Origin of the sequence: Pedobacter sp. CG_S7 (assembly GCF_040544395.1) — a bacterium.
GTDB lineage: Bacteria > Bacteroidota > Bacteroidia > Sphingobacteriales > Sphingobacteriaceae > Pedobacter.
In genome coordinates, this window is sequence record NZ_JBEONS010000014.1 from 1 (window position 1) to 57,671 (window position 57,671).

A 57,671-nucleotide genomic window follows, 5' to 3' on the forward strand; every position below is an offset into this window, starting at 1 on the left:
AAAGGGGTCTCTGGTAACCAAAAGGCTAAAAGCCGGCTGGGACGATCAATTTCTCCTTAAAATTTTAAATCAAATTTAAATGCGTTGACCCTGGGCCAGGTGTATCTATCAGCAGGTACGACAATAACCAGATTACCTGGGAAACATCTAAGAAAATGAACTTGGCTATGGAGTTGACTCTGGTAAAAGGTTTTGATCTCATAGCAGAATATTTTACAGATGTAAGAAGTGATATTTTAATGGCAAGAGCTTCTGTTCCTAACACGCTTGGTTTGCAAGCAACACCGTACTCTAATTTAGGTAAAGCTTCTGGGCGTGGAGTTGATATTTCTCTTGATTATTCTAAGAATTTTGACAATACACTGTGGATAACTGCCAGAGGAAATTTTACTTATGCTAAAAGTAATTTTGAAGTTTTTGAGGAGCCAAATTATACTGAACGCTATTTATCAAGGGTTGGACAACCCCTTTCACAACAATGGGGATATATTGCAGAGCGCTTATTTGTAGATGAGGAGGATGTTAGAAATTCTCCACAGCAAACTTTTGGGGAGTATTTGGCTGGGGATATTAAATATAGAGATGTAAACAGAGATGGAATTATTTCCAGCCTGGATATGGTGCCTATCGGTTACCCCACAGATCCTGAAATTATCTATGGTTTTGGTTTTAGTACTGGTTTTAAGGGATTCGATTTTTCTGCATTCTTACAAGGCTCTGCGAGGTCTTCCTTTTGGATAAACACAGGTGCTACTGCTCCTTTTGTAGGCTATACTTATAATTCGTCTGATGCAAGTTCCTTATCAGGTGTGCCAGTTAACCAGCTTTTAAAAGCTTATGCTGATAACCATTGGTCAGAAGAAAACAGAAATCTTTATGCTTTATGGCCACGTTTAAGTTCTACTTATAATGCAAATAATGGCCAACAAAGTACATGGTTTATGCGTAATGGTGCATTTTTAAGACTTAAATCTGTAGAATTTGGCTATACCATACCCAAAAAACTTGTACAGCGTGTTAAGATGCAAAATCTTAGATTTTATACGAGTGGTACCAATTTAGCAACACTTACCGGCTTTAAATTATGGGATGTTGAGCAGGCTGGAAGGGGTCTAGATTATCCTGTTCAGCGCGTAATAAATTTTGGTCTACAGGTAGGATTCTAAATAAAAAAATATGAGACACATAAAAATTTTAATTATCATTACTCTATTGGGGTCGGTAAGTTCTTGTAAAAAATACTTGGATATCGTACCCGATAATATTGCCACATTAGAAAATGCATTTAGCATGAGATCGCAGGCAGAAAAGTTTCTTTTTACTTGTTACTCTTACCTTCCAAAAAATGGAAGTTACGATGCTAACCCTGGCTTTAATGCGGGAGATGAGGTTTGGTATATGTTTCCGGCAAGAGGCACTGGAAGTACAACTTATTGGGATATTGCCCGTGGAAATCAAAATGCCGCAAACCCTCTTGGCGGTTATTGGGGTAATATGTGGATAGGCATCAGAGATTGCAATATTTTTCTTAAAAATATTGAAAAAGTAAAAGATCTGGATGAAACGGAAAGGAAAAGATGGATTGCTGAAGTTAAATTCCTAAAAGCTTATTACCATTATCTTTTATTAAAGATGTATGGTCCTATTCCTTTGGTTAAAGAAAACCTTGATATCACCAGCGGTACAGAAGCGTTAAAAGTATATCGGGAGCCTATCGATGATTGCGTAGATTATATTGTTCAATTATTGGATGAAGCCGCTGCGGAAGAAAATATGCTTACTGTTATTCAGAACGATATTGCGGAGTTGGGTAGAGTAACAAGGCCAATAATTTTAGGAGTTAAAGCTAAATTACTTGTAATGGCGGCAAGTCCATTATATAATGGAAATGTGGATTATTCTGGCTTCAGGGATAACCTTAACAGGCAATTGTTTAATCAAACTTCAGATAATAAAAAATGGGAAAGAGCAGTAAATGCCTGTAAAGAAGCAATAGATTTAAGTCAATCTTCAGGTTTCAGGCTTCATCATTTCAATCCTACAATTGCAATTTATGAATTGGTACCAGCAACACAGGTGCAGTTAGACATCCGTACAGCAGTAACTGAAAAGTGGAATTCTGAAATTATTTGGGGAAATACTTTAAGTATGACTGCCTTGACACAGAGTTATTCGATGCCTTTACTTGCTGCTGGGCCAAGGGGCTCAAGTGGCGCAAAAGGAGTCATTAGTCCAACCTTAAAAATGGCTGAATTATTCTATTCAAAAAACGGAATTCCGATTAAAGAAGATAAAACCTGGAATTATACAGATCGTTTTAGTTTAAGAACAATACCAACTAATGCTGTTGATAATGCAGATAATGTTTACAATAAATATTATATCAAATCTAATTACCAAACTGCTAAACTAAATTTTGATCGGGAGCCTCGCTATTATGCTGATTTAGGATTCGATGGTGGCTTTTGGTACGGAAACGGTGTAGGAGCGAATAGTAATTATAAATCATCTGCCATGTTGAATATTTCTGCGAAAAGCGGAGAAACAGCAGCTCGTTCTGGTCTATCCGAATATTCTATTACTGGTTTAATGATAAAAAAATTAGTTCATTTCACAAGTAATACCGGTACGGATGGGAATTTTAATATGGTACAATATCCATGGCCAGAAATAAGACTGGCTGATCTTTATTTACTTTATGCGGAAGCATTAAATGAATGGAAAGGTCCTGATGCCGAAGCTTATCGCTGGATAAACCTGGTAAGAAATCGTGCCGGAATACCAGATGTCGAAGTTTCCTGGTCCAATGCTAATTGGGTAAACCAAGTTGGTAAACACTTGAAAAAAGAAGGGTTCAGGGAAATTGTGCAACAGGAAAGAATGATTGAACTTGCTTTTGAAGGACAAAGATACTGGGATCTTAAAAGATGGAAATTAGCACCTGAAGTTTTAAATGATAACGTAAGAGGTTGGGATATAGATTATAAAGTGCCTTCTGAATATTACAGAGAGAAAATTCTTTTTGAGCAAACATTTGGACTTAGAGATTATTTCTGGCCTATTCCAACCCAAGAAATTATAAAAAATAGAAACCTGGTGCAAAATCCAGGATGGTTATAATCTGTTTAAACTATTTGAAAATGAAAACTTTAAAAAATACTTATTCCATTATTTTATTATGTGCGCTTTTTATGTTCTCGTGCAAGGAGGATATACATGGACCTATAAATGATGACTCAAGAGTTCCTGGTCCGGTAAAAGAGGTGCATGTGAAAAATATGGCTGGTTCTGCAGAAATCTCTTATGAGGTTCCAGCTGATGAAGGGCTTTTATATGTAAAGGCAGTTTATGAGGTTAATGGTCAACAAAGAGAAACGAAATCTTCCTTTAGTAAAAATTATGTTGTTGTAGATGGATTTGGTGAAGCAAAAGAATATGAAGTAACACTTTATGCGGTGAGTAGATCTGAGAAAGAATCAGTACCTGTTAAAGTTAAAATAAACCCATTAACGCCACCTATAATTGTAGCTCGAAATTCACTAGCTATTCAAGCAACATTTGGTGGTATTAATGTAGCCTTTCAAAATCCTACTAATGACAATATTACCATTCAGGTATTAAGAAAGGATATTAAAGGTGGTTGGGTGGTACTGGATAACTATTATACTAACGGTTCATCAGGAAACTTTTCTGTTAGGGGACAAGAAGTAAGTGAAATTACATTTGGTGTTCTTATTAAAGACAGGTGGAATAATAGATCAGATACGTTGACCGCTAAACACACGCCGCTTTTTGAGGAGGAGATACCTAAGAACTTTAAAGATGCGAGATTTCCTGGAGAAGCTGGGAACTATAGTAATACTTATGTGATTACTAGAATGTGGGATAAAAACCTTGCTACATTGTATCATACACCTCAAAATATTCCAATTCCACTATCAATAACGTTCGACATGCAGGTTACTGCTAAACTAAGGCGGTATAGGATTTGGCAAAGACAAGGGGAGACTTTTGCTTATGGACATGGTAACCCACATCGATGGGAGTTATGGGGAAGTACAAATCCTGATACCGATGGAGGTTACAAAAACTGGGTTTTGTTGGGCTCATATGTTATGGAAAAACCATCGGGAAGTGCAGTAGGTATTAACACAGCTGCAGATTTAGCGGCTCAAATAGAAGGACAGGAATACCAAATTCGGGATGATGCGCCTGCAGTAAGATTTTTAAGATGGAAACATTTAGATAACTGGTCTTCAATTGATGGACAAACTGGTTTTCTACATATCGCAGAGATAAACTTGTGGGGTAAGGTTAATTAATTTACAATTAAGGATATAATGATGAATTTATATAAAATTAGGTTTTTTGCCCTATTGATTCTCCCGCTTTTATTTGCTTCTTGCGATAAAATGGAAGATGGATACATGGAGTATACCAAGGGCGGTGAGATAATTTACCTTGGAAAGGCAGATTCCGTTAAAGTATTTTCAGGAAGAAACCGAATTAAAGTTTCCTGGTTATTATTATCGGATCCAAAGATTACGAAAAGTGTAATCTATTGGAATGAAAAGAAAGATTCTGCAATTGTAAATGTTCAAAGAAGTAAAGGGACAGATACCATTTCTGTTTTACTCGGGAATATGTTAGAGAAATCCTACTCTTTTGAAGTTTATAATTTTGACAATAAAGGTAATTCTTCTGTGAAAACTGAAGCAATTGGAATTGTTTATGGAGATAGGTACGCAAGTGTTTTAACTAATAGAGTTTTTGAAAGTACTTTATACAAGGCAGCAGACAAAAGCCTAGAAATTAAATGGTTTGGAGCATCAGATCAAGTTGCTGTGGTTGAAATGAAATATATAGACTTGAATGGAATAGAAAAAACAGTGAAAAACTATAAAATACCTAATATTGTTAATCCAAGAATACCACCAGCATTGGCTGCTTCTACAATATTTCCATCATTTAAAATCGGTACTACTTTTAAATATAGAACAGGCTATATACCAAAAGCAGCTGCTATTGATACTTTCTATACTGATTTTAAACTAGTAACACCATAATAAAGTGGAATGTGAAGTCTGAGAGGAGATCAGACTTCACATTCTTATTTCATTGCTTATGAACGTTTCATCATCTTTGAAAAACAAATGAAAAACTTATTTTGCGAATACATTAATGCTACTATAAAATAATCAAACTCATAATGATCAATCGCCAATCCTTAAGCTCTAAAATAATATTACTGCTTATTTTATTGCAATTCATCATTGTATTTAAAACACTAAAAGCACAAGAGCTGATGGTGGAAAAATTAACAGGTCCAATTACAACAAATGAATTAAATGCTTTTAAAAATTTCATTGCAACTTATAATCCGAACCCTACACAGAATTATGGTAATATTTGGGTGTTTGGGTTACCTGGAAAGGCTATTGAAGCTTGTGGCTTAATGTATGATGCAACAAAAGATATCGCTATTCTTGACAGAATGATCTTTTATTGCGATAGGTCATTAGCAGGAAGAAACGACCTCTTACCATCCGCTGAGGGAGGGCAAAAAATTGCGTGGACTGGAGCCATAGAACCCATCTGGCCTGTGACTAAAGATGAAGTCGCAAAAGCAGGAATTGAGCAGGGATCAGTATTAGCTCATATGGCCTTTTGTGCGAAATTGATCTTGCAAAATCCTTCGATATGGAATTTAAATGTGCCTACCGGCGATCCTAATGGTTTCGGTGCTACTTACAAACAAAGAGCATTAAAATATATTACGGAGGCTGATTATGTGATGGATAAATGGATTATACCAAGGTTTGTGAGAAAAAATGACAGAAATCGCTTGTATTTTCCTGGAGCGCCTAATCAATATAAACCTGATGGTCCTGCTCCATGGAATCAACTGTTTATGGTAACAAATAGTTTAGTGCGTTTATCAGAATGTCATGCTTTATTAAAGGATGACAAGGAAAGATTGATGCGCTATGATGCTATTGTAAAGCCAAATATCGATTGGTTTTTTTCGACATTAGTACCTAAAACTTCAGCTATTGGAACAGCAGTATATACTTGGGAGTATGCGGTAGGAGGATCTATTGAAGATGCAAATCATTTCGCTTACGATGCTGAAGGTTTATGGATAGCTTATCATAGTGGCCGTTATGGAATAAAATACAGTGATCTTTTGCCTTTCGCCAACACTTATTTTGATGTAGTTCTTGCCACTATTCAGCCAACTAATGGTAAGTTTGCGGGGAAGGTAGACCGTACAACCACACCCGAAAGACGCAATGCTGCAGGTGATAATTATGTGCGTGATGAATATTTTTATCTTGCAGATTTCAGGCCTGATAAGTTTGCTGAAATGGCAAATATCAATATCAAGGCTGATAAAATAAAAACCTATTTGCAAGGAACTGCACGTTTGTTATGGCAAAAACAACGGCGCTACAAGCGTATGCACTTATCACAAAGCCTGTAAATTTAAATCAGGGGTGCTGTGTTACGTGAATCAGTTTAAAAGTTGGGTCGGCTGTAACCATTTTTTAAATTCTTTTTTAACAACTTTTGTAGTTCTGCCACAATTTCTGGCTTTTCAAAATATAGATTTTTTGTTTCTGAAATATCTTTAGCCATATTGTAAAGGGTCATTGGTGCTTCTCCGTTTGCTGGTTCTAGTATGCGTGGATTGGTAAATCCTCCTGAACCCAATTGGGTAGTTAATTTCCAGTCTCCTTTTCGAATAGAAAAATAGCCCGACAGTGAATGATGTATAATTGACTCTCTGATAGGTTTTTTTGAAAAACCTTTAAATGCTGCTAACATGTTTTCACTGTCTTCAGCAAATTCTGCAGGTAATGGTTTATCAATAATTTTAGCTACTGTAGCAAATAAATCTGTAGTGCACATGATCTGGTTGCTGGTTGATCCTTTTTTTATCATTCCTGGCCACCTCGCAATAAATGGGATTCTATGTCCAGCTTCAAAAACATCTGCTTTTCTACCTCTAAATACATAGTTGGCATGGTGACCAGTGCTTTCAATATCTTCTGGTTTCCAGTCAGATCCATTATCACTTGTAAAAATCACTAATGTATTTTTATCCATGTTGTTTTTCTTTAAAGCTTCAAAAATCTTTCCAACCATAAAATCGGTTTCTTCAACGTAGTTCCCGTATCTGCCTGCTTTTGAGTTTTTAAATTCCTCTGATGGTACCCATGGTGTATGAGGTGATGGTAAGGCAAGATAAAGGAAGAATGGCTTTTCTGACTTAGCTTGATCATCGATGTAGCTTACTGCATCATTAATGAAATTTGGTAAAACTTGTTGAAAATCAAATCCAGGCGACATTTTGCCAGCTCTGCGCATTGTACCACGACCGTCTGTTTCACTTAATCCCTTAGTATAGGAGGTTGGTGCAGAAACCGCTTTATTATTTCTGATATAAAAATATGGACTCATGTCTAAGGATGCAGGTATGATATAGGAGTAATCAAAACCATGGTCTAATGGGCCATCTGCTATTTTTAAGTTATAATCTATATTATCATCATATGCTGCTGTTACTTTAACTCCACTACCGGAAGTGCCAGCTGGTTTAGCTGCATCTTTTTTTACCCAGTTAAGTCCCAAATGCCATTTCCCAATACATGCAGTGGCATAACCATTGTCCTTTAAAAATGTAGCGACCGTTGGCCTTTCTTTTTCTATCAGAGCTGGAGAATAGCCATGCAACACACCTTTTTTTAGAGGAGATCTAAACGCATACCTTCCTGTAAGGATTCCATATCTTGTAGGTGTGCAAACAGCAGAATTAGAATGCGCATCACTAAAATAAATGCCCTCTGAAGCAAGTTTATCAATATTTGGGGTTGTTATCTTAGATTTTTTATTGAGGTAAGCAATATCACCATAGCCCAAATCATCTGTTAAGATGTATACAATATTTGGCTTTTGTTGCTGTGCATTGACGTTCACTGTAGCTAAAAGAAATAAGGTACCTATTAAGGTAATATTTAAAAGTCCTTTTACTTTTTTCTTAAAATGCATTGAAATTAAATTTATTTGGTTACAAATGAAATAAGTAGATAACTATTGGAAATCAAACTCTTGATTATAATATGCAATTACGCAATAATTAAATGGATTTCATTTTAATAGATGAGTATATGATTAAGTTATATTGGCAACTATTACTTAATAAGTTAAGCCTAAGTCATTTATTTCCTGCGAAATTTACATTTAAAGCCAATCAAGCAGAGTCTTTTGCTAAAAAGCAAAAAGTAAAGGCCAATTATTATAGCTTTATTGCAATTCAATAAATCATTAAAAAGTGAACGAAAATATGCTAATCAATTCATTTCTGTTTTTAAAAAAATATTTTTCATATAATATTAGTTTCGACTGTCTAAAATTAAAAAGCCTCAAATTCATCATTTCATTTGTAGTGGTTAGCACCTATTTTTCTCCTGTTTACGCTAAAGATATTTACGTAGCAACTAACGGAAGCGATAACAGCTCTGGCACTATAAAAAATCCGTTTGCAACCTTATTAAGGGCGCAAATGGAGGCTAGGAAATATCCAAATGAAAAATTAAATATCCTAGTCAGACAAGGTGTATATTATTTAGATAAAACGTTGGTTTTTACTGAAAAAGACAGTCGTAAAAAGGAGAAAGAATTAACAATTGTTCCGTATAAAAATGAAATAGTGACCATTAAAGGGTCAAGAAAAATTCCACTTCATTGGACAAGAGTTAAGGAATTATTTAATGCAAAGTTTACAAATTCGAATTTGATTTTTGATCAAATGTTTGTAAACGGAGAACTCATGCAAATGGCAAGGTATCCAAATTATCAAAAGGGAAAACTACCTTTTGGAGGCGCTGGAGCAGATGCGATCAGTGCTGCGCGTGTTAAAAAATGGAATAATCCTAGAGGAGGTTATTTGCATGCCATGCAGGCTAGTATGTGGGGAGGTTTTTCTTTTCTAATTACTAGCAAAAAGGGGGATTCTGAATTGAATTTGGAGGGCGGATGGCAAAATAATAGACCATCTACTATTCATCAGCAATATCGTTTTGTGGAAAATATATATGAAGAACTGGATACTTTAAATGAATGGTATTTTGATAAACATTTGCAAATGCTTTATCTAAAGACTAATCAGGATTTATCAAAAGCTTTAATAGAAGTCCCACAACTGGAAACTCTAATTGAAATTAAAGGAACTGAAAATAATCCAGTAAAAAACCTGGTGATAAAAGGGCTTATTTTTAGTCATACGCTGCGTACATTCATGAAAAACAGGGAGCCATTGCTACGTAGTGACTGGACGATTTATCGAAAGGGAGCATTAACAATAGAAGGAGCAGAGAATTTAAAAATAGAAAATTGTGTGTTTAGTGAAATGGGTGCAAATGCAATTGTCTACAGTAATTATAACAGAAATAATTTGCTCTCAGGATCACATATTTTTAATTGTGGTAGTAATGCCATAGTTTTTGTAGGCGATCCACATGCAGTGAGATCACCTTCTTTCCAGTATAACGATTTTGTAGCCTTTGATAAAATCGACAAAAAGGTGGGTCCGATCGGTAAAAATTTCCCTGCTGCATGTACTGTTTACGATAACCTCATCCATGATATTGGCCAGGTGGAAAAACAAACCGCTGGAGTACAGATCTCCATGTCACAGGATATCAAGATCAGTCATAATACTATTTATGATGTTCCAAGAGCAGGAATTAACATCAATGAAGGCACTTGGGGAGGACATGTAATAGCATTTAATGATGTATTTAATACGGTATTAGAGACGGGAGATCATGGCGCTTTCAACTCATGGGGAAGAGATCGTTTTTGGCATCCCAAAAGAGATTTAATGGATACATTAGTGGCAAAACATCCTGAATTGATTTTCCTGGATGCAGTTAAACCAACGCTGCTATTTAATAATAGGTTCCGCTGTGATAATGGCTGGGATATTGATTTAGATGACGGTTCGAGCAATTATATTATCAAAAATAATGTTTGTCTCAATGGCGGGTTAAAATTACGGGAAGGTTTTAACCGCATAGTGGAAAATAATATCATCCTTAATAACTCTTTTCATCCCCATGTTTGGTTTAAGAATAGTACTGATGTTTTTAAACACAATATTCTGGGTGCAGTTTATTTCCCCATTAGAGTTAATGATTGGGGAAAGGATGTAGATAGTAACTTCTTTAATGATGAAATATCACTTCAAAATGTAAAAGTATTTGGTGTAGATCAAAATTCCTTAGCAGGAGATGCACTCTATATGGATGTGCAAAATGGAGATTATAGATTGAAAAAAAGTTCTAAAGCATTTGATATAGGCTTTAAGAATTTTGAGATGGAGTTTGGTGTTGTTTCGGCGAATCTAAAATCTAAGTCTAAAAAAGTAACGTTACCTAAATTATTGCCATTGATCTGGAAAGAAGATGCCACTTATGACTTTTTAGGAGTAACCGTTAAAAACCTAACTACTCTTGCAGAAAGGTCTGCAACAGGGATGGCTGGAGAGACAGGTGTTTTAGTGCTCCAAATTAAAGAAAATAGCTTATTAATGCCTGCACTTAAACCTAATGATGTCATTATTGAGATGTCTGGTTATCTAATTAATAATATAAAAGACTTAATATCAGCAAGGTTAAACTCACAATCCAAAAAAACTACTCTTCTAAAAGTATTTAGAGATCAGAAAGAAAATGATATAACGGTGAATCTAAAGTAAAAAAACATTAAGCCAATATCCTTTATCATAATGCCAAAAGAATAAAACAATAAACTGTAAATTCTGAGTCTATTGCATAAGTAAAACCACTTATAAACCAATCCTTAACTATGAAAGCACTTTATTGTTTTTTAATTTGTATTTCTGTAATTTTTTTTTCTTGTAAGAAGAAAGAAAGTGTGATTAATGACGTTAAGGAGCCACCTGTTATTATTAAGCCTCCTGAGAATCCCCCAAATATTCCAACCGCATTGGTCTACCTTAAAAATGATGGAACTTTAGGTTATAATTTTTTTGCAAATCAGGGGGAAGAGCATAAAGTCAATGTTATACCTGATTTTTCTATGGCAGGTTATCAAGGGGGCGGTGTAGCTATTCCTGTCGTTGCTGAGATAAAAAAAACTTTATCACCGTTATCCGGCGATAATCTTTCTCAAATTCAGGCTGCAATAACAGAAGTCGAAAGCCTTTCGCTCAATGCATCTGGTATTAGAGGAGTAATTTTATTACTATCAGGTACTTATAATGTAAGCAATACCATCAATATCACAAAAAGTGGTGTCATTTTAAGAGGTGAAGGTCAAGGAGCCAGTGGCACTATTTTGAAAGCCACAAGAACTGCGCAACACACTTTAATTAGTATAAAAGGAATAGAAACCCTGCCGACGCTGCAATTAAAAAAAATCACCACAGAATATGTTGCCACAGGTAGGAAAGGGTTTAAAATAGAAAGTAATGCTGGTATTATTGCTGGAGATAAAATTGTAGTTTATAGAACGCCTAATCAATTGTGGATAGCAGATTTAGACATGGCCCAATATGGCTGGACCGCCTCAAGTTATGCCATAGGTTTTGAAAGGAAAGTAGTTGCAGTGATTGGGGATAGCATTTCCTTAAATGCCCCAATTGTAGATCCAATGCAGAAAAAATACGGAGGAGGTTCTATTTATAAAATTAATCCTACTCAGCGCATAAATAATTGCGGAATAGAAAACATGAGATTAACTTCCGTTTTTTCAGGTGATGAAGATGAAAACCATGGTTGGGTAGGCGTCGAATTGGAGCAAGCAGAAAATTGCTGGGTAAGAAAAGTAACAAGTGAGTATTTTGGTTATGCCGGTATTAGTATAAGTTCGGGTTCATTTTTTAATACCATAGAAGAATGTGCCATGCTAAACCCGAAGTCTATTACTACTGGAGGAAGAAAATATTCATTTAATTTGGAGGGGGCTGCTAGTTTTAATTTATTCCAACGGTGTTATACCAAAGGTGGAAGGCATGATTTTGTTACTGGCTCCAGAGTACCTGGGCCAAATGTTTTTCTGGATTGCCTGGCTATTGAAACCACAGCTGATATTGGTCCACACCACAGGTGGTCTACTGGTTTATTATTCGATAATATTTCCGGAGGACAAATTAGGGTTCAAGACAGAGGCGATAGCGGTTCAGGTCATGGTTGGGCAGGGGGGCAAACAATGTTTTATAACTGTAAATCTTACAAATCTGATATTAAAGTAGAAAGCCCTAAAGGAAGCTTAAACTGGGGTATAGGGTGCATTGGTACAAGTCAGTTGGGTAATGGCTATTGGGAAAACTGGGGGCAAAATGTTACTCCAAGAAGTTTATATTTAGCGCAGTTAAAGGATAGGTTGGGAATGCAAGCTGTAAATAACGTAACCACACGAGCACAACGTTTGGGTTCCATGGAGGCACTACTAAGAGGGTGGGCCGGCGAAGGGAAACTTAGTGAAGAATAAATAGACCAAATGTATGATTAGTAAAAAACTGTTTACTTGTGCCGCTTTTTTGGCTTTAGCTACATTATCATTTGCACAAGATGCTGGTGATGAGGATGCAACAATGAAAAATAATGCCACAAACCGTGATCAGAAAGCAGTGGAAGAAGCCAGATCTGGATGGTGGAAAAAAGCTATGGAAAATAAAAGCCAACGCTTACAGTGGTGGAGGGAAGCAAAGTTTGGGATGTTTGTACATTGGGGTGTTTATTCTGAAGCAGGTGGTGAATGGAAGGGGAAAGAAGTTGGTGGATATGCGGAGCATTTGATGCGGAAAGAAACCATTTCAAAAAAAGAGTACCTTGAACTGGCAAATAAATTCAATCCATTAAACTTTGATGCTGAAAAATGGATCAAAACAGCTAAAAATGCTGGGATGCATTATTTTGTGCTTACAGCTAAACACCATGATGGTTTCGCAATGTATCCATCTGAATATTCTGATTTTGATATTGCCGACAAGACCTCATTTAAAAGAGATCCGATAGCTGAGCTAGCTGCTGCCTGCAAAAAGTATGGCTTAAAATTTGGATTTTATTATTCTCATGCCTTTGATTGGGAGCATCCTGATGCACCCGGTAATGATTGGGAATACAATAATCCTGGAGGAGATAGAAATCTTTTCGGAGGAAGGGCTTGGTATAATATCCATCCAGAGTTAATACCTAAAGCTCAGAAATATGTTAATGAAAAGGCAATTCCTCAGCTACTGGAGTTGTTGAAAAAATACCATCCTGACCTATTATGGTTTGATACGCCTCATAAATTACCTTTCTCAGAAAACCTTAGAATTTTGAAGGCTATTATAGCTGTTGATCAAAATGTGGTTGTAAATGGCAGGTTAGCGAGAACAGGCGAAAGTAATTTTGGCGATTATAGCAATACAGCAGATAGGCCAGCAGAGTTTTTCCCTGCTACAGGAGATTGGGAAGCAATTCCTACTACTAACGAATCTTATGGTTATAATAAATATGACAACAGCCATAAACCAGCAAGCCATTTTATACGGTTATTAGCTAATGCTACTTCTCGTGGTGGAAATATTTTAATGAATATTGGGCCAAAGGGTGATGGTAGTTTTGATGTGAAAGATCAGCGTATTCTCGACAGCATGGCTGTCTGGATGGCTAAATATCAGGAATCTATTTATAAGGTAACTGCTTCTCCTTTACCATTACAAAACTGGGGTGCAATAACCAAAAAGGAAGACCTCCTATTTCTGCATGTATTTAATTGGCCTTCAGATAATAAATTACTTATAGGCGGTTTGAAAGGTGGCTGTAGGAAGGTTTATATAATGGGCGACAAGAACAAAAAATCACTAACAACTTCAAAATCTGCGGATGGAACCATTGTCGTTAATTTACCTGCACAGTCATTTGATGATGTAGATGCGGTCTTCATAATGGAAACAGAAGGCCCACTTAAAATAGATTCTGTAAGGTATATTGGTGAAAATGTTGAAACAAACAGATTACTGGCATTTGATTCAAATTTACACGGAAAAGGTTTGTATTATGGTGATGGAAAAACCAACAAATATTATGTTGCTGGTTGGAACAACAAAGACCAATATTTAAGCTGGAACTTTAAAAGCACCACTGCTGCTTCGTTTAAAATTGTTTTAAAATATTTAGAAGACAAAGAAAATGCTGGTAAGTATGTCATTTTTTTGAATAATCAAGAATTTAAAGGAGAAATACAGGCATCTGGGAAGTCGGGAAGTGCTGTAGTTAAAGAAATAGGGTTTTTTAAGCTAAATCCGGGAGAGCACCAGCTTATTATTAAACCGGAGAAAATAAAAGGTTTAGAATTGATGAAAATTTTAGAAATAGAATTAATCCCAATAAAAACAATAAATAGAAGCTTATGATAGCTTCATCACTTTTGAAAAACTAATATACACTGATGAAAAAGCCATTAATAATTATACTCTCTTTTATCTTCTTTACAAGTTTATTTGCTTGTAAATCTCAATTTAACGCTGCTAAGGAAATAAAAAAGGCAGAACAGCAGACCCTTTTGATGTTGCAAGAAATAGAAAAGGCAAAAAAACAAAGTAAAGAGGGTGCTCAGCTTGTTTCTCCCAGAACTTTAGTAGATGGAAATTTAAAGTTGGTAGCTTCAAAAGATTGGACAAGTGGTTTTTTCCCAGGTGAACTTTGGTATTTATATCAATTAACTAACAAGGAGAAGTGGAAGCAGGAAGCCATGCTTTTTACCAAATTAATTGAACAAGAAAAGTATAATGGCAAAACTCATGATATGGGTTTTAAAATATATGGCAGCTTTGGAGCTGGCTTCAAATTAACTAACGATAAAGAATACAAAGAAGTAATCATTCAATCGGCAAAAACTTTGTCTACAAGGTTTAATCCAAAAGTTGGTGCGATAAGATCATGGGATCATAATAGTGATAAATGGGATTTTCCGGTCATTATTGATAACATGATGAATTTAGAGCTACTTTTTGAAGCCACATTACTTACTGGTGATTCTAGTTTTTATAAAATAGCTGTCGCGCATGCCAATACTACGATGAAGCATCATTTTAGAGGAGATTATAGTACCTGGCATGTGATTGATTATAACCCTGAAAATGGCGAGGTAGAACATAAACAAACCCACCAGGGCTTAAGCGATGAATCATCATGGTCAAGAGGGCAAGCATGGGCACTTTATGGATACACGATGTGTTATAGATACACAAAGGATATAGCCTATTTAAAGCAGGCAGAAAATGTGGCAAGATTTATCTTCACTCATAAAAACATGCCTAAAGACCTTATTCCTTATTGGGATTTTGATGCGCCAAATATTCCAGATGAACCAAGGGACGTTTCTGCTGCTACGGTAATCGCGTCTGCTTTGTATGAGTTAGCTGCTTACAGTGAGAAAAAAGCTGCTTATTTGACTAAATACAATACAATATTAACAAATGTTGCAAAAAAATATACTTCAGAACCGGGCAAAAACAAAGGTTTTATTTTAGATCATAGTACTGGTTCCAAGCCGGTTAATAGTGAAGTTGATGTTCCTTTAAGTTACGCTGATTATTATTACCTGGAAGCAATATCCAGAAAGTTTAAAAGTAAATCGAAATAAATTTTAAAAGCCTATGGTATAAAAAGTAATAATTTTCAAATCTAAAATTGCCATATTTTTAATTAAATATCTATTGTCATAAAATTCAATTTGGCAACTAAAGTACCCATCAAATACCCATTATAACCAAATATAAATCATATTATCTCTTTTTAAATGAACAATTATAGCGTTTTTCAGAAATTCACGTTTAGGCTTGCTGCATGCAGGAATAGATGGTTATTGAGTTTGGCTTTTTTATCGGGCATGTTGCTTTTTAGCACAAGCTTGTTAGCCCAAATTCCAGTTAAGGTTACCGGAGTAGTAAAAGATGCCTCTGGAGGGGTATTACCAGGCGTGTCAATAAAAATTAAAGGAACACAAAAGAGTGCACAAACTGATTTAAAAGGTGCTTATTCCATTTCTGTAATTGAGAAAGATGCGGTCTTGGTTTTTATATTTGTAAGTTTTGCAAATAAAGAAGTTAAGGTAGGCAACCTATCCAAAATTAATGTAACCCTTGAAGAGAACATTAACGATCTAAATGAAGTGGTGGTGATTGGTTATGGACAAACTGCAAGAAAGAAAGACCTCACTGGATCTCAATCTTCGGTAACGGCTAAGGATATCCAGGAAAGACAGCCAGTAACTCTATTTGATGCTTTGCAAGGCCAGGCTTCTGGGGTGTTGGTAACAAACGATAATGGTGATCCTTTAGGACAGGGAACGGTTCAAATTAGGGGTTCATCTTCCATAAATGCTTCCGGTGTCGGACCGCTATATGTGATTGATGGCATCATCAGTGAAAATGCCAATTTTGTTAATCCACAGGATATCGCCTCCATTGAGGTCTTAAAAGATGTATCTTCTGCAGCCATTTACGGGGCACGAGGTGGAAACGGTGTAATTCTTATCACTACAAAAAAAGGAAAAGAAGGTAAGCCCAGTCTTGCAGTACAATACACTTACACATTGGGTAACCTAGCCAATAAGATTAGAACAATTTCTGCCGATGAACTGAGGTATTTCAGAAAGGTTAGAGGTGGAGGAGCAGGATTTGGCGGTAATGTAGATTCTGTGAATACCTATCTTAATGCCGATAATGATTATCAGGATCTATTATTTAGAACTTCAAAAAAGCACATTGTTAATTTAAGTTTAAGCGGCGGACAAAAAGGTATAACCTATTATGCTGGTTTAAATTATTTAGATAATGATGCATTAATTATAAATAGCTATGCGAAAAGAATACAATCAAAAATCAACGTAAACTTTCAATTATCGCCAAAATTATCCATCAGTAATAACCTTGCCTTTGCTTATCAAACTGGTAATATTATCAATATAGGAAATACGGCAAAACAAATATTTGAGCGTAATCCCTGGACCAGTATTTATGCTCCAGATGGTTCATTAGCCGGTTTTGTTGAATCTAAAAGAAACCCAATTGCTTATGCGTTGCTGGATAAAAATGTTGATAATGACTACCTCACTCAATTTAATACTCAACTTAAATATAAAATTTATGAAGATTTAACTTTTACTACACAACTTAATGCCCAGTTAGACAATAAAAACAATAGAAATGTCACTCCTGGATTTTTAAATAACCTGGCAGTCTCAACTGGTACAGGGTCTTCAGAACGTAAAGTCTATTGGGAAGCTCAAGGTTACTTTAATTATAATAAAACTATTGATACAGACCATGTCATTTCGGGAGTACTGGGATTAACAGCCGATAGAAAAAGAAGGGATAATTATGATATTAGAGTTACTGATTTATTAAATGATGATATTTTTACTTCAAACATTGGTATTATTGACCCCTTAAAAACAGGCACTTTTGCAACGGCCAATTCAAATGCCTCTATTTTCACAAGGTTATCTTATAGTTATAAAGGTAAGTATATTGTACAGGGGTCTGTAAGAAGAGATGGTTCCTCAAGATTTGGAGAAGATAATAAATATGGGAATTTCTTTTCCGGCTCTGCAGCATGGCGCTTTTCTTCAGAGAAATTCATGGATTGGAGTAAAAGCTTCTTAGAAGATGGAAAATTAAGATTTAGTATGGGTTCTGCAGGAAATGATGCTATTGGGGATTACCTTTCTTATACCGTTTTAAATTTTGGTGGAAACTATTACAATGGCTACTTAGGCGCTGCTGAAAACGCTGTCTTAGGAAACTCACTTATTAAATGGGAATCAGCTACTTCAAAAAACTATGGTGTTGATTTAACCTTTTTAAAGGGTAGGTTATCTTTGACTGCTGAATATTATGATAAAACAACTAAAGATCTATTGTATTCTGCCGAATTAGCTAAAGAATCAGGTAAATCTCAAGTTGCAATTAACTTAGGGAGTATTCAAAACACAGGAATGGAATTTTCTGTTCTAGGATCTGCCATTGCTACTAAAGATTTTGGGTGGGATATTAATGCAAATATTACGTTTCCACAGGCAAGAATTAAAAAACTAGCGAATGGAACTTCTTTTATTACCGGTAACAAATGGTTAGTTCAAGAGGGTGGTAAAATTGGAGATTTCTTTCTTTTTATTAATAAAGGTGTCTATCAATATGATGTTTCAAATGCATATACTGCCGATAACCAAAGATTAATACCTGTAAATGTTGTAGTGAGTGCTGACGGTAAAACAGTGAGTAGTTTTGATGGCTATACTTTAAATGCTAAAGCTTATACAGGTCCTGTGAGTAATAAGTATTATAACGGCATAAAATTACAAGGAGGCGATACGGAATGGCAGGATACAAATAACGACGGCTCGATTGATGATAATGATAAAGTTATAGCTGGAAATGGACTTCCAAAGTATTATTTAGGTTTTAATAATACTTTCCGCTATAAAGGATTTTCTCTTAATGTTTTGTTTAATGCACAATTCGGAAATGATATTTATAATGGAGTTGCCAACGGTCAAAACACTTATGGCTCTACTTATTCGCCTCCAACTTGGGAAGCTGCGACAACTGGCTGGGCAAAGCAAGGTGATGTAACTAAATACCCTATGGCATCAAGAAAAGATACCCGGGGAAGTGTTCGTAACAGTTATAATAACCTGTATTTGGAAGACGGTTCTTACGTCAGGTTAGCAAGTGCCAGGTTTACTTACACGTTAGATAACAAATTAGCTAATCGTTTAAAAATGAAAGGAGCTTCTGTTTATTTATTCACTCAAAACTTATTAACGTATACAAATTACAGTTGGTATGACCCGGAGTTTAGTTCCAGCAACCAGTTACAACCTGGAAATGATACAGGTAAATATCCTAAAGTTAGAGATTTTGGTTTAGGGCTTAATATCACACTATAATTAAGAAGAAAGCATGAAAAAGATATCAACATCAATTATAATTACCTCCTTGTTTTTCATTTTAGGCACTATAGGCTGTAAAAAGTTTTTAACAGAAGAGCCTTTAACACAAGTGCCAACAAAAAATTATTTTAAATCTTTAAAAGATGTAAATGCTGCAATGGCAGGTGTTTATGGTTCTTTTCAGGAGGAAATGACTGGGCAGGGAGGAACAACAAGTTTTACGGGGAAATATAACTATTGGGGTGAAGCCAGATCAGACAATTTTGATATTCATCCTAATTATAACAATAACATTGTCCGTGAATTAACCACTAATTCACTAACTTCTGGTAATTCTATAACAGATTGGTCGGGTCTTTTTAGAACCATCGGACGGGCAAATACGGCAATAAAATATATCCCGCAAGCAGCAGCATTAGATAATAAGGTTACTGTAGATATAAAGAATGATAACCTGGCACAATGCTATGCTATGCGGGCGATGTGTTATTTCCAGATTATTCGCTTATGGGGTGATGCGCCAATTTGGACAGAACCGTATGAAGATTATAAGGTAGAGGATAAAAAAGCGCGGGAAACAAAAGCTAAAATAATGAATGAGGTTATAATTCCAGATCTTAAAAAAGCTTATGAATTAATTAAAAAGAATCAAAAACCTAATGTTTGGTTAATTGGAGAGGCGGCAATTGCTTCCACATTAGCTGATGTTTATTTGTGGAGAGCGGGCACAGAATCGCAAACTGCAGATTACCAGGAAGCTATTGTTTGGTTTAAAAATGTGTTTAAAGCAAAGGCTCCGTCAGGCAAAATTTATGGTGGTACTGTAATTGGTGATCTGGAATCTGCAACAGATTGGAAAAGTAAATTGTTTTTGGATCCTACATCATCCAAAGAAGCTATTTGGAGCATTTATTGGGATCAATTAAATAATGGTTGTGCATGTATCCCTGTTTCTATTGGTGCATCTAATAATAATATTAGAATAGACTCTGCAATACATAAAAACTGGAAAACAGATAAAACCGATTTAAGGATTACTCAAACTATTGATACTTTAGATGGTATTGGCCATTATGATAAATTATTGAAATATTATAATGTTCCTGCATCAGGTTTTACTACTACAGGGCCAATTGCCAGCTCTTATAATGTTTACTTGGTGATGTATAGATTGGGAGATGTTTATCTTTCCTATGCTGAAGCACTAAATAAAACTGGAGACATTGCTGGTGCTCTTAAATATTTAAATTTTGTAAGACAAAGATCTGGGTTAATAGCATACACGCTTGTTAATCCTATTGTATCCACCCCAGATGCGATGGAAGACGCGCTATTGGCAGAAAGAAGATTTGAGCTGTTTGGCGAAGGAAAACGCTGGTTTGATTTAGTTAGAACCAAGCATGTCAATAAGATTATGGACCCAATAATAAACAGAAGAATGACAAAGATTTCTGGTCTGCCTTTTACCATTGGCTTTGGTGCTGACGCGGGGAAACTTTTATCACCTCTTAATAGAAACGTTTTAGAAGACAATAAAAAGTTAGTTCAAAACCCCACTTATTTATAGATTTAAGATTAATATTTATGAAAAAAATATATAATAATATAAGAAATATTGTAGCTGTATGTGTTATTAGTACAGTAGTTTTTAGTTGTTCTATGGTAGGTTTAGATCTTCAAGAAAATTATGATCGCGTACCACACACTTTAGATCCTAAAATTTATAAAACAACCTGGCAATATTTAAAGGACAGGTCGGCCGGCACAACAGCAGAAGATAAAATATTCTCTAGCATGATGGATGCCATTCAATATGCTGGAATTGATTCTAATGAATATAAAAAACCGGAAAGAACATTTATACTATTACATAATCTGGCCGCTACTGATTTGTGGAAAAATATAAAAGTAAATAATGTTGTGGGAACTTCTTTTCGAAGTTACCCCAAAGAGTTTGTGAAGAACTACCTCTTATATTTGATTTTGGAAGGAGTTCATGATCATTATACTATACCAACTTTACAGACTGTAAATGCGCATACGCTGGCACCAGTTGGCTATTTTAATAGCTTGCCTACGGGAATTACAATGACCAATTTTATTCCAGGCACTAATCCTGAATCCCGTATGTTAATAAAGGTATTAAATTCATCCCCAAGCAATACTTCAGATTATCCGATTCAATTAAATGATTTAGTGAATATAAGGACTAGTAGTTTATTGGCTACCAATGGATCTATTCATGTGCTAGGGAATTATTTTAGCCCTGTTTTACCGTTGTAAATTTAATTGTGGGAATAGTGTCTTCACCATTCCCACAATTAATTATAGTTAAACCAATATAGGTTTAAGTTTATTTATTCTGCGCTTTGCGGGCTATTAATTGGGCCATATACAATGAAGATGGATAGAGACCTGGTTTATTTAGTCCTTCCCATTCTCCCTCTGGTTTCCCTTTCAGACGGCCCTCTAATTTTTTTCCTTTCAAACCAATCGCATAGTTTTTGCCAGAAACCCATGGGTTTTGTACGGCGGCACCTTCAACATTACAATTCCACAACACCTGGGTAACTCCGGACCAACCATGTCCACTTCCCCAATTTCCGCGGTCTTGGATGTTAATTTCTCCATCAGTGTCTATATTATCGAAAAGGGTTCCACTTGCCCAGCGATGGTGAGGGCCTATATCTGCATGCGTATTTCTAGCTTTGCCATTATAAAATACATTAGGTCCACAGGTTTTTGCACCAGTTACAAAATCATGTCGCGCTTCAGTGCTTTCCAAGTTCATAAATAGATTCTGCTGCCCATTATTATTGAAGGAGTACCTTCTGCCACCGGTGATGATAGATTTTGCATCCAGGCATTTAGCATCTTTGACAGTGATGTTTTTTGCTCCTGATTCCAGGCTAACACAGGCAAAACCAAAGTATTTTGAGGTGATGTTTCTAATCCAACCATTTTCTATATGGTTAAAATTAACTGCCACCCAGCCATGGTCTTCATCAATAGCACTTGTATAAGCAGATTTGAACAGTATATTTTCAATTCCTATTTCTTTCAGTCGTCCATTATACTCATATCTATAAATTTCTGCACCACCATACTGTTTGTCGATTGCCATTACTACAGGATTGTCAATGGTTATTTTATTCCCTTTTACTGCAGTTATTTCTCTTTCATAGTTTAATATATAATCTTTTGCTTCCCATTGTTTTGTCCCATTTCTGGTAATAATTTGATCCATTTGCAAGTCCTGAATCCATTTTTCATTAACCTTTAACGACAGGATGATTTTATCGCCAGGTTTAAAGCTTGTTTTTGAAGAATTCACATGGAATGATTTAGCACCTGTTGGAACATAATTATCAGAAATGATCATTTTTGTGTTCGGGATTTCAAATAATTTTCCCTTCCCACTAACCTGGATTAATGACCTGGCTCCCTTTCCATCAGCAATCAGCCTTGTTCCATGCTCATCATTACCTTCGCCCCGTAAAACGATACCATCTGTAGCTATTTTTAGTGATCCAGTAACAAGGTACTCCCCTTTTTTAATCAAAATAGTCCCCCTAAAACCATTAATGTCAGGTTTTAAAGCAGAAACCTCATCAATAGCTTTTTGTAGGAGTTCCCTAGCATCACCATCAACTGGTGAAACGGTTTTTACAACTTTTACTTCAGGGATCTCTTTATTTCCATGATGGTAACCAACTTGGCTAAAATCAGGAATGGTATTACCCTTCTCATCCGGGTAATAGGTAATGATCCCATTTGTAGAGATAGTTAAGAATTTTGATGCCCAATTGGAATCACTTTTAAAAGCGATTCCAATTGCTGCTAAAATTAAACAGCCTTTAATTAAATGTTTATACTTCATCATGGTTTTTAAAAAATAGAATTATCAAGTTTTATTTAGGTATAAGCAATAAAGTCAAATGGTAGTAATTTATGTTAATTTTTATTAGCATTATGCTAAAGGAGTTTGGCAAAATGATTTATATTTAAAATTTAGCTGATATAAAAGCAAATTAAACAAAGCCAAATTATAGCAGGTAGTGAAATTGGCCGAAAAAATAAGCCGACACTTATCCAGATACTTGTAAATAAAATAATACACTTTAAAAAGGAGTAGAATGAATCCAAATGTTGATTTTTATTTTAGTAAAGCCAAAAAGTGGAAGGAAGAACTGGAGCAATTAAGAATGATCGTTATTGACTGTGGGCTTACCGAAGAATTGAAATGGGGTGTTCCCTGTTACACGTTTCAGAAAAGTAACCTTGTTTTAATACATGTATTTAAAGAATACTGTGCGCTTTTGTTTTTTAAAGGTGCCTTGTTGATTGATGCCAATGGTATTTTAATCCAACAAACGGAGAATGTACAAGCGGGGCGTCAAATAAGGTTCACCAATGTTCAAGAAATATTGGAGATGAAAAATATTTTGAAAGCCTATATTTATGAAGCTATTGAAGTGGAAAAAGCTGGTTTGAAAGTAAATTTTAAAAAGACTACCGAATTCATCATTCCTGAAGAGTTTCAAAATAAATTAAATGCTATCCCAGCTTTGAAAACTGCTTTTGATTCATTAACACCGGGACGGAAAAGAGCCTACCTACTACATTTTTCAGCACCCAAACAATCCAAAACCCGGGAGTCAAGGGTTGAAAAGTGTATGCAACAAATACTTAATGGAAAGGGATTAAATGAATAGCAAATCAAATTTTGAAATATCCATATCCTAATTTAATAGGATAAAGAAAGATACATTAGTTGTTTTTGGCTTAATCATTCACTGTAATCCTTAAAATGTACTAACTTAACCAAAGTGAAAATTTCACTTTTATTAAAGGTTGCTATGGAAAGTACAAAACTTAAAGCTTTTATACCGTTTTTTTATCTCGTCTGGTCAGACGATCTCTTAACCCAAAAAGAGTTTTTTACTTTACAAGAGTTTATTGGCTCTCAAAACTGGCTTTCTAAACAGGAGCAGGAAATTCTTCTTTCAGAAATTGATATTTTAGCGCCTCCGTCTCGGGAGCAGCTTACCGAATGGAAATCGGAAATAGAAAAAGTAATTCAGACAAAACCTTCAGTCAAGACCGTTTTTGACATTTCTATTTTGCTTTCAAAAAATGATAAAACTATAATAGCTCATAGTCCTGCTTTTATAAAACTTGAAAATGACCTCGGAATATTAGACGAGGAAGCCCTTGGAAGTTTTAGAAAAAATACAGATATCATCACTTCTAATTATCAATCCGCCAATACGTTATACATAGAAAAACTGACACAGCTTTTGGATGGAGAACAGGCCGAAATTATCAAGAAGGTGAAATCAGTTATCAGTCGACCGGAATTTGCATACGAAACTTCGACTGACGTTGCTGTATATCGGGAGAAAGTATTTGAATGGTGCAAAATCCTTGCGAAAGAAAACTTAGGAAATATGGCTTTTCCAAAGCAATATGGTGGAGGAGGAAATATTGCTGCTTATTTTGCTATAATGGAAACATTGAGCTATCACGATTTAAGTCTGGTAATCAAATTTGGCGTGCAATTTGGACTTTGGGGAATGAGTATACAATCCCTTGGTACCGAGAAACATTTTAGGAAATACTTAAATGATATTGGTTCGCTCCAATTGCCTGGCTGTTTTGCAATGACTGAAACCAATCATGGCTCAAATGTGAAAGGACTGGAGACAACGGCGACCTATAATCACGACAACCAAACCTTTTCGATTCATACACCGAATGAAAATGCGAAGAAAGAATACATTGGAAACGCTGCACTACACGGCGAGATGGCAACAGTTTTCGCGAAATTAATGATTGATGGCAATGATTATGGCGTTAATGCTTTTATTGTTCCATTACGTGATAAAAACGGTGAAATCCTGAAAGGTATTTCTATTGGTGATTGTGGACTTAAAATGGGCCTTAATGGTGTTGATAATGGGACCATTCGTTTTGACAATGTTGTCATTCCAAAAGAAAACATGCTAGATCGGTTTGCCTCAGTTAATAAAAACGGCGAGTTTGAAAGTCCGATTCCAAGTGATAACCGCCGGTTTTTCACTATGCTTGGCACATTAGTTGGTGGTAGAATCGGGATTCCACGTTCAGCATTGACTGCAGCCAAAACGGGATTAACAATAGCAATTATATATAGCGACCGGCGTAGGCAATTTGGTCCAGAAGGTGGATTGGAAGTTCCTATCTTAAATTACCGTATGCACCAACGCCGACTAATTCCCTTGCTGGCAAAAACTTATGCCATACATTTTGCGTTGCAATACCTTACAAACCGTTTCATTGATAAAACTGAATCTGAAATGCAGGAAATAGAAGCCCTAGCAGCAGGAATGAAAGCTTATGCTACTTGGAGTACGAGGGATGTTTTACAGGAATGTCGGGAAGCCTGTGGTGGAAAAGGATATCTATCTGAAAATCGTATTGATGCCTTAAAAAATGATACTGAAATTTACACCACTTTTGAAGGCGACAATACCGTATTGATGCAATTGGTAGCAAAAAACCGACTTTCCGAGTTCCGGAAATCATTTGGTGAAATGAGCCCTATGGGAATTATCAATTACGCTTTAGAGAGTGCAAAGACTGCAATTACGGAAAAGAACCCTATTATAACCCGAAAAACGGATGAAGGCCATTTACTCGATGACAAGTTTCATTTGACTGCTTTTGAGCATAGGGAAAAAACAACATTAGCCTCTTTAGCAAAACGACTAAAAAAGCTGATTGACAGTGGACTCGAGCCTTATGATGCCTATAATGTGGTACAGCACCAAATGGTTGATGTTTCCTATGCTTATCTGGATCGAGTAATCCTTGAGCAGTTTCAAATTGCCATAGCCTCCATTAAGGATGAAGAGTGTAAGGAAATCTTATTAAAGTTGAGTCATCTGTATGCACTTTCGCAGATGGAAAAAAATAAAGGCTGGTATCTTGAAGATGGTTATATGGAAGCTGTAAAAACGAAATCTATCCGTAAGCTGGTTAATCAGCTTTGCTGGGAAATTAGGAAGGATGCTGTTTCTTTAGTAAAAGCTTTTGATATTCCTGAAAGTTGTCTTGCTGCACCGATTGCATTATAATATTAGAAAATCCGAATCAATTTATTTAGAATATGAAACTTATGATTATCATTATTAAACTCGCTTTTTTTGTTTAAACTCGAGCATATTGGAAGGAATCAGCATCAAAATAGTTATGTATTTACTTTATTTGAAGTTTTTTTTGAAAGTTCTCCATTTATTAGGTAGCTTTTCCATCATATCGATTAAAAGTCTTTGTAGGATGCAATGTCATTTCCCCCAATCTCTGCTCGATAGCTTTCCACTTTATGATAATCCAAGGCTTTAATCACCATAGCAGGGTTTCTAGAGGAGTATTTTTCTTCATAAGCATCTACCATTTGCGATAGGGTTAACGAGGAAGAAAGATAAGCAATGTCAATAAAGTCTTTTAATCTCGTACCATTGACGGAAATAGCATTAAGTTTCATTGCTGCAATATCATCAGGAGAAGCCATTCGCACGCCATCAAAATATAACAATGGTTTAACCAAAGGATAACTGTGTGTAATCAAGTCTACTTTAATGCCGTCAATTTCTCCCTTAAGGGTATTTTTAGATTGATAATCCAGCTGAAATTTATACCTCTTTTCCAAATCAGATAACATCTGGTTCTCATCAAATGAAACCAATCTGCAAAGCCAATCCTGTTCCGCCGACCAGGAAAAAATCCTTCAACAATTCATCATTCATTAAAGTCTTTAGGAGTCCCAGTGTAGATTCAATGACTGTTTCTTTTCGTAGCATTTCATTGAAGTTAAGGGTATATTAAACTGATGGCTTACAAAGCTCATGTCCTTGTCATTCAAGTAAGCCAGCTCTTTAATGGCTAGCTTTATCTCACCAATTCCATATTTGTTTAATATAAAATACCAGTCATTTGGCCATCCTCGTTCAATTACCCTTTGAACAACTATATTGCGCATTCCCTTAAAATCAAAATTAATGAGGTTAAATTCCCAAAGCAATTTAGGATTAAGGGTTGCATCAGGAAAATTTTTACAGTCATCAAAATACATAATCTTTCTTCGCTACGCTGTTAGTCAAAAATACAAAATATCCATGTTAAAGGCGATAAAAACATAAAGAATCAGGGGAATCCGTAGATTGATTTAGTTAATTTAATTGGTTTAGTGGAGCCGAAAAGTTTAGAGCCCTTGTTCACCAATAACATTTTTTAGATGAAAGCTAATGAAGCTTTTGATACTATTTACGGGGTTTTTTGGTAAAATAACTGAACAAAGAAATCAAAATGTGATCAATTTTTAAGTGAGCGAGATTACTTTAAAACAAAACAAAATACATTTGCTATCTTTCAATAATTAAAATTCATAACGTTAGCCATTAATAATCATTTGTCACAAAAAATAATCGTTTTTTAGGAAAGAACTGGTCCTGAAGAGGGATATATTGTTGGCTATGCTGCTTTAATTAGTTTCTATAATTTAAAAATATCATTGCTGACAGATTAGCCTTGTTAAGGTCAGAAGCATAAGCAATATGAAACGGAATAATAGGTCAGTTAATCCCTCATGAGATAGAAGGTGTTATACGTTAACTCCTCATCAAAAAGTTCAAAAAACAGATTTTGCAATTTATGAACATATTGTAGGTTTTTAAAATCTCCTGAATCGTCATTTGCTGGCACTTGTTTATAGCAATCATAATAATCATCTTCTTCAACATAATATAAAAAGAAATTGAAATCAGCATGCTGAAAGTACCCGCCACCATTGTCTTTAAAGCCTAATTTGTTCACTAACCAATCAGCGTTCAACGGGATAGGATTAACCTCATCATGACTACACTCCATCATTTGAAGCGAATCTTTGCTACTCTTGTAAGAGATCCTATTGTCTGGTAGGATGCCAAGTACTTCGCAAGGATTGGCGATATCATTTAAAATTTCACCGTTAGGAAATAAATAATTACCAATCCTTAGTTCGTTTACATTCATATTTATTTGTTATTATTAAAATATAGCTCATCTGCGTTAAAACAACAACAGGTCGGCAATTTTATGTCTTGCCGACCTGTTTAGTGGAGCCGAAGGGTTTCGAACCCTTGTCCAGTTGTGTGATAAATTATGCTTTCTTCATGCTTATTTTCCAATCAATTGTAGGGATCAGACGGGCTGGAAACCGACCTTATCATTCTCCTTAGGTGCTTTATCTCGCAGCTGCATCACACCATACAGTTGCCAGCGTCATTATTTCGATGCCCCGGTTTCTAACCTAATAACGCAGCAGTTAGAGGGACAAAAGCTATCTAATTCTAAATTAGGCAGCTAAGGCGTAGTTATTTTCGCCAACTATAGTGTGAACGTTCTCTTTAAAGTGCTCGCCGTACAACGCACTGCATGCTTACATACGTAGCTCCACCCTGTCAAATCCAAGACGGCCCCAAACATTGTTAACTTATTGATTAACTACTTCAATACAGTCAACAATGCAAAAGTACTAAAATTATGCCAAAGTTCTACCAGGATATTGTTTTAAAGCAATATCCAGACAGTCCATAGCCTTGTTTAAGTCTGCTGTATTTAATACATAGGCCATTCTGACCTCATTTTTGCCAGATCCAGGTGTAGAATAAAAACCTGTTGCAGGTGCCATCATGACAGTTTGTCCTTCGTGGTCGAAACTTTCTAACATCCACTGACAAAATACATCTGCATCATCAATAGGGAATTGTGCTACTACATAAAAGGCGCCACCAGGGTTCGGACAAAAAACACCTTCCATAGCATTTAATCTGCCTACCAGCGTATCTCTTCTTAAAGTATATTCCTTGTTTACTTCTTCAAAATAACTGTCTGGCGTATCTACTGCTGCGGTTCCAGCAATTTGTTCCACCATCCCCGGGCTCAACCTTGCCTGGGCAAACTTTAATCCTGATTTGATAACTTCCTTGTTTTTAGTAATGATGCAGCCTAGTCTAGCTCCACAAGCACTGTATCTTTTCGAAACCGTATCTAAGAGCACTACATTCTCGTCCAGTCCATCCAAGTGCATGGGCGATATAAACTCGCGGCCATCATAACAGAATTCGCGGTAAGCTTCATCAGAAAATAAGAACAAATCATATTTCAGGCACAATGCCTTCAGTGCATCCAATTCTTCTCTGGAGTATAAATAACCAGTAGGATTGTTGGGGTTACAGATAATGATAGCCTTTGTTTTTGCAGTTATTACTTTTTCAAATTCTGCTATTGGAGGCAAGGCAAAGCCATTTTCAATATACGAAAGAATAGGCTTTACAACCACATTACTCATACAAGCAAAACCATTGTAATTGGCGTAGAATGGTTCAGGAATAATAATTTCATCACCTTCATTTACACAAGTTTGCATGGCAATGGTAATGGCCTCAGAACCACCAACAGTAACCAAAATATCTTTTGGTGTAATGTTGTAACCTAATTTATTATAATATTCAGTCAATTTGGTTCTATAACTCAAAGTGCCTTCAGATGGGGTGTAAGCCCAAACTTTAAAATCGATGTTTTTAATGGCATTCAACATCCCTTCGGGAGTAGCAATGTCAGGCTGACCAATATTTAAATGGTATACTTTTTTACCTTGTAATTTTGCCTTATCGGCATAGGGAGTCAGTTTTCTTATAGGAGAGGCAGGCATTTGCAGCCCCTTTTGGGATATGTTTGGCATATGGTGTAAAAATAAAAAAAACCTCGTTGATTAACGAGGTTTTAATTGAAATATCTATTAAAATTAGTTGCTATTTACAGTTTCTCCTTTGATGTATAAAACTTTTGTAGGTGTTTTTGAATTCGAAGTTAAAGTAATGATCTTGCTGAATGGCAATGCTGTACCTGTTGGGGTAAAGGTTACTTTTACTACTCCGGTTTCCCCTTTTTTAACAGGTGTTTTTGTGTATTCAGAAACAGTACAACCACAAGTTGATTCTACATTTGATATTATTAAAGGTGTATCACCTATATTTGTAAACTTAAATTCTACTGTAGAAGGTTTGTTTGACGGAATTTTACCGAAGTTATGGATTTCTTTCTCAAACTTAAATTCTGCTGGAGTGCTTTGTGCTTTACTTGTTACGGCTATACCTAAAATGAGAGAAAATAGTATAATTAGTTTTTTCATATCCTATGTGTTTTGAACAAATTTAATGTTTAAATTATCATTACAAAAAGTATTCCACTATATAAATTACAAAAGTTCATTAACCCGGACTTTATAAATTGCTTATCTTTGCACCGAAATAAAAATGCTTATGACTCCGAATACTAAACTTACAAAGAATCCTATTGAAGCTTCAGAGTTAAGTTTTGAAGATTTCAAAACCATTGTTATTCAAGATTATAAAATTGCCTTCGAAAGTAGACAGGCGAGTTTATTAGGCCGTAAAGAGGTGTTAACCGGTAAGGCTAAGTTTGGTATTTTTGGCGACGGAAAAGAGTTGCCCCAAATAGCAATGGCTAAAGCATTTAAAAATGGCGACTGGCGTTCAGGTTATTACCGCGATCAAACTTTTGCTTTTGCAACCGGCATTTGTACCATTAAAGAATTCTTTGCCCAATTATATGCTAATCCAAGTTTAGAAGCTGAACCTGCTTCTGCCGGCAGACAAATGAACTGCCATTTTGCAACAAGGTCGATCAATGAAGATGGTAGCTGGAAAGATTTAACAGCAATGAAAAATTCTTCTGCTGATGTTGCCCCCACAGGTGCCCAAATGGCACGCTTGGTGGGTTTAGCTTATGCTTCCAAACTATTCAGACAAAATAAGGAGCTTGATTATTTAAAGAATTTCTCTGTTAATGGAAATGAGGTTGCTTTTGGTACCATCGGTAATGCCTCTACTTCTGAAGGGGTATTTTTTGAAGCAATCAATGCTGCGGGTGTTTTACAGGTACCCATGGCCATATCAATCTGGGATGATGCTTATGGTATTTCTGTACCGGCAAAATATCAAACCACAAAAGAAGACATTTCTGAAATATTAAAAGGTTTCCAAAGGGATGAACAAGCGGCTGGCTACGAGATTTTTAAGGTAAGAGGATGGGATTATCCCGGTCTTTGCGAAACTTATCAAAAAGCTATCGAGATTTGCAGAACTGAACATGTGCCTGTACTTATTCATGTTACCGAAGTAACACAGCCACAGGGCCACTCTACTTCTGGTTCGCATGAGCGCTATAAAGATAAAGCGCGCCTGGAATGGGAAAAGGAATACGATTGCTTAACCCAAATGCGAAAATGGATGCTGCAATCGGCCATCATTACGGAAGAAGAAATTGTTATCATAGAAAATGAAGCTAGAAAATTAGTTCGGGAAGCGCAAAAAGAAGCCTGGAATGAATTCCTTAGTTCTATGAAAAACGAAAAGGACCATGTGATCACGTTAATTTCTGCGATGAAAAATGGTAATGAACAGCTGCATAAAATGGTGAACCAGCTTGCTGGTGCTCCAGATGCTTTGCGTAAGGAAGTGATTTCTACTGCGAGAAAAGCTTTAAGGGTAACTTTAAATGTAGCTTCTCCAGAAAGAATCAACTTGTTGAATTGGTACAATGATCAAAAAGGGCTAAATGAGGATCGTTACAATTCTAAACTTTTTACAGACGGCAATGAGAGTCCTTTTCTAGTTAACCATGTTCCTGTTGTTTATACAGAACAAAGTAGGATGGTTGATGGCAGAGAAATCCTAAATGCTTGTTTCGATCGTAATTTCTCCAGAGACCCCCGTTTGGTAGCTTTTGGTGAAGATCTTGGAAGTATTGGTGATGTTAACCAGGGTTTCGCTGGTTTACAAGCTAAATATGGTGAATTAAGAATTACAGATACTGGCATTAGAGAAATGACTATCGTTGGACAAGGAATCGGTTTGGCCTTGAGGGGTTTAAGGCCTATTGCTGAAATTCAATACCTCGATTACCTGTTATTTGCAATAAATATATTGAGTGATGACCTGGCAAGTTTATCTTACCGCACAAAAGCGGGTCAAAAAGCACCGGTCATCATCAGAACCCGCGGTCACCGCTTAGAAGGCGTTTGGCATTCAGGTTCTCCAATGTCTATGATATTAGGTTCCTTACGTGGTCTTCACATCTGTGTGCCGCGTAATATGACCCAGGCGGCGGGTATGTACAACACGTTGTTTAGGTCTGATGAGCCTGCCTTAGTCATAGAATGTTTAAATGGCTACCGTTTAAAAGAAAAATTGCCCGAAAATGTTGGAGAATTTACCGTGCCATTGGGGCAGGCAGAAATCATTAAACAGGGTACTGATATGACTATCGTTTCTTATGGTTCCACATTAAGGATTATTGAAGAAGCGGCAGAAGAACTACTGGAAATGGGTATTTCTGTTGAAATTATTGATCCTCAAACTTTATTGCCTTTCGATATAAATAAGGTCTGTGCTAAATCTCTTGAAAAAACAAATAAACTACTGGTCATTGATGAAGATGTACCGGGTGGGGGTACTGCTTATATCTCCCAGCAGATTCTAGAAGAACAAGGTGGTTATTACCTGCTGGATGCTCAGCCAAAAACACTCTCTGCTAAAGCTCACCGCACGCCTTATGGTTCTGATGGTGATTATTTTACAAAACCTTCTGTTGATGATGTAGTAGAAATGGTTTATCAAATGATGCACGACCATAACGCAGTAAAATATCCAGCCATTTTTTAATAGATTTTGGTGAATGAATAATGCCTGTCTCATTAAACATGATGACAGGCTTTTTTGTGCCTAAATTTTCCAGTTGTGTCTCACTTATATTGGACTAATAATAGCCATACTATTGGCAGGTCCTTTAGAGGTCATTTAGACCTACCAACGACCTACCAACGACCTCGCAAGGACCTGCCAACGACCTGCCAATTATTTCCGGTATTTATGACGTTTTCAAGGCCTTTTACTGTCATCGGGATTCCTAATCATCAATGGCTATTCTTCAAAAAAACAGGCGCAAAAAAAAAGGCACGTCATCTTGTGAATGACATGCCTTTTTTTGATGATATAATTAAGGTTAAAACGAATTCAAATTAACTCAATTTATTGGTTTTGCTTCTCAGCAGTTGATCCGCAAGTACAAGTGCTGCCATTGCTTCCACAATAACAACTGCCCTAGGGACAACACATGGATCATGACGGCCTTTTCCTTTAATTTCTGCTGCTTCACCTGCTGCATTTACCGTTTTCTGGTTATGCATTATAGTGGCCACAGGCTTAAAGGCAACCGTGAAATTGATTTCCATTCCATTAGAAATGCCGCCTTGTATACCGCCAGAAAAGTTGGTTAAAGTTTTTGGGCTATCGGCACTGGGTAAAAAGATGTCGTTATGTTCTGATCCTTTCATTTCACTTCCCGTAAAACCAGAACCATATTCAAAGCCATGAACCGCATTGATGCTGAGCATAGCTTTTCCTAAATCTGCATGCAATTTATCAAAAACTGGCTCTCCTAAACCCGGGGGGCAGTTTTTGATCATACAGCTTATTTTCCCACCTATGGTGTCGCCATCCTTACGGATCTCATCTATGCATTCGATCATTTGTTTCGCTGTAGCCGGATCTGCACACCTTACAATGTTGGCTTCTCTTAATTCCAACAATTCTGCATGACTTAAAGCCTCCAAATTTGGGGCATTAATTTTACCTACAGCAGATACATGGGCGAAAACTTCAATGCCTTCGTGTTTCAACAACAACTTCGCGATTGCACCTGCGGCAACCCTTGCAGCAGTTTCCCGTGCAGAAGAACGTCCGCCACCTCTATGGTCTCTAATGCCATATTTAGCATCATAGGTATAATCGGCATGAGATGGCCTGTAAATATCCTTATTGTGTTCGTAATCTTTTGAGCGGTGGTCTTCGTTAGGAATTAACAAAGCGATAGGCGTACCCGTGCTTTTTCCCTCAAAAATACCGGAGAGCACCTGTACGGTGTCACTTTCTTTTCTTTGGGTAGTAATGCGCGATTGACCAGGTTTTCTTTTGTCTAATTCTGATTGAATATATTCCAGATCTATAGGTAATTGTGCAGGACATCCATCAATGATAACGCCAATGGCAGGACCATGAGATTCCCCAAAAGTGGTTATTTTAAACAATTGCCCAAATGTATTTCCAGCCATAATTTTTTAATGAGGTATTGCTACCAGTTAAATTTCTTTTACAGTAAAACCAGCTTTTTGTAAATCTAACCAAAAGTCAGGATAAGATTTCTCCACCACATGCAGGTCTTCAATTTCCACTTCGGCAATCAACAGACTCAACGGCGCAAAGGCCATAGCCATTCTGTGGTCATCGTAAGTTTTGAAAGACACCCTTGCCGGGAAATTAAGGTTTTCGCAAGCTAAGGTATAAACTTCATTAGCCTCCAACAAGGCCACCCCAATTTTAGCCAATTCATTTTGTAACGCTTTTATCCTGTCGGTTTCCTTAATTTTTAAGGTCTCCAGGCCAGTAAAGGCAAGGTTTAATCCTTTTGCTGCGGCTGCTACAATAATTGTTTGCGCTAAATCCGGACAATCCTTTAAATTTAAAACTTCCTGCTGCTGACTGTTTTCCAGTGTTTTAGTCAGTTGAAAACCGTTACCTTTCCGTATAGTTTTAACACCCAGTGGCAACATAATTTCGTGAATGCGGCTATCACCCTGTAAGCTAGTTTCTTTAAGGTTTGGCAAGGTTATGGTTGCTAGATCAGCTAAACTGGCAATGCTGTACCAATAGGAAGCAGCACTCCAATCGGGTTCTACCGTAAGTACGCTTTCGGTATGTTTTTGAGGCGCTATGGTAATGGTATTGTCTAGCCATACGTGTTTAATGCCTGTTTCTTCCAGCATTTTTAAGGTCATGTCTACATAGGGTTTTGAAGTTAAAGGACCTTCAATTTCCAGCGACAAGCCCATTGGCAGGGTTGGGGCAATGATGAGTAATGCAGAAAGGTATTGGCTGCTTATATCTCCTCTTATTTTAATGTTTCTGGTGCTTTGAATTAAAGGACCTGTAATTAATAATGGGGGATAGCCTTCAATGGAATCATACTTAATTACCGCACCAAGACTAGTTAAAGCAGCTGCCAATAATTTAATGGGCCGCTCTTTCATCCTTTTAGAGCCGGTTAATAAAAACTGACCATCAATGGTACTTAGGTATGCTGTTAAAAAACGCATTGCTGTGCCGGCATGGCCTACATCGATATGCTGTAATTGATCATCCCTGTTAACTAATTGGGTTAATATGTTGTTTAATACAACCGTATCATCGGCGTCTGATAAATTATCAACCTTAACAAGTCCTTTGCTCAGCGCTGAGGTTACCAAAGCCCTGTTGCTCTCACTTTTAGAACCTGTAAGGTTGATTTCAGCATTGATCTCTTTATTTTTAGGGAAAGAAACAATTGCGTTTTTTTTCATCGGTATATTTATGTTTTTAACGGTCATGAAACCATCATGAGCTTATACAATACTATTTAGAAAATATTATTTAGCAGATGCCTCTTCTATATTTGAAAGCTCTTCTCCAAGATTCATAATCTCTGTTTGTTTTCTGATAGATTCGTTATGAATTAACTCCAGAAATTTCTCTGTAAAATTAAGGTCTAATTTAACTGCTTTAGCAAATGCAGATCTTTTATTGATAATCTCATCCCAACGGTTTACCTGTAAAATGGTTACATTGTTATCTCTTTTGTATTCGCCGATTTTTTCAATGATGGCCATTCTTTCACCAAGTTTCTGGATCATTAAGTCATCAATTTTGTCGATCTGTTTTCTTAGGTCGGCCAATTTATCAACAAACTCTTCGTTTTTTGATTCTGGTTTACGCAGACTGAATCTTTCTACAATTTCTGCCAATGCAGCTGGTGTTACTTGTTGTTTAGCATCAGTCCATGCTACAGAAGGATCAATATGAGATTCGATCATTAAGCCCTGCATGTCAAGATCTAAAGCTTTTTGAGAGATGTAAGGTATCAATTCACGGTTTCCACAAATATGGCTCGGATCGTTAATGATAGGCAATTCAGGACAAAGCGTTTTTAATTGTATGGCCAGTTCCCACATTGGTTCATTTCTGAAAGCACTTTTCTCATAAGAAGAGAAGCCTCTGTGTATTGCACCAAGTTTAGTGATACCGGCATTGTTAATTCTTTCTAATGCGCCAATCCATAAAGACAAATCAGGATTTACCGGATTTTTAACCAATACAGGAATGTCAACACCTTTTAAAACGTCAGCAATTTCCTGAACAGTAAAAGGGTTTGCCGTAGATCTGGCACCAATCCAAAGAATATCTACACCAGAAGCTAATGCTTCTTCCACATGCTTTGCTGTAGCAACTTCAACTGCAGTAGGTAAGCCAGTTTCTTGTTTTGCTTTTTTAAGCCATTCCAGTCCTATACTTCCTATGCCTTCAAATTCTCCCGGACGGGTACGTGGTTTCCATATTCCAGCTCTTAAAACTGATACTTTTCCAGTTGCAGCTAATAAATGAGCTGTTGCTAATAGTTGTTCTTCCGTTTCTGCACTACAAGGACCAGAGATAATTAATGGTTCATTTTTAATGTTTACCCAGCTACTTAATGGCTGAATGTTTAAATTTAATTTCATTGTGTAAGGATTTTATAGTTTATGTTTTAATTTTTTTTATACTTTATCGTTCTTAATGTACTCGCCCATAATATTGAAGTTGACGGTATATTTTAGTGCTTTGCGAACTACGGTATCGTAGTTATCCATGTTGATCCACTCAATATCTATATAGAAATAATAATCATTTCTTTTTCCTAAAACAGGCATAGACTGTATTTTGGTGAGGTTAACATTATTGTCGGCGAAAATGTTAAGTACTTTAGATAAGGCACCGACACGATTACTTACCTGGAAACAAATGGATGCTTTATTAATTGTTTTATCATCTTCTGATTTATCATTTTTTAAGATGAGGAATCGGGTATAATTCTTTTTATTAGATTCAATTCTTCTTTCAATAATATTCAGGCCGTATAATTCTGCAGCAAGAGCATTGGCAATGGCTACGGTATCTGTTAAACCCTCGTCTCTTATTTTTTTTGCACAAGCCGCGGTATCGCTACTTTCTACCACTTTAAGGTGAGGGTATTCGTCAAAGAAATCAATACACTGGCGAATAGCAATAGGATGGGAGGTTACAAATTTCACCTCTTCAAATTTCACCCCAGGCAATGCCATCAGATGTAATTGTATTGGCAGGTACACTTCACCGGTAATTGCGAAATTGTAATCCCTGATTAAGGTATAATTGGGAAGCAGACTACCGGCAATAGAATTTTCTATAGCCATGACCACAAAATCTGCATCTTTTTTTTCCAGCACTTCGCATGTCTCTTTAAAGGAGTTACATTCGATGGTATGGATGTCTGTGCCGAAAAATTTAAATGCAGCCTCCTCGTGGAATGATGCTTTGATACCTTGAATTGCTACCCTTATTTCTTTCTTCATTTTTTTTTAAAACAAAAAAAGTCCCGGTGTTAGCCGGGACTTTTCATATACAGTTATATTTTATTTTAATTGCATATTAGCCCCGGCTTTTACTAAAATAGTAAAAGTAACCAAACCAATATGTAGTAACGTTTCTCATTTTTTGTTTTTATTGCAGTCGAATGAACGACTATTATCTTTTTGTTGAGCCAAATGTACAAACAAAATTTAATTTGTCAATACTTAATTTAAAAAAATTATTTATTGTGTAATCTATTTCGATATAGTGATGGCAAAATTTTAGCTGTATGCTCTTTATGCTTTATAGCTTGTAATGTAATAATTAATGCTTTCGCGGATATCTTTTTCGGTAACCTTACAATTAAATTCACAATGGCCGATACAATTTAATAAGGAGAAAAGAATTTCGCCATGCTCGTTCTTTTTGTCACTTTTCATTAATCTTAACAAATCTTTAATACTTTTTGGGTCAATAATGTATTTCGGATATACACTGCAGAAGTAAGTTTTGATGTCTTCCAGTTCTTCTAGCGGGAGTTTATTGTGACGATATGATAAGAAAGCTTCGCAAACCATTCCAATAGCAATAGCTTCACCATGAGTAAGTGGCTTTTTACTATTATTTAAGGCATAACTTTCTATAGCATGGCCAATGGTATGGCCGAAATTTAAAATCTTTCTAACATTTTTTTCATAAGGATCTGCTGTTACTACCTTGTTTTTTATAGCTACAGAACGGTAAACCGCTACTATATCAGGATGCTTATAGTCGCTCTCTTTGAGCGATTGGTAATAATCTTTATCGGCAATTAAGCCATGTTTGATCATTTCGGCGAAGCCGGATAATAATTCTCTTTCAGGCAGGGTTTTTAAAAATTCACCTTCAATAAATACAGCTTTAGGTAAAGTAAAAGTACCTACCATATTTTTAACATTATCGATGTCAATGCCGGTTTTGCCACCCACAGAAGCATCAACTTGTGAAAGCAGGGTAGTAGGGATGTTGATAAAATCAATACCCCGTTTATATGTTGAGGCAATAAAGCCACCCATGTCTGTAATTACACCACCACCTAAATTGATCATCAGGCATTTGCGGTCAGCATCAAAATCCAATAACGTTTTCCAGATACCGATGCAGAAATCAATGTTTTTATTTTCTTCACCTGGGTCGGTTTCAATTAAGTCGAAGTCGCTGTAATTATTGAGCATTTTCCTAAAAATAGGCAAACAGAACTCGCCAGTATGGCGGTCAACAAAAACAAAAACTTTACTATAAGCTCCTTTTTCTATCAAATTCATTAAAGACGCCAGGCGCGTTTCAAAATGAAGGGTATTTCCGGTACTTTCCAAATTCGCCATTATATAACTTTTATAGCTTGTCCCATAAAATTGATTTCATCGCCAACACGAACTTTTAAACGTTTGCGATAGTCAACTTTGCCATTATACTTTACCAATCCATCTTCCACAACAGATTGTGCTTCGCCACCACTTTGCACAAGGGCCGTAGCTTTTAATAATTGGATTAAGGGGATAAATTCGCCTTCTAGTTTAAATTCTATCATTGTGAAGCAAAATTACAATTTTTAAATAAATACCGACTCTTTTTTACAAAGGTATAACTATTGATTTTATATTTTTGCAGCAACATAACTTAGAAAACTTCATAAATGGAAATCTCCCCCAGAAAAAGGTTGAATTTCGAAAACACAGAAATTGCTTTTCGAAATAAATCAAACGCTGATTTAAATAGCGCATATTATCTTTATAAAGTGATCAGCAGTAATTTTCTTGTTAAAGTTGGGCCCCCTGTAACTAACTTTTTTTTGACTATTGGTTTACCTCTAAAATCTATTATAAAAGCAACCATATTTAAGCAGTTTTGTGGTGGCGAAACCATTGCCGAATGCGAAAACACCATTAAACAACTTGCTCTAGGTAAGGTTGGGACTATTCTAGATTACTCTGTTGAAGGAGAAGAGGAAGAGGCTGTTTTTGATTTTACTAGTGAAGAAATTATACGGACAATTAACAGAGCCGAAGGTGACTCCCGTATTCCGATTACGGTGTTTAAAATTACGGGTATTGGTCGTTTTGCCCTATTGCAAAAACTGGATGCAAAAGAAGCACTTACTGAAGCAGAATTTGCGGAGTTTGCAAAAGTTAGGCAGCGTTGTAAAAAGATTTGTCAGGTTGCTTTTGATAAGAATGTTCCCATCATGATTGATGCTGAAGAAAGCTGGATACAGCATACTATTGATGAGCTGGCGCTTGATATGATGCGTTTATTTAACAGAGAGAAGTTATTGGTTTACAATACTTACCAGATGTATCGCCATGATAAACTGGCAGATATGAAAGCAGACCATCTCATTGCAAGGGAAACTGGCTTTATACTTGGCGTAAAAATGGTGAGGGGTGCTTACATGGAAAAAGAGCGAAAACGAGCAGAAGAAATGGATTATCCGTCGCCAATACAATTAGATAAAAAGGCTACTGATTTAGATTACAATAATTCTTTGGTGTATTGTGTAGAAAATATGGAACAACTTGGTTTTGTTTCTGGTACACATAATGAAGAAAGCTGTAAGGTCCTTGCCCAACTTTTAGACGATCATCAAATTCCGCACAATCATCCTCATGTTTATTTTGCACAATTATTGGGTATGAGTGATAATTTAAGCTTTAACCTTTCTGATTCAGCTTATAATGTGGCTAAATATGTGCCATACGGTCCCGTTAAGGCAGTGTTGCCTTATTTATTTAGGAGAGCGCAAGAAAACACTTCTATTGCCGGACAAACCAGCAGGGAGCTTAATTTAATTGAAAAAGAGAAAGCCCGCAGAAAGCATTAAGGAAAACATTGTAAAAAAAGGGCATCACGAATAATTCATGATGCCCTTTTTTTGATTAACCTATTTTTAACTGTGTTGCAAAGGCATGGCTTGTTCTACATCAACACCAAGTCCTTTGGCTACCGACATACCTAGCTGAATATCTGCTCTAAAGAAATGACAAAGTTGAAGGTTGATTATCTGTAATCTTTTAGGGCCATTAATTCCACTCATTGCACCAACAATATTGTTAACTAAATGAATACGGTCTTCTGGGCTCAGGGCTTTCCTGTAAAGATCACCTGCCTGGGTATAATGATCGTTATCACCGGGACCTTCATTTCTATCGTACCAGTCTGCCACATTAGATTCTAATTCCCAGGCTGGTTCTTTATAACTTGGATCGGGCAATACATCACCATAACTATTTGGAAAATAATTTGGATCACTATTCCCATTGTCATCAACGCGCATTTGACCATCTCGGTGATAATTGTTGACCATAAAAGGACAAGCATTGACAGGGATTTGTTGAAAATTAACACCCAAACGATGTCTTTGTGCATCTGCATAAGATAGAATACGACCTTGAAGCATTTTATCTGGAGAAAAACCTACCCCATCAATTAAATTCGAAGGAGCAAAGGCTGCCTGTTCAACTTGAGCGAAGTAATTATTTGGGATCTGGTTAAGTTCCAGTTCACCAACTTCAATTAAAGGAAATTCTCCCTGTGGCCATATCTTGGTTAAGTCGAAAGGATTCCACCTAAAGGTTTTAGCTTCTTCTTCAGTCATTACCTGGATTTTTAAAGTCCACTTAGGGAATTCGCCTCTGTCGATGGCTTCCACAAGATCTCTTTGAGAGTGGTCCATATCAGCGTTACGCATTTCGTTTGCTTCTGGCCCGGTCATGTTTTTAATCCCCTGCTGGGTTTTAAAATGGAATTTAACCCATACTCTTTGGTTTTCGTGATCAATGAAAGAGTAGGTATGGCTACCGAAACCATCCATGTGGCGGTAGGAATAAGGAGTACCTCTGTCGGTCATTAAAATCATTACCTGATGCAAACTTTCCGGGTTTAAGGACCAGAAGTCCCACATCATGTTTGCGCTTTTCAGATTAGTTCTCGGATCACGCTTTTGGGTATGGATAAAATCACTAAACTTTTTAGGGTCTTTGACGAAGAACACGGGTGTATTGTTTCCTACAAGATCCCAGTTACCATCTTCGGTGTAAAATTTAATTGCAAAACCACGCGGATCTCTTTCTGAATCGGCACTACCTTTTTCGCCCCCAACGGTGGAGAACCTTAAGAACACTTTGCAGGCATTGCCAATTTTAGAAAATATTTTAGCCTTGGTATATTTTGTAATGTCGTGAGTTACTTTGAAAGTTCCATAGGCACCTGTGCCTTTGGCATGAACCACACGTTCTGGAATACGTTCCCGATTGAAGTGTGCCATTTTTTCGTGTAACACAAAGTCCTGCAAAAGTAGGGGACCCCTGCTGCCAACAGATTGTGTGTTTTCATGTTCAGCATAAGGCCTGCCTGAAGCAGTCGTTAATTTCCGGGTTGGTTTATTGTCGTCTTCCATAATGATCTGATTATTTATTTCTATAAAATTACATAATAGGAGGAGTTTAATAAAACTGTTATTTTCTATAAGCAGATAGATAAATTCTATTAGTCCTTTTCATTTAAATTGAAGGCTTGTTTACCCGAAAGAAGGTCCCAGAATAAAATAAAATCACTTGCCAGGCTAAAAAGAGGATATTTAAAAGTTGCTGGTTTGTTTCTTTCAAAAAAGTAATGGCCTACCCAGGCGAATCCATAACCGACAAAAGGTATGGCAATCAAAAACTGAAAGTTGTGAAAGAGCATCGCAGTAATAAAGAGCAATATAACCAATCCTGTGCCAATAAAATGAAGAATTCTGCTAGTTAAATTTCTGTGCTCGCTGAGGTAAAAGGGGTAAAACTCTTTTAAAGATTTAAATTTTTGTTCGGTCATGCTTATAAAATATGGTGCTTTATTAAAAATGCTTCTAGGTTTTTAGGATTTTCATCCATCAAAAGGGTGTTTAATCCTACTTTTTTTGCGCCTTCGAGGTGTTGTGGGCTGTCGTCTATGAACAGTGTTTCCTCTGGATTAATGTTATTTTCTCTCATCACCTGCTCGAATATTTCTACATTGGGTTTGCGCAGGAACAAGTGTTGTGAGAAATAGGCTCTTTCAAACAAGTGATCCATGCCATCCATGTGGTGTTCTTTTTTTAAATAATCCATGATGTAATCGTAATGGATCTCATTGCTGTTGCTCAGTAAGAATGTACGGTATTTTTCTTTAACTTTCAGGAGTAAATCGTGAATATTTGGTGGCACTCCTATTAATAAACTATTCCACGCGGCGTTGATTTCTTCGTCTGATAGGGTTTGATTTTTTGCTGCATTTCTAATTTCCGCTCTAAATTGATCGGGAGTGATGCTGGCCGTCTCCAAATCATTAAATATATTATTGTGTTTTTTATGAGAGAAAAAGTCCTGAATGTCTGTTATACCAAGTTGGTGTAAAGCGTCTTGTGCTTTTTTAAAGTCTATTTCGAAGATGACATTACCGTAGTCAAAAATAAGATTTTTAATTTTTTTCATTAAAAGTGTTTTAAAATTCGATGTAAATATGTAACATTGCAATCGCAAAATCAAACAGATTTTTCGGGGCCTATAGCTCAGTTGGTTAGAGTAGAAGACTCATAATCTTTTGGTCGCTGGTTCGAGCCCAGCTGGGCCCACAAAATCAAAAACCGCCTCAAAAGTAATTTTGATGCGGTTTTATTCGTTTTTTTGAGCCGATTTCTGTCTGCGAAACTCCCATTTGCAGTCGTCTTTTGGGCTCGATTTACATAATTTTTCGTTAAACTTTACGCAAAATCGTAACAAATAGGTAACGGAGATTTTGCGTGCTAAAAGAAAAATTATGGCAACCGTAAGCGCAAAGGTTTATGAACACCACAAAAAAGCAGATGGCACCTACAACGTAAAAATTTATGTCCATCACAAAGACCAGAGAAAGTCTTTTGACACCGATCATTATCTCGTCAAAAAGCAATTAACAGCTAAATTCAATATCAATGATATATTTATCGCCGATCTGGTTGATGAAGATCTAAGAGACTACCGGAAAGTAATCAGCGAACTGAGTTAAAAGCTGGACTTCTTTTCTGCAGAATCACTTAGGGATTATCTGCGGGATAAGGATAGCGACATTGATTTTTTTAAATTCAGCAAAACCTATATTGAGCAGCTGAGAAAGGAAAAACGTAACGGAACAGCCGATAACCATCGTACGGTGCTGAATAGCTTGATTGATTATTTCAAACGAGATGGTGTATCAATCAATGAGATTAACTCTAATATGCTGGTTAGCTATGAACGGTTTCTGAGGACCGAACGAACCATGATCCGTTTAAACCAGGACGAAAAAGAAGTTAAGACCATTAAAAAAGGACTATCAGACAGCGGACTTCACAACCACATGCGTGATTTACGCACAATGTTTAATGCTGCCTGCAATCTTCATAATAATGAAGACTTGGGCGTCTATAAGATCAAACACTACTCGTTTAAAAAATACAAGGTTGGCTCTCCCCAATTAAAAAAAAAGAAATAATACCATTGAGCAAGTCCGTATTATAAGGGATTGCGAAACCGAACCAGGTAGCCGTGCAGAGCTGGCTAAAGAGCTTTATATGCTTTCGTTCTATTTATGCGGGATGAACGCAGTCGATTTCTATCAACTAACCCGAAAAGGTATTAGGAATGGCCATATTGATTACAACCGATCCAAAACAGAAGGAAGGAGAAAAGATAATGCATTTATCAGTATCAAGATCATTGAAGAAGCTAGACCATTATTAGAAAAATATATAGAAAAGTTATCTGCCCGTTATTCTGCTTACGATGGACTGGATACCGCATTGAGTATGGGCATGAAGCAGCTACGTAAATTAACTAATATTCCCGATATCACATTTTACTGGGCCCGACACACCTTTGCTACCATTGCACGTAACTCCTGCCGCATGAGCAAGGATGATGTGGCTTTGGCATTAAACCATGTGGATGACGAACACCGCACAACGGACATCTACATTGCTAATGAATGGGGTATTGTTGATGAAGTACAACTAAAAGTACTGACAATATTAAGAAAGCTGGATAAAAAAATGTTGATCAAATTAAAAGAACGAATCACAAGAGCAGCTTAAAATCCAATTTCTGCAAGAGTTGAACTTTTAGCTCCTGCAGGATTATTCTGTCAATTAAAAATCTTAAATTTAAAATAACATGAAAAATTTAATTTAATTTTTCCTAACCTGCATTATCGGAACTGGGGCATTCCTGACTGGTACTACAATGGAAAATCCACTTCCTGCGTTCATTGTAGCTTTTGGAGTTTGGATTCTGTTTCTTTATCGAATCAGCAAGCGATAGTTATGGACTTTAAATTAGTGGCTTAATATTATTACATCCAATAATTCTATCACTATTTTTTATTCTTAATATATTCGTTTACCTTTAAAGTGCATTTCTCGCATACTCCGTACACTATAAAATTTACATTATGTGGAACATAGTTCACTGGCATAACTAAGTGAGGAATTTGCAGGGCTTCTAAACAATACATATTCAAACATGTAGTACAATTGAAATGAACGTGCTCATCATTGTGCGTATCTTCGCTACAGGATGAACTACACAATGCGTAATTCGCTGTGCCGTTAAGATCCAAAACTTTGTGAATGATTCCCTTTTCATCAAATTTAGTCAGAGTCCTATATAAAGTCACCCTATCAATTTCTCCCCCTATTAAGTTTTCAAGTTCTGGTTGAGAAATAGCACTTTCACGAGACCTTAAAATAGAAAGAACTTTCAGTCGTGGTTCCGTCTTACTCAATTTATACTTTCCTAGCAGTTCTGCCAACTCATTATCCATAGAACAAAATTAACGATTTATAGCATAAATAGGTGAAAATATTGTATTTGTCTTAAGTGACGAACAATCCAATGACCTTTTGATTAAAATATCAACAAAAATAGTAAATTGCAACTATGTTGCAATTTTTAAAGAATCCTCATAAATTCCCCTTTTTTAAGCAGTTAGACGCCATGGATTGCGGTCCAACCTGTCTAAAAATCATTTCAAAATATTACGGTAAAAATTTTTCCTTAAATCAGTTGCGTCGTTATTGCTTTATTAATAAACAGGGTGTCAGTTTTGCGGGGCTAAAAGAAGCCTCCGAAAAGCTTGGGTTCAAAGCGTTACCAGTTGAGTTGACTTTCGATGTATTAAAGGATAAGATTAACCTTCCGTGTATTTTGCATTGGCATAAAAGACACTTCGTTGTGATTTATCGAATAAACGGGGATAGAATCTATGTCGCAGACCCTGCAATTGGAAAGACAAGATACACAAAGGCAGAGTTTCTGAAATATTGGGAACTTACTTCCAGCTCATCAAAAGGAAGAGCAATTCTTTTAGAAACGACCGCCGCTTTTTTTGACCAGCACGAGTTTAAAGAGCCGAAAGAAAATCTTCTGATATTGTTAAAATTCGTTTTTCCATATAGAAGAAATTTATTAACGGTAGTTATCACGTTACTGATTGGAAGTTTACTTACGCTTTTACTCCCATTCCTTACCCAGAGCATTGTTGATAGGGGGATAAGTACAAAAGACCTATCGTTTCTTAAAATCATCGTGTCAGCACAGTTAGCATTGGTTGTTGGAAGAATCTTAATGGATCTGATTAGGGCAAGGATTTTGTTTCATCTGGGAACAAGGGTTAGCATAAAGGCGTTGTCAGATTTTCTGGGAAAACTGGTACGCCTGCCTATACCATTTTTTGGTACCAGAAGCCTTGGAGATAATATGCAGCGGATGCAGGATAATCAAAAAATAGAGCTCTTTCTTACAAGTTCTTTAGTGAATATGTTGCTTTCGGTTATCAGTATTCTGGTATTTGGAACAGTGTTGGCTTATTATAGCATATCTGTTTTTTTTGTTTTTTTGCTTGGAAGCATGTTCATGTTGTTATGGACTTTTTTCCATGCTGGTGAAAGAAAAATCCTTGATTACAAAACTTTCGTACACTCATCTGAAAGCCAATCTCAACTGATGGAGACGATTTCCGCAATTCAGGAAATTAAGCTTACCGATTGCGCAGAACAAAAAATCGGGCAATTTGAGCGTTTACAGGAAAACACTTATAAAATTAGGTTAGCTAGCTTAAAATTGGATCAACGGCTGCAAACTGGGAACCAGGTGCTTAATGAACTAAAAAACATCATTATTATTTACTTGGCAGCTTCCAAAGTGATTTCAGGAGAACTTACTCTAGGAATGATGCTATCTATATCCTACATATCCGGCCAGTTAAACTCCCCTATTTTGCAATTCTCTGAGTTCATACGAACCGCGCAAAATGCCATGTTTAGCCTGAAAAGGATGAACGAAGTATACGCTGAACCTGAAGAAGATGCAGAGGTAGAAAAACGGGAGAACTTCAGCCCAAGTCTGGCTTCCATAAAGCTTCACAAAATCTCCTTTCAATATGGAGATTCAGGATCACCCTTCATATTTAAGGATCTTTCTTTGGAAATCCCAGCAGGAAAGACAACTGCAATAGTGGGAATGAGCGGAAGCGGAAAGACGACTTTGATTAAATTGTTATTGAAATTTTATCACCCCGGAAAAGGCAACGTGTATTTGGGAGATGAAAATTTCAACCAAATACATGCCAACCAATGGCGAAAAATATGTGGCGTAGTAATGCAGGATGGACATGTTTTTGCCGATACCATCTCAAACAATATAACTATAGGAAATAAGATAATAGACTACGATAGGCTGAAATATGCAACTGAAATGGCCAACATTTCATCCTTTATCGATGAGCTACCTTTTGGCTTTGAAACAGTCGTAGGTAAAGATGGTCACGGAATGAGTGAAGGACAGATTCAACGATTATTGATTGCACGCCTGATCTACCGAAACCCCCAATATATCTTTCTAGACGAGGCCACTAATTCCCTAGATGCAAACAACGAAAAAGTAATCATTGAAAATCTACAGCATTTTTTCAAGGGTAAAACCGTTTTGGTTGTGGCCCACAGATTAAGCACTGTCAAAAATGCTGACCAAATAGTTGTATTGAATAAGGGCGTAATCCTTGAAAAAGGCAATCATCAAGAACTGATAATGAAAAAAGCGGCCTATTATAATTTGATCCGCAACCAGCTTGAATTAGGAAAATAAGCACCAATAATTTATGAGAAATCCTGTTAATAGGGAAATTAGAATATTCCCACATGTTTTTATTCGTTACGCTGCTGGCCACCATGAAGCCCTGGAACAATTTTGCTGGGCTGAAATGGAAGGTCTTTACAATAACTATAACGAATTATGTTCTGAATTAGATCTTCTTAAAGAACTCATCTGCGAATATTTGTATGAAGCAATTCAAATCGCGGTCAATATTGAGGAAAAAAAAGAGCTGTTGAATCTTAAGCGTGACATATTCAATTTACGGAATATATCAGATCGCGATTGGCAGAAATTTTTAGAAAGCTTGCCACCTGAAAAGAAGTTAAACTTCAGCCGCTTCATGGAACTAAAAACTGATCGAACATATCTAAACGGTGTATGGGAAAATGCTTATCAAAAACAAATAACTTTTCATCGAACATTATTACAGATTATGTCGAGCAGGGAGCTTTTGCGAAAAGGTATCATGTTATCCAGCAGCATATTGTCTGAACAGCTAAAATCTTTCATATCTACCCCTGCTACAGCATTTAGGACCAGAGAACTAAGGCAGGAATTTAGTTTATTAAGATACATTACCCGGATGCACTTTAAAACTTCCCCCTTTAGTACGTTTACATGTTTGGGACTCGGCGAAGTCTCTACCATAACATCTGTTGTCCATATCCCCGTTCTGTCAGATGATCTAGTGATCAGTAAGGTTAGATTGAACAACGAAATTTTTAACTACCTCAAAACATTGATTACTTTGAGTCCCGACATTAATGAACTGTTGTGCATTCGTTTGAATCCGACCATTCAGGTTGAGGGTGACAATATCAGGTTACTGGTGAATTTCCATAATCTGGAATCTTTCCAGACATTAAAAAGTTCGGAGGTGCTGAAAACTATTTTGGATAAAGAATTTAATGGAAAATTCTTAACGCTTAAGGATTGGATCACAAAATTGGAAGAAGAGGTGGAGAGCAGCTATGCCGAAATAAAAGCCTATCTATTGAAGCTTATTGATATTGGCCTGCTTGAATTTGATTTACAAACCTCGGGAATAGACCCAGATTGGGATCTAAGTTTAGTCAACTATCTGAAGAGTATCAACAGTCAATCAGATCTGATAAAAGAAACTATTTCAGTTATTGGTAAACAGAGGAATTATTGTCAGATATATGCCAATTTGAATATTGAAAAAAGGGGCCAGATTCTTTCATTAATGCATGCTGAGACGAGCGCTTTATTTGAAAAATTTAGGAAAAGCATTGGTTTTTCTGAAAAAGAGATTGAGAAATACAAACAGCAGTACGCCAATTCGTTTGTTGACGGCAGCTTTAAAAAGAAGCCCTTTCTGCTATCTAACCTGACACCAGAAAAGCAAATCTATGAGGACAGTTATGTTAATGTCTGCGGTGGAATAGACGAGACTGAATTAAAAAAAATCTTAATGGATGTGGATGAACTTTGCGGGATGTTACAGCCATTGGATGCGATAACGGTAGAAAGAAACAGGATTCTTGAATTTTTCCTGAGCAACTATGGAAAGGAGGAGAGAGCAGATGTGTTGGACTTTTACCAAAACTACTATTTACTACTTAAAAAAACCCAAAATAATTTAAAAGAAGAAAAGGAAGGTCTGGATACGGACAATCACGACATTCACTATAACCAGATTTACGAAAATTGGGTAGCCCACTTAAAAGAACTCATAAGGCCGATACTGAATCCTCAAAGTAAGGAAATTACACTGACTTTGGATATGGTAAATAGCATCATTCAACATTTTCCAACAGATGAAACCAATCAGGTTTTATCCAGAGGGATGTTCGCTCAGGGACTTGTTAAAGATGGCGAGCTCATGGTGGTAACCAACCACATCTTCCAGGGTTCGGGGAGAGCGGGCGGGCGATTTCTTCATCTTTTTGATCCAAAAGTGACAGCAGATTTGCGAGATTATAATAAATCAATGTCATCTGATAGCATCTTGATGGAACTGACCGATGGATCTTATTTTAACGCCAATTCGCACCCCCCGTTATTAACGCATGAGATAAAAATCCCTGACGGTCACAACGCGTTACCTTTGGAATCACAGATTGAGGTTAAGGATATTCAAATCTGTTATGATAGGATTATCAACAAACTTTTTCTAAGACATCGTCTGACCGGCAAAAGAATTCTTCCTTTCGATCTTTGTTTACAATCACTTGCCCAGCGTTCGAAATTATATCAGCTTCTCGCCAACTTCTCTCCCGATCAGGCGGTAAGCTTTACTCCTATCCAAAGAGCGGTAAGAGAAATTTTATATAGCGATGTAACTGACAAAATTGAAATATATCATTTTCCGAGAATTGTTTTTAAGGATAATATAATTTTAAAAAGGCGGGGCTGGTCGGTGCTTTCATCTTCTGTGCCTATAAAAACAGAACAGCAAAGCGACGCGGATTATTTTCGAAGCATTAATCTATGGCGGAAAAAAAGTGATTTGCCAAACCAATTATTTTTATATCTACAATCCCGCTCAAATACCAAAGATAACAAAGGAGGGGATGACTATAAACCGCAGTACATCCGCTTTGATACACCCTTACTGATCATATTGTTCAATAAACTGCTTAAGAAAGCCGGGCAGTATATTTATTTTGAAGAAATGCTGCCAGATACCGAAGCGTTGGGCAAGCAGCCGGTAAACGAATTGTTGGTTCAATGGTATTACAAGAATGAGGCATAGAGATGAACGAATATGGGTTTCAGCGCATTTGTTTTATGCGCAGGACCGGAACAAGCTTCTAACAAAATGTATTGCTCCCTTTATTAGAGATATGATGATAGAGGACACTTTAGAAAACTATTTTTTCGTTCGCTATAGTGAATCAGGTCCACATATAAGGTTAAGATTAGCAACCAGTCCAGTTAACGAGGATCATTACAGAGAAGAACTGATGAAAAGATTCCAAGATTTTTCTAAACTTCATCCCTCAAAAATAGAAAGGATTACACCTGTTGATGAGCATTCTTTAGCGGATAATTCTCTTCACTTCGTGGCCTATATTCCAGAGTTAGCAAGATATGGCGATGAAAAAACCATAGGTTTTGCAGAAGCACAATTTGCTTCAAGTTCTAAAGCTGTACTGAAGACCCTAATGAAGGCCGCACCAAATTGGAATACAGCTTCGGAATTGATATTAGCACTTAAAATGCACTTGGCTTTCTTTAGTTCACTAGGTTTTGACATTCAGAGTATTATAAAAATCTGTAAATATTTTGTTGATCAATGGCTCCCCAAATTGTACGATCCAACTAAACTGATTCATCATGAACGGCATCAATTGCTATCAAAATTTGAAGATAGGTTCAAAGCCTACCAAGACGAAATTTTACCTGCGATCTGTGATTACCATTATGGGATTTTAAATGACGGTTATCTCAAAGATCCTTTAATGAACGATTATTATTTGGAAGGGAAGCAAATGATGCTATCCTACGAAAGTGCGAACTTTAATCTTTCAAACGAGCCTGAAATCGTTACCAGCTTTATTCACATGACACACAACAGGATTGGGATTGTTAATTATGATGAAGCCTATATAATTTATTTGCTTTATAGGTGCCTTGAAAGTATCAAATTTTTATGAAAGATATCAAACAACTTGTCGACAAGGAAACCTTGTGGATAGCGGAAGAACTTATCAGGTCATCTATAGAGGATGAATTTGGTGTCCATTGGAAAACATTGCATAGGCAGCCATATGGAAAACTTTACGAACAGTCTAATGAACAAATTTATAATGGAACCGCTGGAATATGCCTTTTCTTTATCTCGTTTTATAATTATTCGAAAAATAATAAATATTTAGAAATTGCCGAAAAAGGAACACTGTGGTGTAAGCATTATATTGCCAACAATGCAAAGCCCTATTATACATTTTATACTGGTGCTGTCGGAATAATCTATTTGTATGTTAAACTCTATGAGTCGACCGGAGACCGCAACCATCTTGAAATAGCAGGCGATTTGTTAAAAACATTGGAACCTGGAATTATCAATGAGGTAAAATTGGATGACTTGTTGAGTGGCAATGCAGGGAATTTATTTGTAATAACATCCTTATATGTACATACAGATAACCCACAACAATATAAATTAATCAAACTGCTAATCAGCCGGCTAATTGCAAATGCAAGAATATCACAAAGCGGGCTAAAATGGGGCCATCTCAATAATGCACTTGACAGCTGTATTGGAATGTCGCATGGTGCATGTGGAATCGCCCATGTATTACTTGAAGTAGCGAAGACATTAAAATATCCACAACTCAACTGGTTAGCTGAAAAAGCATTGGCCTTTGAAGATCAATATTTCAGTTCCGTTGCCTCAACATGGGTAGATATGCGGATATATGATGATCATATATCCAGTGAGAATATTATTGAAGAAGGGTTATCTTTTTATCTCAAAAATTCAAAAGGAATTAATGCATGGGCACACGGCACAGCTGGACTAGGGTTAGCGAGATTAAATGCCTTTATGTTATTGAAAAAACAAAAATATAGCAGGAAAGGTAAACAGGCGGTGAATGTTGCTTTAGCAGATATGCGAGAATTAAAAAGCGTCTCAAACTTGACCATCAGTTCTGGAATGGGTTCGTGGATAGAGCTGTGTATCACTGCCGCTCGCATCTTTAAAAATTCCAAACTCACAATTCTGGCGAATACCTTTTTAGAAAAGGGCCTTTCTTTTAAAGCAAGTGCAGGTTATTATGGATCTGCCTGGTACGCCGACAAAGCAGATCCCGCTTTAATGGTCGGAACGGCTGGGATAGGTCAATTATATATACAAATCCTTCACGAAGGTGCAAATTCCATACTTCTGCCAAAAATAAAAGTTACTCGATCAAAATCTTTTGCAGGCAAGATTGCATTAGCGCAAATTAAACGCCGGATTTATCAAAAATATTTCAAACGTACCAGTTGGGTTCTGACCTCCTATAAACTTGATTATTCAAGTATTTTCAATGAAAATCAGAACAACGAACTTATTACTGATATTAGTGATGCATTTGAATCACTTATTAGTGGTTTGCCGAAAAAGCAAAGATGGAGGGCAGAGGATGTATTCAGGCTTGAAAAAGCAGCAGTAATGCTGGCAATAACTCCTGACTATAATATTTATAGAGAACAAAAGCATGATTTTTTTAAGAACCAAATAAGTGACTCTGAAAATTGGACAGACGAAGATTTGGATCATAAAGTATTTGTAAGGAGCCGACATGTCAAAATAGTCGAAAATAAATGGCTTTGGCCCTTAAATCAAAAAAACCAATATGTCAATAACAAAACAATGACTCCTGGTTTACATCCAGCTATTCTGAGATTAGAAATAGATCATTTGGCAGAGTTTTGGCCTAACAAATTCAGTGCAGAATTATTGAAGGTAATGGAGAAACCTTTGAATTTGTCTGATATAGTAGCAATATTAAAAAAGCAATTGGATCAGGAAGAAGGTTCTTTAAAAATTCTTGTAAGGCAACAAATAAAAATATTCGTCAAGCAATGGTTTGTAGAAGAAAAAAAATGAACGGACTGTCTTCAGCCCGCTCATTTTAGAAATTAAAATGCAAATTCATGCGCTTGGCTTGGGCACGTACATTCTTTCGGATGCTTCGGATCAGATGCTTCCGTGTGTGTCGGATGTGTTTCCACGCCCAATCCGCCTGCAATTCTTTGTGACAACTCTGAACCGATGCTAGTCACAAAACTTTCCACTTGCAGCTCATCTAATGACAGCTTACTTTTTGAATTTTTCATTTTTTAGATATGATTAATTATGCCTGTTAAAAATGGGGTTCGGCTTGTCCCATTTTGTTGCAACACCTAAAATTACCTAACATAAATTAAATTTGCAACTTAGTTGCAAATTTAATTTTATAACCTTGCTGATATTGATAGTCTGAAATTCAATGGCATACCTTCAGTATAATAGCCATTCCCTCCAAATATATCACCCGCCTGTATGTAGCGTTTGTTTGTTATATTATCTAAAAACAATCTGGATGTGATTCTACCTTTAGAATAAGCTACTGAGCCATCAAATTTTGTATAGTCCGGAATATAAACGTCTACAGTTGTAGTTGCCTTTTTAACAATTGAGGTCTGTCCTAAAGTAACGCTAAAACCAGGAAATACATCCGCTGGAAAGGCATAACGCACCCATGTGTTAATGACTTCTCTCGGAGAGGAAGCAAATTTCTGTCCAACCTTTATAGGATTTGTATCCTTGGTAATCTTCACATCTGTATAGGCATAATTTGCCGATACAGAAAAGCTCTGACTAATTGACCCAATAATATCGACCTCAATGCCCTTGCTTCTAACTTGACCAATTTGCTTACTAAACTTTGCATCATCGGGATCGGTAGTCACCATATTATTTCTTGAAATGTTAAAACCTGTAACAGAAGTTGAAAGTCGGCCATTTGCCCAATTTCTTTTGATACCAATTTCTTTATCATCTCCCCTAACTGGCTTGAAAAGATTCCCTTGCTTGTCCTGACCGCCTGTAGGTACAAAACTTTGGTCATAGAGGAAGAATGCAGCAGTATTTTTATCGATTAGATATGTTAGACCAGCTCTGGGCGTAAATGCTTTTTGTGTAAGTGGAACTTCTTTTGGTTTAAAAATAGTTGTACTTATCCTATCATTATGAGTATATCGGCCACCTAAGGTCACTATAAATTTTGTCCCAATGCTTATGGTGTTGTACAAATAAGCTGCATACCATTTATTGGTTGATCTGAATCCATTGAATGGATCCTGTTCACTCTCTAGATCTGCTCTGTTAAGCCCGTATTTAAGATTATTTCTATCTAGTAAAAAGGTTTTTAGACCGTAGGTCTGATAACTAGAATCTCTGGTGAAAAAATATTCACCACCTGCCATTAGGTGATGAGTGATATTTTTTCCAGTATTGAATTTACCATTTAAAAACAACTGTGTCGACATAACCTTATTTATATTGTAATTCCTGTACGACATCCGGTGAGCAATCCCATTTTTATCAAAGCCTACCGCGTTATAACCAGTTTCTTCAGCTAAGAATGACCAGGCATCAGAAGGTACTTCCGAGTAGGAAGATTGTGAAGTGATTCTCCAGTTGTCATTGATTTCGTGTTTAAATACAAAACGGGCATTTTGCGATTTGGAAGTTGAAGTTGGCAGACCCGGGTCCGCCTGATAATTTGCTCTTCTATCGTCCGTTAGCAATTGGTCTACCGGAAATACTTTTGTGAAAGTTGATCCTCCAACTCCATTCTGGTCGTTCAATATGTATTCTGCCATAATAGAGGTTCGTTTGCTAAAGTTGTATTGGATAACCGGAGCGATTACTACTTTGTTACTATTCATTTGTCTTACAGAATACTGTTGATAATTGTATGCAGCGTTGAAACGATAGGAAATTCCCTTTTCTTGAATGGGGGTTCCCAAATCAATACTTCCACGATAAAAATTATAACTACCAACTGTAACGGACGTATTTAGTATCGGAGCTACCCCAGGTGTTTTGGTGACCACATTAATGCGCCCACCAGCTTCTCCAGCTGACCCAAGAAACCCGGCAGGTCCCTTGATAAATTCAATACTTTCAATGACCGCCTCATCATCCTGCGACCGCCCGAAGCTGCCACTGGGCAGACCATTTCTAAAGATACCATTTTGTGCAAAGCCTCGAAGATACAGGTTGCTTGCTCCGTCAAAGATGTTATTGTTCAATCCGAAATAAACTCCGCTGGCATTACGTGCAGCATCTTTTAAAACAAACGCGCCCTGTTCTTTAAGTAGTGTAGATGATACGCTGATAATGTTCTGCGGAATACTTAATAAGGGTAAATCTAGTTTAAGAGTATTGGAAAGAGAATCATTCTTTATTTTACGCAACCGCTCAGTAACAATTACTTCTTGCAGCGTTTTAGAATTTTTGACACTATCCATTTTAACGGGATTAGTTGGCGTTTGAGCGAAAGCCTGAATGGATAAGGCAATTGCGCTAAATAGAATTAGGTATTTCTTTTTCATTTAATTGTTTTTATGAGTTATTTAATTTGTTTGTTTTTAAAAATTGCGAAAGCGATTAACACAATTGACAATATGGTCAAATGGAATATTCCCAATAAAATACTCTTGCTGTTGTAAGGGATTGCATCAGAACGATATATGGGAAAAGACAGATAGTCTTCTTGCCGAAATTGTTTGTCGTTAAATATAAAATGGTAGATCATTGCTTGCCATTTTTTATGAAATAGATAGCTCGACCGATCAAAATCCCTAAAAGCTTGTAAATCACTATGAGCGATCTGATTGAGCATCTGTTGGGTTGTTAAGGATGGTAGAAAGGCAGACAATTGGCTTAAAAGATGGCTACGGTATTTAATTTTATTATCGTACACATTGGATATTGGCAATAACCGTCTTTCCATTTCGTTATAATAGGCAACAAAACGACGTGGGCTGTATTGCATTGTATCAGCGAGATTCCCTGTTTTATAAAGTGGATGGTGTTTATAAAAATTTTCGATCAGGGTTTTAGGCTTGATGCCCCAGACATCTTCTTCTATTTTCCGCTGTTCGGATGCCATGTCTGCTTTAATACCTATTGGATAGGTCCCATTGACATAAAAATTTAAGATCGAAGGTAATAAGACCACTAAAAAAATCCAGCATCCGACCATATAAAACGCAGTAGTTGCCGAACTTTTCTGTAGCGAAATCAATAGATAACAAACAGCTGACCAAAACACCAAATAGCTGGTGGAAACAAGAAACCAGGTAAAAACCTCAAGATTATTTACTGGAATAGTTTTACCTGTCACATAAATGGCGTAGCAATTCAGCCCATAAGTCAGGGATAAGACGATCAAGACCTTAAATAATAGCTTATAGAAAATCAATTTCTGCGGATAGTTACTTTGGAGCATCAGTAATCGGTAAGTGCCTTGTTCTTTTTCCTGTGATAGTGTGTTGTAGCTCGATGCGATCATTAGCAGAGGAAGTAGGTTGACTATGATGAACGAGAGATCAAAATTTCCCATTGCCAAAACCTCAGGATTGGAGATCTCAGATGGATAAGCCTGTGTAAAACTTCTTTCAGAAGACACCTCTTTATAAAAAGGCAGCACATCCCGCTGACCAATTGCAAGTGCAGAAAAAGAATTTGGATTAAATATGGCTACCGGTTTAATGAGGTAGTTTACAGAGGAGGGCTTTGCTACATTATTATAGTCACGCTTGCCCTTAATGGTAGTAGTATCTGCATGAAACTTTTTTATGGACGATACGATTTGCGCCTTGTAAGTCTTCCGAAGGCTGTCAATAACGACTAACTGTTTCTTTAACACCTTATTGCCGTACTGTATACTATATATTCCGATCCCAACAAAGAAAAAGAGCATAATTATACTGAGCGGGTTTCTCAGCAGATTTTTCCATTCAAATAAAAAAATAGTTTTCATATCAGGGTGCAGTAAATTTTTTGACGCAGATTTCTATAAATAACACAGCCATTGTTAACCAGTAGGCAATCGAAAACAATAGCGCTTTTTGTCTGTTGAGTAGCAAGTTTAAATCAGGGCGTCTAAATTCAAAGTGCTTCATGTTTTTTAAGAAAGTCGTGCTGACCGTATACTTATAGGTTCCATAAGGCGATCCACTTTTTGCCAACTCCATATTTAACGTCCTGACAAAATCGTCTCGATATAATCCAGCCTGTTCATGAAAGCTCTGGTTCTGATACAAATCAGTACCGGAGAATGTCATAGATAATTGACTGATAGTAATGTAGGGCGTAACAAAAGCGGCCAGCCGGAACACAGCTTTCTGCGATTCCAGTTGCTTTACTATAGGTAGTGAACGTAAAAGATAGATCTTGCTGTTGTAATCCTCCCCGTCTTGCATCATCAGCCCATCTAGGTTAATTGGTAACTTGCTA

The 57,671-nt window shown here is 36.6% G+C and carries 44 protein-coding genes, 1 tRNA gene and 1 other RNA gene (1 of these 46 running past the window's edge); 24 read left to right on the forward strand and 22 right to left on the reverse strand.

What is annotated here, in order from left to right; genetic code table 11:
• The first annotated feature begins 167 nt into the window (after positions 1 to 167).
• The 5 genes from AAKU52_RS09250 (at position 168) to AAKU52_RS09270 (ending at position 6,484) form a co-directional block, all read left to right on the forward strand.
• Positions 168 to 1,166 carry a SusC/RagA family TonB-linked outer membrane protein gene (locus tag AAKU52_RS09250; protein WP_354332602.1) on the forward strand — a complete coding sequence of 333 codons (999 nt, stop codon included), beginning with the start codon at positions 168 to 170 and terminating at the stop codon, positions 1,164 to 1,166.
• A 10-nt stretch (positions 1,167 to 1,176) separates the two neighbouring features.
• Positions 1,177 to 3,120 (forward strand): RagB/SusD family nutrient uptake outer membrane protein, encoded by a 1,944-nt coding sequence (locus AAKU52_RS09255; RefSeq protein WP_354332604.1) that lies wholly within the window; start codon positions 1,177 to 1,179, stop codon positions 3,118 to 3,120.
• Positions 3,121 to 3,140: 20 nt separating this feature from the next.
• On the forward strand, positions 3,141 to 4,322 hold the full coding sequence (locus AAKU52_RS09260; RefSeq protein ID WP_354332608.1) for a DUF5000 domain-containing lipoprotein: 1,182 nt from the start codon (positions 3,141 to 3,143) through the stop codon (positions 4,320 to 4,322).
• Between the two features lie 18 nt (positions 4,323 to 4,340).
• The gene (locus tag AAKU52_RS09265; protein WP_354332610.1) at positions 4,341 to 5,066 is read left to right on the forward strand and encodes a DUF4998 domain-containing protein; all 726 of its coding nucleotides are present in this window, start codon (positions 4,341 to 4,343) and stop codon (positions 5,064 to 5,066) included.
• Positions 5,067 to 5,209: 143 nt separating this feature from the next.
• On the forward strand, positions 5,210 to 6,484 hold the full coding sequence (locus AAKU52_RS09270; protein ID WP_354332612.1) for an alpha-1,2-mannosidase: 1,275 nt from the start codon (positions 5,210 to 5,212) through the stop codon (positions 6,482 to 6,484).
• 35 nt (positions 6,485 to 6,519) lie between these two features.
• Here the strand turns inward: AAKU52_RS09270 and AAKU52_RS09275 are convergent, their stop codons facing one another.
• The gene (locus AAKU52_RS09275; protein WP_354332614.1) at positions 6,520 to 8,052 is read right to left on the reverse strand and encodes a sulfatase family protein; all 1,533 of its coding nucleotides are present in this window, start codon (positions 8,050 to 8,052) and stop codon (positions 6,520 to 6,522) included.
• 295 nt (positions 8,053 to 8,347) lie between these two features.
• Between AAKU52_RS09275 and AAKU52_RS09280 the strand changes: the two genes are divergently transcribed.
• From AAKU52_RS09280 to AAKU52_RS09310, 7 genes are all read left to right on the forward strand, one after another.
• Positions 8,348 to 10,762, forward strand: a complete 2,415-nt coding sequence (locus AAKU52_RS09280) for a PDZ domain-containing protein (protein WP_354332616.1) — start codon at positions 8,348 to 8,350, stop codon at positions 10,760 to 10,762.
• 110 nt (positions 10,763 to 10,872) lie between these two features.
• Positions 10,873 to 12,519 carry a hypothetical protein gene (locus AAKU52_RS09285; RefSeq protein WP_354332619.1) on the forward strand — a complete coding sequence of 549 codons (1,647 nt, stop codon included), beginning with the start codon at positions 10,873 to 10,875 and terminating at the stop codon, positions 12,517 to 12,519.
• A gap of 13 nt (positions 12,520 to 12,532) precedes the next feature.
• Positions 12,533 to 14,431 (forward strand): alpha-L-fucosidase, encoded by a 1,899-nt coding sequence (locus AAKU52_RS09290; protein ID WP_354332621.1) that lies wholly within the window; start codon positions 12,533 to 12,535, stop codon positions 14,429 to 14,431.
• 35 nt (positions 14,432 to 14,466) lie between these two features.
• On the forward strand, positions 14,467 to 15,663 hold the full coding sequence (locus AAKU52_RS09295) for a glycoside hydrolase family 88 protein (RefSeq protein WP_354332622.1): 1,197 nt from the start codon (positions 14,467 to 14,469) through the stop codon (positions 15,661 to 15,663).
• A 156-nt stretch (positions 15,664 to 15,819) separates the two neighbouring features.
• Positions 15,820 to 18,972 carry a SusC/RagA family TonB-linked outer membrane protein gene (locus tag AAKU52_RS09300; RefSeq protein WP_354332623.1) on the forward strand — a complete coding sequence of 1,051 codons (3,153 nt, stop codon included), beginning with the start codon at positions 15,820 to 15,822 and terminating at the stop codon, positions 18,970 to 18,972.
• Positions 18,973 to 18,985: 13 nt separating this feature from the next.
• A complete protein-coding gene (locus AAKU52_RS09305; RefSeq protein ID WP_354332625.1) occupies positions 18,986 to 20,542 on the forward strand; it encodes a RagB/SusD family nutrient uptake outer membrane protein in 1,557 nt (518 codons plus the stop codon).
• Between the two features lie 17 nt (positions 20,543 to 20,559).
• Complete coding sequence (locus tag AAKU52_RS09310; protein ID WP_354332627.1) at positions 20,560 to 21,258, forward strand: hypothetical protein; 699 nt, start codon at positions 20,560 to 20,562, stop codon at positions 21,256 to 21,258.
• Positions 21,259 to 21,328: 70 nt separating this feature from the next.
• On the opposite strand, the gene AAKU52_RS09315 is transcribed toward AAKU52_RS09310, so the two are convergent.
• Positions 21,329 to 22,858, reverse strand: coding sequence for a hypothetical protein (locus AAKU52_RS09315; protein WP_354332629.1), 1,530 nt, complete (start codon positions 22,856 to 22,858; stop codon positions 21,329 to 21,331).
• Positions 22,859 to 23,111: 253 nt separating this feature from the next.
• Between AAKU52_RS09315 and AAKU52_RS09320 the strand changes: the two genes are divergently transcribed.
• Entirely contained in the window at positions 23,112 to 23,690 is a 579-nt protein-coding gene (locus tag AAKU52_RS09320; RefSeq protein WP_354332631.1) for a YdeI/OmpD-associated family protein, read from the forward strand.
• Between the two features lie 144 nt (positions 23,691 to 23,834).
• A complete protein-coding gene (locus tag AAKU52_RS09325; protein WP_354332633.1) occupies positions 23,835 to 26,093 on the forward strand; it encodes an acyl-CoA dehydrogenase family protein in 2,259 nt (752 codons plus the stop codon).
• Positions 26,094 to 26,278: 185 nt separating this feature from the next.
• Here AAKU52_RS09325 and AAKU52_RS09330 read toward each other — a convergent pair whose 3' ends face one another.
• The 6 genes from AAKU52_RS09330 to AAKU52_RS09355 form a co-directional block, all read right to left on the reverse strand.
• Positions 26,279 to 26,704 carry a nucleotidyl transferase AbiEii/AbiGii toxin family protein gene (locus tag AAKU52_RS09330; RefSeq protein ID WP_354332636.1) on the reverse strand — a complete coding sequence of 142 codons (426 nt, stop codon included), beginning with the start codon at positions 26,702 to 26,704 and terminating at the stop codon, positions 26,279 to 26,281.
• Positions 26,705 to 26,773: 69 nt separating this feature from the next.
• Positions 26,774 to 27,091, reverse strand: a complete 318-nt coding sequence (locus AAKU52_RS09335; protein WP_354332638.1) for a DUF6922 domain-containing protein — start codon at positions 27,089 to 27,091, stop codon at positions 26,774 to 26,776.
• 503 nt (positions 27,092 to 27,594) lie between these two features.
• A complete protein-coding gene (locus AAKU52_RS09340; RefSeq protein ID WP_354332640.1) occupies positions 27,595 to 28,029 on the reverse strand; it encodes a hypothetical protein in 435 nt (144 codons plus the stop codon).
• Positions 28,030 to 28,110: 81 nt separating this feature from the next.
• Positions 28,111 to 28,476: a transfer-messenger RNA gene (gene ssrA / locus AAKU52_RS09345) on the reverse strand.
• 61 nt (positions 28,477 to 28,537) lie between these two features.
• Positions 28,538 to 29,740 (reverse strand): pyridoxal phosphate-dependent aminotransferase, encoded by a 1,203-nt coding sequence (locus AAKU52_RS09350; protein WP_354332642.1) that lies wholly within the window; start codon positions 29,738 to 29,740, stop codon positions 28,538 to 28,540.
• A 63-nt stretch (positions 29,741 to 29,803) separates the two neighbouring features.
• Positions 29,804 to 30,190 (reverse strand): DUF1573 domain-containing protein, encoded by a 387-nt coding sequence (locus AAKU52_RS09355; RefSeq protein ID WP_354332644.1) that lies wholly within the window; start codon positions 30,188 to 30,190, stop codon positions 29,804 to 29,806.
• Positions 30,191 to 30,320: 130 nt separating this feature from the next.
• Between AAKU52_RS09355 and AAKU52_RS09360 the strand changes: the two genes are divergently transcribed.
• Complete coding sequence (locus AAKU52_RS09360) at positions 30,321 to 32,744, forward strand: alpha-ketoacid dehydrogenase subunit alpha/beta (RefSeq protein WP_354332646.1); 2,424 nt, start codon at positions 30,321 to 30,323, stop codon at positions 32,742 to 32,744.
• Positions 32,745 to 33,100: 356 nt separating this feature from the next.
• On the opposite strand, the gene aroC is transcribed toward AAKU52_RS09360, so the two are convergent.
• The 6 genes from aroC to AAKU52_RS09390 form a co-directional block, all read right to left on the reverse strand.
• Positions 33,101 to 34,192 (reverse strand): chorismate synthase, encoded by a 1,092-nt coding sequence (gene aroC, locus AAKU52_RS09365; RefSeq protein WP_354332648.1) that lies wholly within the window; start codon positions 34,190 to 34,192, stop codon positions 33,101 to 33,103.
• A 27-nt stretch (positions 34,193 to 34,219) separates the two neighbouring features.
• The gene (locus tag AAKU52_RS09370) at positions 34,220 to 35,476 is read right to left on the reverse strand and encodes a 3-phosphoshikimate 1-carboxyvinyltransferase (RefSeq protein ID WP_354332650.1); all 1,257 of its coding nucleotides are present in this window, start codon (positions 35,474 to 35,476) and stop codon (positions 34,220 to 34,222) included.
• Positions 35,477 to 35,542: 66 nt separating this feature from the next.
• A complete protein-coding gene (locus tag AAKU52_RS09375) occupies positions 35,543 to 36,670 on the reverse strand; it encodes a chorismate mutase (protein ID WP_354332652.1) in 1,128 nt (375 codons plus the stop codon).
• Between the two features lie 36 nt (positions 36,671 to 36,706).
• Positions 36,707 to 37,540, reverse strand: coding sequence for a prephenate dehydratase (locus AAKU52_RS09380; protein WP_354332654.1), 834 nt, complete (start codon positions 37,538 to 37,540; stop codon positions 36,707 to 36,709).
• 294 nt (positions 37,541 to 37,834) lie between these two features.
• Positions 37,835 to 38,902, reverse strand: coding sequence for a 3-dehydroquinate synthase (gene aroB / locus AAKU52_RS09385; RefSeq protein ID WP_354332657.1), 1,068 nt, complete (start codon positions 38,900 to 38,902; stop codon positions 37,835 to 37,837).
• Positions 38,902 to 39,108 carry an RNA-binding S4 domain-containing protein gene (locus AAKU52_RS09390; protein WP_354332659.1) on the reverse strand — a complete coding sequence of 69 codons (207 nt, stop codon included), beginning with the start codon at positions 39,106 to 39,108 and terminating at the stop codon, positions 38,902 to 38,904. The genes aroB and AAKU52_RS09390 overlap by 1 nt, the downstream gene beginning before the upstream one ends.
• 105 nt (positions 39,109 to 39,213) lie before the next feature.
• Between AAKU52_RS09390 and AAKU52_RS09395 the strand changes: the two genes are divergently transcribed.
• Entirely contained in the window at positions 39,214 to 40,398 is a 1,185-nt protein-coding gene (locus tag AAKU52_RS09395; RefSeq protein WP_354332661.1) for a proline dehydrogenase family protein, read from the forward strand.
• A gap of 66 nt (positions 40,399 to 40,464) precedes the next feature.
• Here AAKU52_RS09395 and AAKU52_RS09400 read toward each other — a convergent pair whose 3' ends face one another.
• The 3 genes from AAKU52_RS09400 to AAKU52_RS09410 form a co-directional block, all read right to left on the reverse strand.
• Positions 40,465 to 41,973 (reverse strand): catalase, encoded by a 1,509-nt coding sequence (locus AAKU52_RS09400; RefSeq protein WP_354332663.1) that lies wholly within the window; start codon positions 41,971 to 41,973, stop codon positions 40,465 to 40,467.
• A gap of 89 nt (positions 41,974 to 42,062) precedes the next feature.
• Positions 42,063 to 42,389 carry an Mpo1-like protein gene (locus AAKU52_RS09405; protein WP_354332665.1) on the reverse strand — a complete coding sequence of 109 codons (327 nt, stop codon included), beginning with the start codon at positions 42,387 to 42,389 and terminating at the stop codon, positions 42,063 to 42,065.
• Positions 42,390 to 42,391: 2 nt separating this feature from the next.
• The gene (locus tag AAKU52_RS09410; protein ID WP_354332666.1) at positions 42,392 to 43,027 is read right to left on the reverse strand and encodes an HAD family hydrolase; all 636 of its coding nucleotides are present in this window, start codon (positions 43,025 to 43,027) and stop codon (positions 42,392 to 42,394) included.
• A gap of 66 nt (positions 43,028 to 43,093) precedes the next feature.
• Between AAKU52_RS09410 and AAKU52_RS09415 the strand changes: the two genes are divergently transcribed.
• From AAKU52_RS09415 to AAKU52_RS09430, 4 genes are all read left to right on the forward strand, one after another.
• Positions 43,094 to 43,167: transfer RNA gene (locus tag AAKU52_RS09415), tRNA-Ile, on the forward strand.
• Between the two features lie 185 nt (positions 43,168 to 43,352).
• Entirely contained in the window at positions 43,353 to 43,580 is a 228-nt protein-coding gene (locus AAKU52_RS09420; protein ID WP_354332668.1) for a hypothetical protein, read from the forward strand.
• 99 nt (positions 43,581 to 43,679) lie between these two features.
• Positions 43,680 to 44,045 carry a phage integrase SAM-like domain-containing protein gene (locus tag AAKU52_RS09425; RefSeq protein ID WP_354332764.1) on the forward strand — a complete coding sequence of 122 codons (366 nt, stop codon included), beginning with the start codon at positions 43,680 to 43,682 and terminating at the stop codon, positions 44,043 to 44,045.
• A 79-nt stretch (positions 44,046 to 44,124) separates the two neighbouring features.
• On the forward strand, positions 44,125 to 44,643 hold the full coding sequence (locus tag AAKU52_RS09430; RefSeq protein WP_354332670.1) for a site-specific integrase: 519 nt from the start codon (positions 44,125 to 44,127) through the stop codon (positions 44,641 to 44,643).
• Between the two features lie 278 nt (positions 44,644 to 44,921).
• On the opposite strand, the gene AAKU52_RS09435 is transcribed toward AAKU52_RS09430, so the two are convergent.
• A complete protein-coding gene (locus AAKU52_RS09435; protein WP_354332673.1) occupies positions 44,922 to 45,371 on the reverse strand; it encodes a Fur family transcriptional regulator in 450 nt (149 codons plus the stop codon).
• Between the two features lie 116 nt (positions 45,372 to 45,487).
• Here AAKU52_RS09435 and AAKU52_RS09440 point away from each other — a divergent pair, with 116 nt between their 5' ends.
• The 4 genes from AAKU52_RS09440 to AAKU52_RS09455 are packed head-to-tail and all read left to right on the forward strand — an operon-like array spanning position 45,488 to position 53,267.
• The gene (locus tag AAKU52_RS09440) at positions 45,488 to 47,692 is read left to right on the forward strand and encodes a peptidase domain-containing ABC transporter (RefSeq protein ID WP_354332674.1); all 2,205 of its coding nucleotides are present in this window, start codon (positions 45,488 to 45,490) and stop codon (positions 47,690 to 47,692) included.
• A gap of 13 nt (positions 47,693 to 47,705) precedes the next feature.
• Complete coding sequence (locus AAKU52_RS09445; RefSeq protein WP_354332676.1) at positions 47,706 to 50,420, forward strand: lantibiotic dehydratase; 2,715 nt, start codon at positions 47,706 to 47,708, stop codon at positions 50,418 to 50,420.
• Positions 50,410 to 51,324, forward strand: coding sequence for a thiopeptide-type bacteriocin biosynthesis protein (locus AAKU52_RS09450; RefSeq protein ID WP_354332678.1), 915 nt, complete (start codon positions 50,410 to 50,412; stop codon positions 51,322 to 51,324). Before AAKU52_RS09445 ends, AAKU52_RS09450 begins: the two co-directional genes overlap by 11 nt.
• Positions 51,321 to 53,267, forward strand: a complete 1,947-nt coding sequence (locus tag AAKU52_RS09455) for a lanthionine synthetase LanC family protein (RefSeq protein WP_354332680.1) — start codon at positions 51,321 to 51,323, stop codon at positions 53,265 to 53,267. Before AAKU52_RS09450 ends, AAKU52_RS09455 begins: the two co-directional genes overlap by 4 nt.
• Before the next feature lie 32 nt (positions 53,268 to 53,299).
• On the opposite strand, the gene AAKU52_RS09460 is transcribed toward AAKU52_RS09455, so the two are convergent.
• The 4 genes from AAKU52_RS09460 to AAKU52_RS09475 form a co-directional block, all read right to left on the reverse strand.
• Positions 53,300 to 53,497 (reverse strand): pinensin family lanthipeptide, encoded by a 198-nt coding sequence (locus tag AAKU52_RS09460; protein ID WP_354332682.1) that lies wholly within the window; start codon positions 53,495 to 53,497, stop codon positions 53,300 to 53,302.
• Positions 53,498 to 53,614: 117 nt separating this feature from the next.
• A complete protein-coding gene (locus tag AAKU52_RS09465; protein WP_354332684.1) occupies positions 53,615 to 55,762 on the reverse strand; it encodes a TonB-dependent siderophore receptor in 2,148 nt (715 codons plus the stop codon).
• Between the two features lie 17 nt (positions 55,763 to 55,779).
• Positions 55,780 to 57,195, reverse strand: coding sequence for a DUF3526 domain-containing protein (locus AAKU52_RS09470; RefSeq protein ID WP_354332686.1), 1,416 nt, complete (start codon positions 57,193 to 57,195; stop codon positions 55,780 to 55,782).
• A 1-nt stretch (position 57,196) separates the two neighbouring features.
• Positions 57,197 to 57,671 carry the end of an ABC transporter permease subunit gene (locus AAKU52_RS09475; RefSeq protein ID WP_354332688.1) on the reverse strand. 929 nt of this gene lie beyond the right edge of the window, so the window shows 475 of its 1,404 coding nt (coding positions 930–1,404); its start codon lies off the right edge, out of view — the gene reads right to left on this strand; the stop codon is at positions 57,197 to 57,199.

Excerpts from the sequence above, each read along its gene's own strand:
- aroC (WP_354332648.1), bottom strand. The coding sequence starts at position 34,192 with ATGGCTGGAAATACATTTGGGCAATTGTTTAAAATAACCACTTTTGGG.
- AAKU52_RS09290 (WP_354332621.1), top strand. The coding sequence starts at position 12,533 with ATGATTAGTAAAAAACTGTTTACTTGTGCCGCTTTTTTGGCTTTAGCT.
- AAKU52_RS09455 (WP_354332680.1), top strand. The coding sequence starts at position 51,321 with ATGAAAGATATCAAACAACTTGTCGACAAGGAAACCTTGTGGATAGCG.
- AAKU52_RS09315 (WP_354332629.1), bottom strand. The coding sequence starts at position 22,858 with ATGATGAAGTATAAACATTTAATTAAAGGCTGTTTAATTTTAGCAGCA.
- AAKU52_RS09310 (WP_354332627.1), top strand. The coding sequence starts at position 20,560 with ATGAAAAAAATATATAATAATATAAGAAATATTGTAGCTGTATGTGTT.
- AAKU52_RS09320 (WP_354332631.1), top strand. The coding sequence starts at position 23,112 with ATGAATCCAAATGTTGATTTTTATTTTAGTAAAGCCAAAAAGTGGAAG.
- AAKU52_RS09250 (WP_354332602.1), top strand. The coding sequence starts at position 168 with ATGGAGTTGACTCTGGTAAAAGGTTTTGATCTCATAGCAGAATATTTT.
- AAKU52_RS09275 (WP_354332614.1), bottom strand. The coding sequence starts at position 8,052 with ATGCATTTTAAGAAAAAAGTAAAAGGACTTTTAAATATTACCTTAATA.
- AAKU52_RS09465 (WP_354332684.1), bottom strand. The coding sequence starts at position 55,762 with ATGAAAAAGAAATACCTAATTCTATTTAGCGCAATTGCCTTATCCATT.
- AAKU52_RS09380 (WP_354332654.1), bottom strand. The coding sequence starts at position 37,540 with ATGAAGAAAGAAATAAGGGTAGCAATTCAAGGTATCAAAGCATCATTC.
- AAKU52_RS09450 (WP_354332678.1), top strand. The coding sequence starts at position 50,410 with ATGAGGCATAGAGATGAACGAATATGGGTTTCAGCGCATTTGTTTTAT.
- AAKU52_RS09325 (WP_354332633.1), top strand. The coding sequence starts at position 23,835 with ATGGAAAGTACAAAACTTAAAGCTTTTATACCGTTTTTTTATCTCGTC.
- AAKU52_RS09470 (WP_354332686.1), bottom strand. The coding sequence starts at position 57,195 with ATGAAAACTATTTTTTTATTTGAATGGAAAAATCTGCTGAGAAACCCG.
- AAKU52_RS09405 (WP_354332665.1), bottom strand. The coding sequence starts at position 42,389 with ATGACCGAACAAAAATTTAAATCTTTAAAAGAGTTTTACCCCTTTTAC.
- AAKU52_RS09410 (WP_354332666.1), bottom strand. The coding sequence starts at position 43,027 with ATGAAAAAAATTAAAAATCTTATTTTTGACTACGGTAATGTCATCTTC.
- AAKU52_RS09285 (WP_354332619.1), top strand. The coding sequence starts at position 10,873 with ATGAAAGCACTTTATTGTTTTTTAATTTGTATTTCTGTAATTTTTTTT.
- AAKU52_RS09390 (WP_354332659.1), bottom strand. The coding sequence starts at position 39,108 with ATGATAGAATTTAAACTAGAAGGCGAATTTATCCCCTTAATCCAATTA.
- AAKU52_RS09270 (WP_354332612.1), top strand. The coding sequence starts at position 5,210 with ATGATCAATCGCCAATCCTTAAGCTCTAAAATAATATTACTGCTTATT.
- AAKU52_RS09255 (WP_354332604.1), top strand. The coding sequence starts at position 1,177 with ATGAGACACATAAAAATTTTAATTATCATTACTCTATTGGGGTCGGTA.
- AAKU52_RS09360 (WP_354332646.1), top strand. The coding sequence starts at position 30,321 with ATGACTCCGAATACTAAACTTACAAAGAATCCTATTGAAGCTTCAGAG.
- AAKU52_RS09305 (WP_354332625.1), top strand. The coding sequence starts at position 18,986 with ATGAAAAAGATATCAACATCAATTATAATTACCTCCTTGTTTTTCATT.
- AAKU52_RS09335 (WP_354332638.1), bottom strand. The coding sequence starts at position 27,091 with ATGTATTTTGATGACTGTAAAAATTTTCCTGATGCAACCCTTAATCCT.
- AAKU52_RS09430 (WP_354332670.1), top strand. The coding sequence starts at position 44,125 with ATGCTTTCGTTCTATTTATGCGGGATGAACGCAGTCGATTTCTATCAA.
- AAKU52_RS09400 (WP_354332663.1), bottom strand. The coding sequence starts at position 41,973 with ATGGAAGACGACAATAAACCAACCCGGAAATTAACGACTGCTTCAGGC.
- AAKU52_RS09375 (WP_354332652.1), bottom strand. The coding sequence starts at position 36,670 with ATGAAATTAAATTTAAACATTCAGCCATTAAGTAGCTGGGTAAACATT.
- AAKU52_RS09420 (WP_354332668.1), top strand. The coding sequence starts at position 43,353 with ATGGCAACCGTAAGCGCAAAGGTTTATGAACACCACAAAAAAGCAGAT.
- AAKU52_RS09300 (WP_354332623.1), top strand. The coding sequence starts at position 15,820 with ATGAACAATTATAGCGTTTTTCAGAAATTCACGTTTAGGCTTGCTGCA.
- AAKU52_RS09460 (WP_354332682.1), bottom strand. The coding sequence starts at position 53,497 with ATGAAAAATTCAAAAAGTAAGCTGTCATTAGATGAGCTGCAAGTGGAA.
- AAKU52_RS09370 (WP_354332650.1), bottom strand. The coding sequence starts at position 35,476 with ATGAAAAAAAACGCAATTGTTTCTTTCCCTAAAAATAAAGAGATCAAT.
- AAKU52_RS09340 (WP_354332640.1), bottom strand. The coding sequence starts at position 28,029 with ATGAATGTAAACGAACTAAGGATTGGTAATTATTTATTTCCTAACGGT.
- AAKU52_RS09440 (WP_354332674.1), top strand. The coding sequence starts at position 45,488 with ATGTTGCAATTTTTAAAGAATCCTCATAAATTCCCCTTTTTTAAGCAG.
- AAKU52_RS09265 (WP_354332610.1), top strand. The coding sequence starts at position 4,341 with ATGATGAATTTATATAAAATTAGGTTTTTTGCCCTATTGATTCTCCCG.
- AAKU52_RS09395 (WP_354332661.1), top strand. The coding sequence starts at position 39,214 with ATGGAAATCTCCCCCAGAAAAAGGTTGAATTTCGAAAACACAGAAATT.
- AAKU52_RS09280 (WP_354332616.1), top strand. The coding sequence starts at position 8,348 with ATGCTAATCAATTCATTTCTGTTTTTAAAAAAATATTTTTCATATAAT.
- AAKU52_RS09355 (WP_354332644.1), bottom strand. The coding sequence starts at position 30,190 with ATGAAAAAACTAATTATACTATTTTCTCTCATTTTAGGTATAGCCGTA.
- aroB (WP_354332657.1), bottom strand. The coding sequence starts at position 38,902 with ATGGCGAATTTGGAAAGTACCGGAAATACCCTTCATTTTGAAACGCGC.
- AAKU52_RS09295 (WP_354332622.1), top strand. The coding sequence starts at position 14,467 with ATGAAAAAGCCATTAATAATTATACTCTCTTTTATCTTCTTTACAAGT.
- AAKU52_RS09435 (WP_354332673.1), bottom strand. The coding sequence starts at position 45,371 with ATGGATAATGAGTTGGCAGAACTGCTAGGAAAGTATAAATTGAGTAAG.
- AAKU52_RS09260 (WP_354332608.1), top strand. The coding sequence starts at position 3,141 with ATGAAAACTTTAAAAAATACTTATTCCATTATTTTATTATGTGCGCTT.
- AAKU52_RS09350 (WP_354332642.1), bottom strand. The coding sequence starts at position 29,740 with ATGCCAAACATATCCCAAAAGGGGCTGCAAATGCCTGCCTCTCCTATA.
- AAKU52_RS09445 (WP_354332676.1), top strand. The coding sequence starts at position 47,706 with ATGAGAAATCCTGTTAATAGGGAAATTAGAATATTCCCACATGTTTTT.